Below are 56,730 nucleotides of genomic sequence, written 5' to 3' on the forward strand. Positions count from 1 at the left end.
GGCGGCCGTGTGGCGGAAGCGCCGCCCGCCCTCCATGTGGTCGTACGCCACCTCGCACACCCGCTCCGGGCGCAGCGGCACCCAGGAGAGGTCCTTCTTGCCCGACCAGCGGCTCGGGGCGCCGGGCAGCCGTGCCGTCTCGTGGGCCGCCTCGTCCGTCCAGGCCGCCCACGGGTGCCCGGCGGCGGCGTCCATCCGCAGTGGCTCCAGCTCATCGACGAGCTCGGCGCGGCGCTTCATCGAGAACGCCGCGCACACGCCCACGTGCTGCAGGGCGCCCGCGTCGTCGTAGAGACCGAGCAGCAGCGAGCCGACGACGGGGCCGCTCTTGTGGAAGCGGTAGCCCGCGACCACGCAGTCCGCCGTGCGCTCGTGCTTGATCTTGAACATCAGGCGTTCGTTCTGCCGGTACGCCAGGTCGAGCGGCTTCGCGATGACGCCGTCGAGGCCCGCCCCCTCGAACTGCTCGAACCAGCTCTGCGCCGTCTCGGGATCCGTGGTCGCGGGCGCCAGATGGACGGGCGGCGTGACGCCCGACAGCGCCTTCACCAGGAGGGCCCGCCGGTCGGTCAGGCCCACGTCGAGCAGCTGCTCGTCCGCGAGCGCGAGGAGGTCGAACGCCACGAACGACGCGGGCGTGCGTTCGGCCAGGAGGGTCACGCGGGAAGCGGCGGGGTGGATACGCTCAGTGAGCGCGTCGAAGTCCAGATGGCTGTCCCTGACGATCACGATCTCGCCGTCCACCACGCAGCGCTCCGGCAGGCGCTCCCGCAGGGCTGTCACCAGCTCGGGGAAGTAGCGGCTCAGGGGCTTCCCGGTGCGGCTGCCGATCTCGACCTCTTCGCCGTCCCTGAAGACGATCGCGCGGAACCCGTCCCACTTCGCCTCGTACTGCATGCCCGGCGGAATCTTCGCCACGGGCTTGGCGAGCATGGGCTTCACGGGCGGCATCACCGGCAGATCCATGGCTCAAACCTAAGAGGCGCACGGACAGCCCGCCCGTTCAGCCCGCCCGTTCAGGGCGCCTGTTCAGCCCGCCTGCTCAGGTCGCCTGTTCAGGCGGGGGACATCCGTCGCGTGATCCGGCCGAACAGGTCCGCCAGCGGCTCGCTGATGTCCTGACCGAACTCGGTGAGCCCGTAGGTGACCTGGGGCGGCGTCGTCGGCTCGACCTCGCGCCAGACCAGACCGTCCCGGACCAGCGCGCGCAGGGTCTGGGCGAGCATCTTCTCGCTGATGCCCCGGATGCTGTCGCGCAGTTCGAAGAACCGCAGGTTGTTGCTCTCCAGGGCGATCAGCACCCAGGTGCCCCACCTGCTGGTCACGTGGTCGATCACGTCGCGCGCGGGGCAGTCGGTGTGAAACACCTCATACCGCGCCTGCTCGTCGACCGGTGTGATCTGCGCGCCTTCAGCCATGTCAGGAGCTTACCCAAAGGTACGCGCTTACCAAGAGTGAGCTCCCCCTCCTAGCGTCACGTCCACACAGCACATCGGACACACAGCACATCGCACAAGGAGCAGCTCATGATCGTGGTGACCGGAGCAACCGGGAACATCGGCCGGCCGTTGACGCAGGCGCTGGTCGAAGCGGGCGAGGCGGTGACGACGGTGTCGCGGCACGCCGTGGCGGCGCCGGTCGGCGTGCGCCACCTGTCGGTCGACCTGGCCGAACCGGCCGGGCTCGAACCCGCGTTGGCCGGGGCGAAGGCGTTGTTCCTGCTGCTCTCCGGCGACCTGCACGCCATCGGGGCCACGCCGGCCGACATCATCGGCAGGGCCGAGGCCGCCGGGGTCCGCCGGGTCGTCCTGCTCTCCACGCTGGGCGTGACGAGCAGGCCCTTCGGTACGACGCGGATCGCGATGCGCGAACTGGAGGACGTGCTGAGGGCGTCCGGCCTCGACTGGGCCATCCTGCGGCCGGGTGGCTTCGCCTCCAACGCCCTGTGGTGGGCCGAGTCCGTCCGCGCGCACCAGGTCGTCGCCGCGCCCTTCGGTGACATCGGGGTGCCGGTCGTCGACCCGGCGGACATCGCCGAGGTCGCTGCCGCCTGCCTCCTTGAGGACCGGCACGCGGGCGGCGTATACGAACTGACGGGGCCTCAGGTAATCACGCCACGAGGCCAGACGGAGGCCATCGCCGCCGCGCTGGGCTCGCCCGTACGGTTTCACGAGCTCACCCGCGAGGAGGCCAAGGCCGCCATGGTGCAGACCATGCCGGCGGAGCTCGCCGACGACACCCTGGACATCCTCGGCGCCCCGAACGCGGCCGAGCTGCGCGTCAGCCCGGACGTGCGGCGGATTCTCGGCCGGGAGCCTCGTTCCTTCGCCGACTGGGCAGCCCGTAATGTCGCCGCGTTCCGCTGAGGGAGGTCGGCGCTGTGGTGACGGCCCACCCTCCCTATGGAACGTACGTTCGAGCACGTTCCGAAACGCTGCTTATCGCCCGGTGTGCGCTGGATGTCCGGCACGCTTAGCGTGGCTCGCATGGGTGCAGCCAACGGCAAGAGCGCGGCCGTGCAGATCGACACGGGGGAGCGGGAGGTGCGGCTCTCCAGCCCCGACCGGGTCGTCTTTCCCGAGCGGGGGTTCACCAAGCTGGACCTCGCCGAGTACTTCGTGGCCGTCGGCCCCGGCATCCTCCGGGCCCTCAGGAACCGCCCCACCACACTCCAGCGCTACCCGGACGGGGCGGCCGGTGAGTTCTTCTACCAGAAGCGCGTCCCGAAGAACCACCCCGACTGGATCCCCACCGCCACCATCTCCTTCCCCAGTGGCCGCACGGCCGACGAGATGTGCCCCACCGAGGTGGCCGCGGTCATCTGGGCCGCGCAGTACAACACCCTCACCTTCCACCCCTGGCCGGTGCGGGGTGACGACCTCGACCACCCCGACGAGCTCCGCATCGACCTCGATCCGCAGCCCGGCACGGACTACGCCGACGCGGTGCGGGCCGCCCACGAACTCCGCGACGTCCTGGCGGAGTTCGGGGGACTCGTGGGCTGGCCCAAGACCTCAGGGGGTCGCGGCCTGCACGTCTTCGTGCCCATCGAGCCGCGCTGGACCTTCACCCAGGTGCGGCGGGCCGCGATCGCCTGCGGGCGGGAGCTGGAGCGGCGGATGCCGGACGCGGTGACCACGGCGTGGTGGAAGGAGGAGCGGGGTTCCAAGATCTTCGTGGACTACAACCAGACCGCGAGGGACCGCACGATCGCCTCCGCCTACTCGGTACGGGCTCGCCCGCACGCCCCGGTATCGGCGCCGCTGCGCTGGGACGAAATCGACGACGCCGTACCGGAGGACTTCGACCTCGCCACGATGCCGGGCCGCTTCGCCGAGGTCGGTGACGTGCACGCGGCCATGGAGGACCGGGCGTACTCCCTGGAGGCGCTCCTCGAACTGGCCACCAAGGACGAGAAGGACCACGGGCTCGGTGACCTGCCGTATCCGCCGGAGTACCCCAAGATGCCGGGCGAGCCGAAGCGCGTCCAGCCGAGCCGCGCCAAGCACGAGGAGTAGCGCGGGAGCGCCCGCGCTGCTCCTCGCGCCGGACCGGACGGTACGGCGACGGCGCCTCCACCCCGTACGGGTGGAGGCGCCGCAGTGCTGGACGAAGCGCGGATCCCGGATGGCCCCGGAGGCCGGTTACAGCTCCTTGATCCGCACGTCTTACAGCTCCTTGATCCGCACGTCCCGGTACGAGATCACGTCAGTGACCCCGTGCACCTGGAGCCCGAGGTAGCCGGACGAGTACCGCCGCCCGTCCGTGCCCGGGTCGTCGCCGCGCGGCGGCGTGAAGGCCTGGCCGCCCGTGTTGTCGAACTCGTTGAGCAGGACACCGTTGCGGTAGACCGAGTAGTGCTGGTCCACCACCCGGATCTCGTAGTCGTTCCACGTGCCCTTCGGGGTGACGTGCGCGCCCGCGAGTCCCACCCGGTCGAAGCCGTAGATCGACCCGGTCTTGTACATGTCGCCGTCGGGCCTGTCGAGCGCCTGCACCTCGTGCCCGTACTTGATGGCGACCCACTCCGGACGCGACTCCTCCGGGTGGTTGTGGACCTGTGGGAAGCGTACGAACACACCGCCGTTGGCGTTGCCGTTGCCCGGCGCGTCGTCCCGCCACTGGAGCTTCAGCGAGAAGTCGCCGTACTTGCGCTGGGGGAACCAGAGCATGCCCATGCCCTCGACGGTGGTGCTGCTGGTGATCGAACCGTCGGGGTTCAGGCCGAACTTGCCGCCGCCGACCTGCTCCCACTTGTTCAGGGAGGCCTGGGTGCCGTCGAAGATCTTGCGGTAGCCGTCCGTCTGGCCGGGCTTGCCGATGCCGGACTGCTTGGCGGCCTTGTTGATCTTGCTGTACTCGCGCTGGTCGATCTCACCCGCCTTCAGGAGCTTGTCCGTCACGCCCTTGACGTGCTTCAGGAAGAGCGCGTGCGAGGTCCACTCCTTCTCGTCCTCGATCAACTCGCCCACACGGCACCGGTTGTTGGTGACGCGGTTCGGGATGCCCGTGTCGACCGTGCCCACGAAGACCGTCAACCGCTCGTCGTACTCGGGGCAGTTGGGAGCCGGGACTCCGCCGCCCTCGGTGACGGTGAACGACACGGTTCTGGCCGCTGCGGAGTTGCCCGCCTTGTCGCTCGCCCGGTAGGCCACGCTGTGCCGTCCCACGCGGTCGACGACGACCGGCGCCGCGTACGCGAGGTAGGGGCCGCCGTCCAGGGAGTACTCGACCTTGGCGACGCCCGACCCGGCGTCCGTGGCGCTGACCGTCACCTTCGCCTTTCCGAGGTAGGCGCCGTCCGAGTCCTTGTCGCCCTCGACCTTCGCCGACGTCTCCGGCGGCGTCCTGTCCTCGACGGGCGCCGTGACCACGGTGAACTCGACAGCCTTCTCGGCCGCCTGGTTGCCCGCCTTGTCGGCGGCGCGGTAGCGGACCTTGTGGGCGCCCGCCTCGTGGACCATGACCGGCGCGGTGTACGCGGTCCAGGCGCCGTCGCCGACCGCGTACTCGATTCTGTTGACGCCGGAGCCGGTGTCGGAGGCCGTCACCGTGACGGTCGCCATGCCGACGTACTGCCCCTGGTCGTTCTTGTCCCCGGTCACCGTGGCGGACGTCTCGGGCGGCGTTTTGTCGTCCGTCGGCGGCGCGACGACCTTGAAGTCCGCGGACTTCTCGGCCGACACGTTGCCCGCCTTGTCGGTGGCCCGGCAGCGGATCTTGTGCGTGCCGACCTGGTCGACGACGACCGGCGCGGTGTACGGCTGCCAGGCGCCGTCCGCCCCGACCGCGTACTCGACCGTGTCGACGCCGGACCCCTCGTCCGTCGCGGTCACCGCCACGGTGGCCGAACCGACGTACTCACCGGCGGAGTTGGTGGTCCCCTCGACCTTCGCCGAGGCCTGTGGCGCGGTGGTGTCCTGGCCGCCGCCCTCGGTCACCACCAGGATGCCCTGCATCGACCCGTGGCCCGGGATGGTGCAGTGGTAGCGGTAGCGGCCCGGGGTGAGCGTGACCTCGGCGGTGTGCTTGCCGCCCTGGTCGTCGTTGGGGTTGGCCAGGACGTTCAGCGTGACGTCGTTGTTGTACTCCGGGTCGGAGGTGTCGAACGTCAGCGTGTGCGGCATGCCCGTGGTGTTGCCGGTCGCCTCGCTGTTCTCGAAGACGATCGTCGTCGGCCCCGCCACCGCCGTGGTGGGCACCGACTTGTACTTGCTGATGTCGTTGTCGGCGGTCCAGGTGAGGGTCTGGGCCGCGGCGGGGCCGGTGTCGTCGGGGCGCGCCGCGGCCGTGGTCGAGGTCAGCCCGAGCACCATCAGGAGCGCCACGAAGAGCGCCGCGTACAGTCTTCGCCTTCCGCCGGTAGTACGTGGCGTACCGCCGGATCCGTTCCAGGACGCGCGCATCATCCCGCCTTCCTCGCCAGATCGTCGGCGGCCGGGGTCGCCGCGCCGCCCTTGTACGTCACGCGCCACAGCGCCGACTTGGCGTCCGAGGTGAAGAAGCCCCTGCCGTAGTCGAGGACGTACAGCGAGCCGTCCGGCGCGAACTTCCAGTCCATGAGGTTCTTGATGCCGTCATTGCCGATCGGGATGATCTTCTTCAGCGATTCGGCGTGCACGGGGAGGCCACCGCTGCCGACGGTCTTCGGGTCCATGAGCACCGCGTGCCGCGGCTGGTCGGCGTCGTAGAAGTCGCCCACGAACCACTTGCCGTCCCAGTACGAGGGCCACTTGTCGGCGCTCTCGCTCGCGGCGTCGTACCGGTAGACAGGGCCGTTCATGGTCGCCTGACCGCCGCCCTTGAGCCACGGCAGGAGAATCTTCTGCTCCGCCGTCTTGTAACTCGGGACGCCGTTGGCGTCGCGCGGGTAGTCGACGCCGCCGCCCTGCGGCGAGTACCAGATGTTGTTGGGCTCGGCCGGCGGGATGTTCACCAGGCCGTCGTTGTTGGGCGACTCGTTCTTGAGGTTCTTGCAGTCGTACCAGCCGAGCGGCTTCGTCGGGTCCGGCAGATTGCGGTCGCGGTAGGGCTGGTTGTTGCCCATGCAGTACGGCCAGCCGCGGTTGGAGGCGTGCGTGATCGCGGCGAACGTGTCGTACTTCGCCGGGCCCCACGTCGTCGACGGCGCGCCGGCGTCCGGGCCGACCCACCCCGCGTACAGGGTGTCCGTCTTCTTGTCGACGGAGATGCGCGCGGGGTTCCTGACGCCCATCACGTAGATCTCACCGCGCGTCTTGCCGCCGCCCTCGTCCTGCTCCTTGCCGGTGAAGAGGTTGCCCGAGGGGAGGGTGTACGTCCCGTCGTCCTCCGGGTGGATGCGCAGGATCTTTCCGTTGAGGTTGTTGGTGTTGCCCGCCGTGCGGCGCGCGTCCGCGAAGGAGACGCCCTTGAAGTTCGGCTGCGGGTTGTTGCCCGAGTAACCGTCGCTGAATCCGGAGGAGTTGTTGTCACCCGTCGCGATGTAGAGGTTGTTCTTGGAGTCCCAGGCCATCCCGCCGCCCGCATGGCAGCAACTGTGGATCTGCACGGGCCACTTGAGCAGCACCTTCTCGCTGCCCATGTCCAGTTTGTCCGTGCTCCGGTCGAGCGTGAAGCGCGAGACGTACCGCTCGGCCATGTGGGTCTCGCGGTTGATCTTCGAGTGGGGTGTGTAGTGCAGGTACACCCACCCGTTCCGCTCGAACTCCGGGTCGAGCTCGATGCCGAGGAGGCCCTCTTCGACCTTGATCAGCTCATCGCCGCCGCCCTTGTTGCCGAAGATGGTCAGCGCGCCCGCGAGCGTCGACTTCTTCGTCTTCGGGTCGTAGACGTGGATCTCGCCCGTGCCCTTGCCGACGTCCGGGTTGTTCCAGTCGGTGACGACCGGCCTGGACGAGTCGGCGCCGCCGCGGCCGATGTAGAGGACCTTGCCGTCGGGCGCGGTGACCAGGCCGTGAGGCTCGCCGATCTGGTCGTTCTTCCCCGGCTGGTTGGGCTGGGTGAGGCGCTCCGCCTTGTAGTTGGCGTTGATCGCGGCCTGGCAGTCGGCGCGTGCGAGGCGGGTGGTCCACAGCAGGGCGCCGCGCAGATGACCGCGGAAGTCGGCTTCGTCGTACGAGGCCACGGTGCCACCCATGCCCGTGTAGAAGGAGCGGCCGCCGTCGTAGTCGCGGCACCAGGACACCGGGTGGTCCGCGCCGTTCTTGCCGTCACCCGGCTGGTAGGTCGACTCCCGTACGCGGGCGACCGTGTGCACGTCGCCGGAGGGGTTCTTCGTCCAGTTCAGCCACTGGTCGGGGCGCTTCCACTGCAACGGGAGGCCCTGGGTGGCCGGATGGGATCGGTCCCCGACCTCGACGGTCGCCCGCTGGACGTTCGTCGGGCTGGAGTCCGCGGGCCGGGCTCCGACGAGTCCGGTGAACCAGTTCGAGTACGGTTCGGCACGGGCCGCGTCGTGGATGCCGAGGAAGCCGCCGCCGGCCTCCATATAGGCCTCGAGGCCCGCCTCCTGCTCGGGGTCGAGGATGTCGCCGCCGCCGGTCAGGAACGTGACGGCGTTGAACTTGCCGAGCTTGGCCGCGTTCGTGAACACGGCCGGGTCGTCCGTCGCCTCGATCGTGAACCGCTGGGCGGCCGGGCCGGATCGGCCGATCTTCTCGATGGCCTCGATACCGGCGTTGACGACGGGGGACTCGTCGCCGCCCGCCGCAGAGCCGTGGAAGACCAGGACCTTCACCTTGGCCCCGCCGGGCGGCGAGGGCAGAGACATCGTTGTCAGCGTCGGTTCCGGGTACGGCCGCGCGGACGCGGCCTGTGTCGAGAGAGCCCCGGTGACCAGGGCTCCGGACAGCAGCGCGGCGGCCCAGGCCCGGCGCGAGCGTCTCGATATCGGTCGTGTTCTGCTCAACCCTTGTACTGCCAAGGGCCTTTGATGCGGTGTGCGCCGCATGAGTACACCCACCCCTCGTCGGTCACAGCAACAGCGCCGACGAAGCTAGACCTCTTTTCGCGACTCGCCAATAGGTATCACCGCGATAGCACCAACTTTGTCCTGCGTGTGGATAAACAAAGATCTGGCCGATACCGTGTGGCCGTCCCGCGGGGCTCTCGACGCCCCGTCAGTCTCGGTACCGCAATGGGGGGTTCGTCATGGCTCGACGGAACTTGGACAGGCGGAGTTTCAACCGGCGGATGCTCGTGGGCGGCGCGGCGGCGGCAGCGGGGGTGACATCGTTGTCGGTCGCGGGCGCGCCGGACGCGAGCACGGCCGAGGCGCCGCGGACCGCGCCCGCGGGCGGCGAGGTCAAGCGCATCAAGCTGTACGCGGAGAAGCTCCCGGACGGGCAGATGGGGTACGGCCTGGAGAAGGGGAAGGCATCCATACCGGGGCCGCTCATCGAGCTGAACGAGGGCGACACCCTGCACATCGAGTTCGAGAACACCATGGACGTGGACGCCAGCCTGCATGTCCACGGCATGGACTACGAGATCTCCAGTGACGGCACCCGGCACACCAAGAGCCACGTCGAGCCGGGCGGCAAGCGCACGTACACCTGGCGCACGCACGCCCCGGGCCGCCGCAAGGACGGCACCTGGCGCCCCGGCACGGCGGGCTACTGGCACTACCACGACCACGTGGTCGGCACCGATCACGGCACCGGCGGGGTACGCAAGGGCCTCTACGGGCCGCTGATCGTGCGCCGCAAGGGCGACCTGCTGCCGGACAAGACCGTCACGATCGTCTTCAACGACATGACGGTCAACAACAAGGCGGGCCACGACACTCCCACCTTCGAGGCCACGGTGGGCGACCGGGTCGAGTTCGTCTCGATCACGCACGGCGAGTACTACCACACGTTCCACGTGCACGGTCATCGCTGGGCGGACAACCGCACGGGCCTGCTCACCGGCCCCGACGACCCGAGCCAGATCCTCGACGACAAGATCACTGGTCCGGGCGACTCCTTCGGCTTCCAGGTCATCGCGGGGGAGGGCGTGGGGGCCGGAGCCTGGATGTACCACTGCCATGTGCAGAGCCATTCGGACATGGGCATGGCCGGGCTGTTCCTGGTGAAGAAGGCGGACGGCACGATCCCGGACTACGAGCCACACCACGCGGCTGCGTCGAAGAAGGGATCGAAGGCGGAATCGAAGCCGGAGTCGGAATCGAAGGCTTCGTCGAGGGACGGCGCGGGGGAGCACGAGCACCACTAGATGGGGCAGCGCTCCTCATGGAGGGGTCCGGTGCATGCTGGAGCCGGCGGCTCTGGTGTGCTTCGGGGTCGGGTGGCGTGGCTGCTGAGGCACTGAGAGGCGCCGCGCCCCCTCAGCTCCGGACGACGCGTACCTGTTCCAGGAGGCCGGAGAGCAGCTCGGCGCGGTCGTCCGGGCCGGGATAGCCGTCCGGGTCCCCGCAGCGGTCGGCCCAGCCGTTCGCCTCAAGCCGCTCCAGGCGTTCGACGAGACGCGGGCGGATGTCGTCCGGCAGGACGAACCCCTCGTCCATGGCGGCCAGTTCGTAGGCCGACAGGAACTCCCAGTGCACGTCGGGGGAGTCGAACTCGCGCAGCAACCGGTCGTACGCGTCCGTGGAGCCGTGCTCCAGGGCGTGCCGCAGGGACGCGGCCCGGACCAGGGGCGAGGGCGAGTCGGCGTGGCGCTCCATGGCGTCGGACACGGTCCGGGAGATCGGCTCCTCACCGGTGTCCATGCCGACCAGGCACCCGGCGGCGGCTCCGCGGACCTCGTCCACGGCGTCGTGGTCGAGGAGCTCCACGAGGGCGTCCACGGTGCGCTTCGCCTCCGGGGTGCCGAGGGCGAGCAGCCCGACGCCCGTCGCGGCGGTGGACCGGACGGAGCCGTCGGTGTGGCGCATCCCGGCCAGGAAGACCTTCACCGGCGGGTTCCCCAGGGGCGAGGCGATGTGCAGTTGCGCGTAGCAGCCGAGGATCTGGCCGAGGACGAAGGGCGCCCGCTCCCGCGCCACCAGATGGTCCAGGGCCTCGCGGGTCCGCCGGCGCCGGAGCACCGCGTCGCGCATGATCTGGTGGTCCAGCGTCTCCACGCCGAGGGCGGCCCGGTCGTCGTCCGCACTCATGCACAGGGTCAGCGTCTCGTCGACCTGGATCCCGTGCAGGGCGCGGTCCGTCCAGGACTCGTCCTCGGGCGTCTCGGCCAGCGGCGTGATCAGTTCGAGGCGTGCCTCGCTGTCGGGGGCCACTGCCAGGGCCCGCTCAAGGACCGCGCGCGTCTCGACCCACACCCGCTCGGCCTCGGCCGGTGGCAGCGGCTCGTTGCGGCGCACCACGAGCGAGGCGAGCAGGACGGCGAGGTCGAAGGCGAGATCACGCGCGAAAGTGCCGGGCCGTCCCAGACCGTCGAGCCCTTCGGCGCTCCAGCCCTCGCCGCGCAGATACGTGAGGCGGGCCCGCATGTCGTCACGGAGGTCCTCGTCGATCTCCAGAAGGGCCGGGGCGCCGCCGAGTTCCGCGATGAAGCCGGTCCACGCCCGCACGAAGCCCTCGGGGTCGTCCAGGTGCCCCGCGACGATCCGCTCCGTGCGCTCGCGCACCGGTGCCTCGCGGCGCAGGGCCGCCGCGAAACCGTCCACCACGGTGTCGTGGAAGTCGTCCGTGCACGGCTCGCGGTCCACGGCCAGGGCGAGCTCGCGCAGCGCCCACTCCGGCTCGGCGGCCTCCGCCGCGTCGGACGCCGCCTTGGCCCGGACCGCCCTGTCCGGGTCCCGCAGGGCCGTGGCCAGCTCCTCGTGGAGGTCAGCCTGCTTGCGCTCTCTCCGCTTCTTGAACATGGAGGCAGCGTATGCGCAGCGCGCCACGCTCCGACGGCACGGCGACCCGCTGAGCTCCGACCCGCTGAGCTCCGACCCTCGCGGCCGCTCCTCCCCTCCCCGACGGGGCTCCGGAGCCGATGCGGGAGGATGCCTCCTGACACCGTCAGGCCTTCTGACACCGTCAGGGAGGAGTGACCGAAGGTGACCGAGGAACCGCGCCCCACTCTGGAGGCCGTGGCCGCCCGTGCCGGGGTCTCCAGGGCCACCGTGTCCCGTGTCGTCAACGGCGATCCGGGGGTGCGGGAGGTACTCGCAGAGAGGGTGCGGCACGCGGTCGAGGAACTCGGCTACGTGCCCAATCGCGCCGCCCGCAGCCTGGTCACCCGGCGCCACGACGCGGTGGCCGTGGTGATCGCCGAGCCCGAGACCCGCGTGTTCGCCGACCCGTTCTTCGCGCTGCAACTGCGGGGCATCAGCAAGGAGTTGACGTCCCACGACATCCAGCTGGTGCTGCTGCTCACGGAGGGGCGGGACGACCACGAGCGGGTCGGCCGGTATCTCGCGGGCGGCCATGTCGACGGCGCGCTCGTCTTCTCGCTGCACCTCGACGACCCGTTGCCGGGCATCATCCGGCGCGCGGGCGTGCCCACGGTGTTCGGCGGGCGTCCCGGCTGGCCGCAGGCGGGCGGCGACGAGCCGGGCGCGCCGTATGTGGACTGCGACAACCGCGGCGGCGCCCGCGAGGCGGTGCGCCATCTCGTCGGCCTCGGCCGCTCGCGCGTCGCGCACATCACCGGCGCTCTCGACCAGACCTCCGCGGTCGACCGGCTCGACGGGTTCCGCGACGTCCTCGGCGACGTCGATCCACGGCTGATCGCCGAGGGCGACTTCACCCCGGCGGGCGGCGAGCGCGCGATGCGGGAACTGCTGGACCGCGTACCGGAGTTGGACGCGGTCTTCGCCGCCAACGACTTGGCCGCGTCCGGCGCCCTCCGGGTGCTGCGCGAGCGGGGCAGGAGGGTGCCGGACGACGTGGCGGTGGTCGGTTTCGACGACATGTATCCGGTGGCCGAGCAGGCCGATCCGCCGCTGACGACGGTCCGTCAGGACATCGAGGAGATGGGCCGCTTGATGGCACGGATACTGCTGCGCGGCCGGGCGGGTGACGAGCCCGCCGAGCCCGCCGCGGAACCGGCCGGTGTGGTCCTGCCGACGTCCCTGGTGCGCAGGGCCTCGGCCTGACGGTTCCGGCCCGGCGCGCCCTACGACCCCACGCTCACCGTGAAGCGCCGCGGGTTGCCGTCGTGCGCGGCGCCCGACACGTCGGGCTGTCCGTCGGGGCGTACGTCGTCGTACGGAAACGCGTATCCGATGGGGGAGTTGGCGTGCACCACCCTTGACCAGTGGTTGGTCACCGCGCCCCGGTAGTAGTCGGCCGTGGTCGTGCCGTTGGGCTGCTGGGGGTGGGTGAGCATGATGCTGCGGTTGAAGCCGGCGGCGAGCCGGGCGAGCAGGGCCTTCTTGTCGTCGGGGTCGCCGGGGTTGTTGGCGAACGGGCCGTGGTTGCAGGTGAAGATGTCCTTCGAGGTGGGCTTGGCGAAGGAGTGGCCGCCGTTGAACGTCAGGACGTCCCCGCGGACGCGCCCGGTGAACACGCCCCGGCCGCCCTGCAGGTCGATCTTGAGGTCGGTGGAGCGGTACTTGGCCCACACCTGGTCGATGTAGCCGTTCCACACGTCGCGGAACGGCATCTGGTCCGGCCTGTCGAAGTACGGCGCCATGAGGTTCTGCGGCGAGATCACCCGCAGCACGCCGCCGCCGGAACCGCGGATGACCAGCTTGTCCCACGGCTGCCCGTCCTTCGCCGTCTGCGCCGCGAGGTCCGCGGCGATTCTGCCGACGGCGCCGTCGGGCAGCGGAGCGACGGTGTGGGTGGCGTCGCCGGTCAGGGTCAGGCCGATGGGCAGCGCGGTGACGAGGTCGACGTAACTGATGTTGGCGTACAACTGCTGGGGATTGAAGGTGAACTCGCAGAACGACCACGTGCGGCCGTAGTTGCGGTCCTCCTTGGTCGCGAAGGCGGGCTCGACCAGGGCGGGGCCCGGGTTGAGAAAGAAGTCCAGCTTGTCGTCGCGCACGAAGTAGATCCGGGCGCCGTACATCTGCGGCAGGGTCAGTACCTTCGGCGCGGAACCCGCGGCGCCGAGGGGGATGGCGCAGTCTACGGGCAGCGGGGTCTGCGGCGCCGAGGGCGACTCGGGGCGGTAGACGCCGCCGTCCGGCTTGAGCAGCACCCAGCGGCCGGTGCCCTGTTCGTGGCCGGTGACGTAGGCGCGGACCTGGCCGGGGAGTGATTTGTTCGCGAGGGCCAGTTCGCAGGTGGCGGGCGCGGCCCGGCCGCCCGCTCGGGCGCCGGGGCTGAGGGCGCTGCCCCAGACGGGGTAGGTGAGGGCGCCCGCGGCGCCGGCTGTGGAGGTCAGGAACGTTCGACGCGATATCACGGAAGGTCTCCTGCGCGGTTGCGTGGGGGGTCTGTGGGGGGTGTCTGTGTGTGGGGGCTCGGGGGTGCTTTCGGGGGTGGTGCACCACTGTCCCGACGGGTGAATGCGGCGTCAAGAGTTGTGACTGAGAGCGCTCTCAGAAATGTTCTCTCTTCATCAAATGACGACGTGGGGTGGGGGGAGGAGGATTGGAGGCGGATTGTCAGTGCCGGGTGCCAGACTCAGAAGAACGGAGGAGACATGCGACAAAGGAGTCGATCATGCTCAATAACCGTTTCGTGACGGGCGCCCCCGTCTGGGTGGACATGTGCGCGCCCGATCTCGGCAGCGTCAGGAATTTCTACCGCTCCCTGTTCGGCTGGGAGCTCCGGCAGGGCGCCGAGGACGTGGGTGGCTACAGCCAGTATCAGCTCGGCGACCGGACCGCCGCGGGTGCGATGGCCATTCCGGCCGAGGAGGCGCCCCCGTCCTGGACGCTCTATTTCCGCACACCGGAGGTGGACGCCACGGTGAAGGCGGTCGAGCAGGCCGGCGGCCGGACGCTCTTCGAGGCCGTGGACATCCTCGACCTCGGCCGCATGGCGGGCGCCGTCGACTCCGCGGACGCGTCGTTCGCGGTATGGCAGCAGGGCGAGCTCAAAGGCCTCGATGTCCTGAACGAACCGGGCGGCCTGGTCTGGGCCGAGCTGTACACGCCGGACGTCCCCGCGGCCGTCGCGTTCTACGAGGCGGTGTTCGGCTGGCAGACCACCGAGGCATCCTTCCCCGGCGGGTCGTACACGATGGTGCACCCCGCGGACGGCACCGCGGACGACATGTTCGGCGGCGTGGCGCCGCTCGCCACCGACCCCACCGAAGCGGGATCGGAGGCGTACTGGCTGCCGTACTTCCAGGTGACCGACTGCGACGACATGGTCGCCAAGGCCCGCGAAAGTGGGGGTACGGTCCGGATGGACACCGTGGAGATGGAAGGTGTGGGCCGCTTCGCGAAGCTCGCGGACCCGGCGGGGGCGCGGTTCGCCGTGCTGCAGCCGTCGCCTCCCGGGGAGCAGGGCCAGTAGCGGGCGCGGGCGGGCGCAGGTCATGGCCGTCGGCGCCGGGTCTCGAACCGGGCGCCGACGGGCGGTTTCGTGGTGCCGCCTGCCGGGCAGTCCTCAGCGGGGCGCCCGCCGGGCACAGCCGCCCGAGAAGCGACCGGGCACTCGTTGATCGTTCGTTGATTGCTTGTTTCGCGCGGTGCGACAGCATCGGTCACATGCAGATCGAGATGACAGCCGAGCCCGAACTCGCCTGGCAGGAGCAGGCTCTGTGCGCCCAGACCGGAGCCGACTTCTTCTTCCCCGAGCCCGGTAGCTCGGTGCGTGAGGCGAAGGACATCTGCCAGATGTGCGAGATGCGCACGGCTTGCCTGGAGTACGCACTGAACAACGACGAGCGGTTCGGCGTCTGGGGCGGCCTCTCCGAAAAGGAGCGGTACGCCCTCAGACGCGAACCTCGCGCCTGACGCGCGACCCGCGGGCTTCCTGGGAGACCAAGGAGCCCGCGGGTTCTCAGGCGTACGTCACGACGAACCGCCGCGTCCCCGCGGGCACCTGGACGTCGTCGCCGGAGACGGGCAGCTCACGCCCGTCCGCTGACACCGACCGCACCTGCCCGAACCGGCACGGATAGACGTACCGCACCCGCTCCGGGGCCTCGGTCACCTCCACCGTCACCGTCCGGTCGTCCGCGTCGTGCGAGAGCCGGTAACCGAAGGGCTCACCGAACAGCGTCGGCGCCGACTCGACGGCCACCGTCTCCCCGTCCGGCACCCAGTGAGGGCGGACACCCGGTGCGATGTACACATGCGGGTCGTGGTCCTCGTCCGCCTCGAAGAGCAGGATGTCGCGGATCAGGAGCAGATACTCGGCCGCGGCCCAGCCGTGCGGGATGTCGCCCATGTACCAGTGCCGGGAGGGCACTTCGTGGAAGTCCGAGGCGACGGTGAACGCGTGCTGCTCGTTCCACGCGCCGAGCGCGACCGCCCTTTCCTGCGTGCGCGGGAACGACGCCTGGACGATCCAGCCGAGCAGCGCGTCCATCCGGGCCGGATCGCCCGCGAGCAGATACGCGTGCGCCAACTGCGTGGTCAGGTAGGGCCCGTAGGCGTTCCACGCGGCCTCGTGCCGATAGCCGCCCGACACGAAATGGGCGTACATGGTGTCGAGCGTGGAGCGCGCCGCCGCGTCGATGTCCGGCCCGAGCTTGCTGCCCATGTGCAGCCGCAGCGGATGGAAGAAGGCCGCGGCGCCGATCATCGTCGAGTCGAGCCGTCCCACGTCGCCGGGCCCGGTGGGAATATACGTCTCCCATGCCCCGCGCCTGCGCTGCTCCGCCAGGACCCAGCGCACCGAGGCCGCCGTCGCGTGCTTCATGTCGTCGAAGGCGGCCCAGAGTTCCGGTACGTCCGGCGAGCCGATGCGCTCCGCGAGCCGCGCCGCCTCGTACAGACCGGCCAGCGCCCACAGGTCGTCCCAGTAGTGCGGCTTGTCGCGCTCGCCCAGGTGCTCCGCGCTCCAGCCGCTGTGCAGCAGGCCGTACTGGTCGCGGTTGTCGCGCAGCCACCGGGCGCCGTCGACGACGTACGGCGTGTAGAGCTTCGCGCCGAATCCCGCGGCCCGGCCCCGCACGCGGTCGAAGCGGCCGATCGCCCAGAGCGCCTGGCCGTTGCTGTCCCACTCGCGGTCGTCGCGCTCGTGCGGGCCGCCGTAGAACCCGTACTCGGCGCACGGTCCGATCCGGCCCGTGCCGCGGTTGAACTTCAGCGGGTAGTGCGTGCCGAGCTGGCGCTCGGCGAGCGCGTCATCGCCCACCAGTGAGCAGGCCGTGGCTTCGACGGACGAGTCACGGATCCAGAACGAGTCGTAGACCGTCGGCCCCGGGTGGATCTCGCCGTGGTCGGAGAGCATGAGCAACTGCGCGCGGGACTCCCGGAAGAGGTCGGTCAAGTGCGCCACTGGGCGCGGAAGTTCGGGCTGGAGGCCCTGGCCGACCAGCTTCGACGTCCAGAACGTCCGGTTGGCCGCCTCCAGCTCGGCGGCCGGTGTCGCCCTGATCTCGACCAGATCGTCGGCCCCGCTGTACAGGTCGACGGGCAGCCGCACGTCCAGCTCGAACACCTCGTCGTCGATGACCCGGAACGGCCAGGCGAACGCCGCGCTGCACAACCCGGCGACCTGGTCCTGCGACTGCCCCGCGCCGTTCAGCTTGCCGCCCATCACCAGGTCGTGGAACGGACTGTGCGCCAGATAGGTGGCGGGGTCGTAGCTGAAGTCCGGGTTGCCGTACACGCCGTACTGCTCGGGCGCCGTGTCGAACACCGGGCCCCATCCGCTGTTGGTCTCCACCCGGTTCTCCGCAGGGAGATGCCGCAGGAACGTCAGCCGCCGGTCGGTGATCTGCTGGCCGTTGCGGTCGTGCCGCTGGAAGCCGCTCGGCCCCGTCGGTACGACCGCCGCGCAGAGCCAGCCCTCGCGCGGCTGCCCGGTCGCGCTGCCCACCGTCAGACGGGTCACCACGAGGTCGCGCTGTCGCGCGCCCACGGCCGTCGCGAAGGTGCGCTGCACGAGCTCGACGCCGTCCGGCGTGCGGAAGTCCGTGAGGACGACCGGCAGATACGGGGCCTCCATGCGCTGCCCCACCGTGCCGGCCTCGGCCAGCTGCGGCAGGTGCAGGGCGCCCGTCGCCGGGTCGTACAGGAAGAAGAGCAGGCAGTACTTGTCGTAGACCGGCTCGATCTCACCGGCCTGGCCGATCAGGGACTCCTGGCGGTGGTCCTTCACGCCCACCATGTGCCAGTAGCGGTAAAGGGCGTTGGAGGCCAGGGCGGCCTCCTTCGATTCGTACGTGCCGGAGTCGAAGTCGTCGCTCCAGCGCCGGAAGGCCTGTTGCGCCCACCACGGCACGGGGTAGGGCACCTGCGCCCTGCCCGTCCAGCTGCGCCACATGACCTCGTAGAACATCCATTCATGGGTCTGCGCCATGGGTTCACCCCCTCGCCCACAGTTGCACCGCGCAGGGCGGTCGTAAATCGATGCGACACAGGCGCGCGGCCGTGGTTACGATCCGGGGGTCGCACGCGAGGCGTGCGGCGGAGGTCCTGTAGAGCAGAGGCAGACTCGCCGCTTTGCCAAGGCGGATACGCCGGTTCGAATCCGGTCGGGACCACGGGCACGGAACACGCGGAGCGGGAACGGATGAGCGAGAACGGCGGGATCAGCGAGGCGGACCTCGCGGCCTTCCACGACGTGGTCGGCAGGCTCCGGGAGCTGCCCGTCGACGACCCGGTGCGGCTGCGCGCCGAGCAGGTCGCCGCGTCCTTCGCCCGCGACGGGCGGCTGCGCAGGCGCAAGGCGCGCGGCGCCGAACTGTCCGCCGCCGACGCCGCCGCCATGGCCGCCACCGCGACCGGCGCGGGCGACCGCCGCGAGGACGTGCCCCTGGACACCGTAAGACCCGGCGGAACCGGCAAAAACGGCGGAACCGGCGGTTCCGGCGGGGTGTTTCTGCGGCCCCGGCCCTGCTACGTCTGCAAGACGTCGTATCGACAGGTCGACACGTTCTACCACCGGCTCTGTCCGGCGTGCGCGGACGACAACCGCGCCCGCCGCGCGCTCACCACGGATCTGCGCGGCCGCCGCGCACTGCTCACCGGCGGCCGAGTGAAGATCGGCTTCCAACTGGCCCTGATGCTGCTGCGGGACGGCGCCGAACTCCTCGTCACCAGCCGCTTCCCGCACGACACCGAGCGGCGCTTTCGCGCGGTGCCGGGCAGCGCGGCCTGGCTTGACCGTCTCACGGTGCTCGCCGTCGACCTGCGCGACCCGCGCCAAGTGCTCGGCCTCTGCGAGGAGTTGCGGCAGACGGGCGAGCCGCTCGACATCCTCGTCAACAACGCGGCCCAGACGGTACGGCGGCCTCCCGGCTCCTATGCGGCGCTCGCGGCGGGGGAGGCGGCGCGGCTGCCCGCGCTCGCCAGAAGCGCCCCGGGTTTCCGGCCGATGCGGTCGGAGCAGGCCCCCGCCGGGCAGGGCGCACTCGCCCTCGTGCTGCGCGACGTCGACGAGGCGGGCCTGCTCCCCGACCTCTCGCCGCGAAATTCCTGGTCCGCCCGGCTCGGCGGCCTCGACCCCGCCGAGGTCCTGGAGACCCAGCTGGTCAACGCGCTCGCCCCGGCCCTGCTCTGCGACCGCCTTCTGCCCCTGCTGCTCGCGTCACCGCGCCCTGTACGTACATCGTGAACGTGACGGCGGTCGAGGGCCGTTTCGCCGTGCGCAACAAGATGAGCGGCCACCCCCACACGAACATGGCCAAGGCGGCCCTGAACATGCTCACGCGCACCAGCGCCGCCGATCTCGCCGGGCAGGGCGTGCACATGTGCGCGGTCGACACGGGCTGGATCACGGACGAGAACCCCGCCCCCAAGAAGGACCGTATGGCCGGAGCCGGTTTCCGGACACCGCTCGACGTGGTGGACGGCGCGGCCCGGATCTACGACCCGATCGTGCGCGGAGAGTCCGGCTCGCCCGTCTCCGGCGTCTTCCTCAAGGACTACCGGGAGGCGCAGTGGTGAGCGAGGACCTCTCCGCCGGTGTGCCCCGCGTGGTGCCGCGGCCGGTGGCCGAACTGGCGCCGCTGCTCGACTGGTTGAGGGACGGGCGCCCGGCCGGGGAGCGCCTCGACTTCGCGGCGGGCACGGTGCTCCCCGACGGACGGCTCGATCTGTGCAAGCAGGCGCTGGGCGCGCAGGGCGCGGCCCTCGTCGCCGAGGCCCTCCGGGGCGCCCGCGGCGCCTCGCCCGTACGCCACCTGCTGCTCGGCACGGACGGCCTGGGCGACACGGGAGCGGCGCATGCGACGGGCGTGGCCGGTGAGGCCGCCGTCGAGACCCTCTACCTCGGCTGCAACGGCATCACCGCGGGCGGTGCCTGCCGCATCGCGGACCAGCTGCGCGCGTCACCGCAGGTGGTGACCGGCGTCTGGCTGAAACGCAATCCGCTGGGCCCGCCGGGAGGTCGTGCGGCGGCCGAACTCATCGACTCCGTACGGACGTTGCGCACGCTCGACCTCGTTCAGACGGGTCTCGACGCGTCGGGGCTCCTGGTCCTCACCGACGCGCTTCTCGCTGCGTCCGGCACCGGCCGACGGGTCGAACGGGTCTTCCTGGGCGGCAATCCGCTGGGACGGAGCGGTGCGGCACCGCTCGCCGAGTTGATCGCCGAGGCCGGGGTGCGCGAACTGTACGTGTCGGCCGCCCGGTTGGGGGACGACGGTGCCCTGGTGCTCGCCGACGGCCTGGCGCGTGCGCCGCACGGCGGCCTTGCCCGGCTCGCCGTCGCCAGCAACGGCATCGGGCCGCGCGCCGCCGCCCGGCTCGTCGCCGCTTCGGTGGCCGCCGGGGTGGAGCTGCTCGACCTCGGGCGGGTGCGCGCCGCGGGGGCGCTCGGCGCCGCGGACAACCGGATCGACGACGCGGCGGCCCGCTCCCTCGCGGCCTCGCTCAGCGCGGGGGAGCACCGCCTTGCCCACCTGAACCTCACCCACACCGGGATGCGCAGCCGCGAGCGCCCACCGGCTCCTCGACACCGCGGGAGCCGCGCGCACGCCCACCCGCTTCGTGCTCGGCCGGGGCATCGCGGCGAGCGTCAAGCGACGCCTGGCGGAGTTCAGCGCGACCGTGCCGCCGCCCGCCGTCCCGCAGGACGTCGCGGCGGTCCGCAGCGTGCACCGCTGACCTCGCCTCGCCCACCGCTGACCTGCCCCGGAGCAGCAACCGGCCCCGGGGCGATGACCCCGGGGCCGTACGATGTCGGGCAAGGGCGGGGCCGTAGCGCAGAGGCTGTCGCGCCGGTCTCCAAAACCGGAACACGCTGGTTCGATTCCAGCCGCCCCGCCCCCTCGGCCCGCTGCCGGTGAGGTCAGGCGCCGCGCGACGCCATCCGCGCCTTGCGGGCGGCGAGGCGCTCGTCGAACTTCGAGGCCTCCGCGTCGAGGCCGCCCATGAAGAAGCCGAGCTCCTCCTGCGCCTTCAGGCCCTCGGGGCCGAGGCCGTCGATCTCCAGGACCTTCAGGAAGCGCAGCACGGGCTGGAGCACGTCGTCATGGTGGATGCGCATGTTGTAGACCTCGCCGATGGCCATCTGCGCGGCGGCCCGCTCGAAGCCGGGCATGCCGTGACCGGGCATCCGGAAGTTGACCACCACGTCACGCACGGCCTGCATGGTCAGGTCGGGCGCGAGCTCGAAGGCGGCCTTCAGGAGGTTCCGGTAGAAGACCATGTGGAGGTTCTCGTCGGTGGCGATGCGCGCCAGCATGCGGTCGCAGACCGGGTCGCCGGACTGGTGTCCGGTGTTGCGGTGCGAGATGCGGGTCGCCAGCTCCTGGAAGGCGACGTACGCGACCGAGTGCAGCATCGAGTGGCGGTTGTCCGACTCGAAGCCCTCGCTCATGTGCGCCATCCGGAACTGCTCCAGCTGGTCCGGGTCGACGGCGCGCGAGGCGAGGAGGTAGTCGCGCATCACGATGCCGTGCCGGCCCTCCTCCGCCGTCCAGCGGTGCACCCAGGTGCCCCAGGCGCCGTCGCGGCCGAAGAGGGAAGCGATCTCGTGGTGGTAGCTGGGGAGGTTGTCCTCGGTGAGCAGGTTGACCACCAGGGCGATGCGCCCGATGTCGGTGACCGGGGACTGGCCCTTCTCCCACGCCTCGCCGTCCTCGAAGATCCCGGGGAAGTTGCGGGCGTCGGAGAACGGGACGTACTCGTGGGGCATCCAGTCCTTGGCCACCTTCAGGTGGCGATTGAGTTCCTGCTCGACCACTTCCTCCAGCGCGTACAGCAGCCGGGCATCGGTCCAGCTGTCCGCGCTGCCGAGGTGGGGAGAGGTGATCGTCACGGGGGCTCCAGAAGGGGGACGGGAGTTATTGCGGCGGTGCGAGCGGTGCACCACCTACCTACGGTCTCGTAGGTTACGTTGCCGTAGGTTAAACCCGCCGTAAAGGGCCGCTGGAACGGGACCCCGCACGTCACCAGGGCAACAACAGCCTCAATGCTGGTCAGACGTACAGTTCACGGAGCCGGACTGAGAGGCACGTCACACACCCTTCGAGCTTCTCGAACTCACTGATGTCCACCGGAACCGGGTCGAACCCGAGGTCGGCGAACAGCTCCGCGCTCTGCGGCGCGCTCGCCGCCACCAGCAGTTTCGGGCCACCGAGCAGCACCACGTGCGCGCCCGCCGCCTCCGGTACGGGCAGGAAGCGCGGGAAGAGCGAGGCGCTGTCGACCAGCGGCTCGTACCCGATGACCGTCCCGTCCGGCAGCGCCGTCACCGCGGACTTCAGATGCAGGACGCCGGCCACGGGGACGGGGACGATCCGCGCCCCCAGCGGTTCGAAGACGGCCCGCAGCTGCCGCACCCCGTCCGCGTTCGTCCGGCCGCCCCGCCCCACGTAGAGCGTGTCCCCGACCTTCAGGACGTCGCCGCCGTCCAGCGTGCCGGGCTCCCACACCCAGTTCACCGAGCAGCCGAGCCGGGCCACCGCCTCCTCGACCCCCGGCGTCTCGTCCCGCCGGGAATCGGCGCCCGGCCGGGCGATCAGCGCCACGTTGCGGAAGACGACCACCGCGTCCTCCACGAAGACCGCGTCCGGGCAGGCGTCGGCCCGCTCCACCTCGAAGATCTCCCAGCCGTGCCGGTCGAGGGCCGCCGCGTACGCCTCCCACTGCTCCGCCGCGCGGCGCGTGTCGACCGGGGTGCGTGCCAGGTGGGTGACCAGGCCCTCGGCGAGGCGTGGTCCCGGGCGGCGGATCAGGGCCTTCTTGCTGGGCACGGCTGGCTCTCCTCACGGGGCGGGGCGCCGCCGCCCTCGCCGGGCGGGGCCGTGCCGCACATCATGCAGCGCGTTCCCGCCCCAGGCCCAGAGTGCTTCGCAGATGATCCGCGGTGAACGATCCCCCGGCCGCGAGGAGCTGCGCGGGCGTCCCCTCGAACACGATCCGCCCGCCGTGCCTGCCGCCGTCGGGACCCAGGTCGATCACCCAGTCCGCGTGCTTGACGACGTCGAGGTTGTGCTCGACGACGAGCACCGTGTTCCCGGCGTCGACGAGCCGGTCGAGCAGCGCGAGCAGCCCGTCGACGTCCGCCATGTGCAGGCCGGTGGTCGGCTCGTCCAGGACGTACGTCGTGCCGGTGCGGTGCAGCCGGGTGGCCAGCTTGATGCGCTGGCGCTCGCCGCCGGAGAGCGTGCTCAGCGGCTGCCCGAGCGTGAGGTAGGTGAGGCCCACGTCGCGCAGGGCGCACAGGCGGCGGCGTACCGACGTGTCGTCGAAGCGCTCGAAGAAGTCCAGGGCCTGCCCGGCGGTCATCTCAAGGACGTCCACGACGGACCGGCCGTCCACGGTGAGCCGCAGCACCTCATCCTTGAACCTGCGCCCCGCGCACTCCTCGCACGTCGTGGTCACCGGATCCATGAACGCCAGGTCGCTGTAGATGATCCCGCGCCCTCGGCAGCGCTCGCACGCACCATGGGAGTTGAAGCTGAACAGGCTCGCCTTCGCGCCCGTCTCCCGCGCGAAGAGCCCCCGCACCGTGTCCATGATCCCGAGGTACGTCGCCGGGGTGGAGCGGCCCGAGATGCCGATGGACGACTGGTCCACGACCACGGCGTCCGGGTGCGCCGCGGTGAACGCCTGCGACACCAGCGTGCTCTTGCCGGAACCCGCGACGCCGGTGACCGCCGTGAGCACCCCGGCCGGCACCCGCACGCTCACGTCCTTGAGGTTGTGCAGAGCGGCCTTCTCGATCCAGTGGCCGCCGCTCGCCTCCCGCGGGCGCTCCTTGACGCCGGTGGCGCGCCGCAGATGGCGCCCGGTGAGGGTGTCCGCCCGCCGCAGTTCGTCCGGCGTGCCCTCGAAGACGACCAGGCCGCCGCCCGCGCCGGCCCCGGGGCCCATGTCGACGACGTGGTCGGCGACCGCGATCACGTCCGGATCGTGCTCCACGACCAGGACCGTGTTGCCCTTGTCGCGAAGCCGCAGAAGCAGGTCGTTCAGGCGCCCCACGTCGCGCGGGTGCAGGCCGACGCTCGGCTCGTCGAAGATGTACGTCATGCCGGTGAGGCTGGAGCCGAGGTGGCGCACCATCTTCAGGCGCTGCCCCTCGCCGCCGGAGAGCGTGGACGTCTCGCGGTCCAGGCTGAGGTAGCCGAGCCCGATCGCCTCGATCCGTTCGAGGGCCGCGACGGCTGCCCGGGCGACCGGCCCCGCCACCGCGCCCTCGACGCGCCCCAACTCCGCGATGAGGTCGGTCACTTCCATCCGGGCGCAGTCCGCGATGGACAGGCCGTTGACGCGGGTGGCGAGCGCCGCCGGATTGAGCCGGGCCCCGCGACAGGCCGGGCAGGCGCCTTCGCGCAGGAACTCCCGCACCAGGTCACGGGTTTTCTGGGAGAGCGTCGAGAGATCGCGGTTGAGGTAGAGCCGCTCGAACCGGTCGGCGAGCCCCTCGTAGTCGATGTCCCGCGCGCCACCCGTGTTGTTGACGTTGACCTTCGTCTTCCCGCGGCCGCCGCGCAGCAGGAACTGCCGTTCGGCGTCGGTGAATTCACCGACCGGCTTGTGCGCGTCCAGGTCGGGCGTGTTCGTGTACGTCTGGCCCTGCCAGGTCCCCGCGGTGAACGGCGGGAAGAGGATCGCGCCGTCCGCCAGGGACCTGGCAGGGTCGATGATGCGGTCGTAGTCGGGCCGCACGGTGCGGCCGAGACCGTCGCATCCGGGGCACATGCCCGACGGGTCGTTGAACGAGTACGCCGCCGCCGGGCCCGCGCTCGGCGTGCCGTGCCGGGAGAACAGCACCCGGATCACCGAGTAGATGTCCGTCATCGTGCCCACGGTGGAGCGGGAGTGGCCGCCGATCGGCTTCTGGTCGACGACGATCGCGGGTGAGAGCTCCTCGATGGCGTCCGCCTGCGGCCGCTCGTACTTCGGCAGCCGGTTGCGGACGTACCAGGTGAACGTCTCGCCCAGCTGGCGCTGCGACTCGACCGCGATCGTGTCGAAGACGACCGACGACTTCCCGGACCCGGACACCCCCGTGAAGACCGTGAGCCTGCCCTTCGGAATGCGCAGGCTCACGTCCCTGAGGTTGTTCTCGCGGGCTCCGTCGATGGTGATGTATTGGTGTGTGTCCTGGTACATGCACTCGACGCTAGGCGCAATACCCGACAGCTTCTGTCTTCTTTTCCTGGGTGATCTCCTTCAGTTCCCCGTCCAGGAGCAGCCACCGCGTGATGCCGATGGACTCCAGGAACGGCAGGTCGTGACTGGCCACGATCAGCGAGCCCCGGTACGACTCCAGGGCCGTCGAGAGCTGCTTCACGCTCGCCATGTCGAGGTTGTTCGTCGGCTCGTCGAGCATGAGGAGCTGCGGCGCGGGCTCGGCGAGCAGCAGCGCCGCGAGCGTCGCACGGAACCGCTCGCCGCCCGACAGGGTCGCCGCTCGCTGGTCCGCCTTGGCCCCCTTGAAGAGGAAGCGGGCGAGGCGCGCCCTGACGCGGTTGTTCGTCGCGTCGGGGGCGTACGCCGCCACGTTCTCGGCGACGGTCAGCTCGCCGTCGAGCACGTCGAGGCGCTGCGGCAGGAAGCGCATCGGGACGTGGGCAAGGGCCTCCCCGGAGACCGCCGGCAGCTCCCCGGCGATGGTGCGAAGGAGCGTGGTCTTGCCCGCGCCGTTGCGCCCGATCAGTGCGATCCGCTCCGGGCCGCGCAGCTCGAACTCGCCCTTCACCCGCGCTCTGTAGCGCAGTTCGAGGCCGCTCAGGGTGAGCACGGTGCGCCCCGGGTGGACGAGGGTGTGCGGCAGGTCGACGCGGATCTCGTCGTCGTCCCGCACCGCCTCCACGGCGTCGTCGAGGCGCTCCTTGGCCTCGGCGAGCTTCTCCTCGTGCATGACGCGGTGCTTGCCCGCGGACTCCTGTGCGGCCCGTTTGCGCGCTCCGATGAGGATCTTCGGCTGGCTTCTGCTGTCCTGGATCTTCTGGCCGTACCGCTTGCGGCGGGCCAGCTTCACCTGGGCGTCGGCCAGGTCGCGCTTCTGCTTCTTCAGGTCGGACTCGGCGACGCGCACCATGCGCTCGGCCGCCTCCTGCTCGGTGGCGAGCGCCTCCTCGTACGCCGAGAAGTTCCCGCCGTACCAGGCGACCTCGCCGTCCCGCAGATCGGCGATCTGGTCGACGAGGTCCAGGAGCTCCCGGTCGTGGCTGACCACGACGAGGACCCCGGACCACGCCTCGACGGCCGCGTACAGGCGCCGCCGTGCGTACAGGTCGAGGTTGTTGGTCGGTTCGTCGAGCAGCAGCACGTCGGGGCGGCGCAGCAGCAGCGCGGCGAGACGCAGCAGCACCGACTCGCCGCCCGACACCTCGCCCGTGGTCCGGTCGAGGCCGATGTGGCCGAGGCCGAGCTGGTCGAGGGTGGCGAGGGCGCGCTCCTCGACGTCCCAGTCGTCCCCGACCGCGGCGAAGTGCTCCTCGCGCACGTCGCCCGCCTCGATGGCGTGCAGCGCGGCGCGGGTCGCGGCGATGCCGAGCACGTCGTCCACGCGCAGGCCGGTGTCGAGGGTGACGTTCTGCGGCAGCCAGCCGATCTCGCCGGAGACGCGGACGGTGCCCTCGGTGGGGGTCAGCTCACCGGCGATCAGCTTCAACAGGGTTGACTTTCCTGACCCGTTGGCGCCGATGAGGCCGGTCCTGCCGGGGCCGAAGGTCACCTGGAGGCCGTCGAGGACGGTGGTGCCGTCGGCCCAGGCGAAGGTGAGCGACGTACAGGCGATGGAGGTGGGGAAAGTAGACATACAGGCCTCGCGATTGCGTGGTGTGGAGCGCGGTCAGGGGCAACGCGTTCGAGACACCGCGGCAGGGGTGTGAGGCCGGAGAAACGAGAAATGGCCTGTGCCGGGGGACGGGACGGCTCGATATGCCGAGGTCGCACGCGACGTGCACGACAGCGAAAGCTGTGTGACGCGGTGTCTCATGACCTCAGACGAGCAACGTCCTTCTCCTATCGACGGCAACAGAACCGTTCTAGACCGTAGGAGGCACCGCGGACCGTGTCAACGCTTTATCGTGAAGGCCGGGGAGGACCGTGAGGGCTCGCGACATCCGAAGAGGAGGCGCCAGTGCACTTCGGAACGCTGTCCCTGCCCGCCAGGCTCTACCTGCTGACATGGCACCCGGAGAAGCGCAGGTTCACCGGGGGGCCCGACCTCCACCTCGTGGTCCGCGCCGGTGCCCTCGCGGAACTCGCCCAGCGCGGCATGCTCATGGAGGCCGACGGCATCGTCACCCCGGTCGTCGACGCCCGCACCGGCGACCCGGTCCTCGACGCCCTCCTCGAACTCGTCGAGCAGTCCCGGCCGCGCACGTGGCGCGGGTGGATGGCACACCGCTCCCGCGCCACCCTGCGGGCGGTCCGCGACCAGCTGGCCGTCCACGGCTATGTGCGCGAGGGACGCAGGCGTGTCCTCGGTCTCTTCCCCGCCCGGCACTGGGAACTGGAGCGCGTCGGATACGCCGAGGCACTGCACGCGGAGACGCTCGCCGTCCTGAGCGGCCCGCAGGCGGTCACGGAGATCGCCGAGAGCGACGCGGCGCTCGCCGTCTGCGCCGCCACCGGCAAGCTGCGTCCCGTCGTCACCGGCGGGGACCGCAGGCGCTACCAGGACCGCACCGAGGCGCTGACCGACCGCAGCGGCGGCGACTCGCCGGAGCTGCGGACCCTGATGGACCACCTCCGCAAGGCGCTCGCCTCAGCCGTCGCGGCGGCCGAGGCGGCACGGTCGTCCGGCGGCGGAGGGGGCGGCTGACCGGGCGGGACGCGTCAGCAGGCGTCCCGCATCAGCTCGGCGAGATCCTGGTCGAGGTCGACGTGGCGGTGCTCCTGGCCGACCGGGACCAGCGCCGTCGTGCGGTGCAGGAAGCGGTGGAGATCGCCGGTGCGGATGTGGACGATCGCGGTGCCCTCGGGGGCATGGAACTCCACGACCGTGCGGTCGAAACCGTACGGCCGCACGCGCACGTCCCCTTCGCCCACCGCCCGCTCCACGCCGTGCGTGAGCAGCTCGCGGGCAAAGGTCCAGTAGACCTCGATGCCTTCCAGGGTCGCGGGCGCGGGGAAGCTCATGCGCACGGCGAAGGGGTCCTGCGGGTCGTAGTGGAGGGTCGCGGGAATGGTCGGCATCCGCGGTGCGGCGGCGACGAGGCGGGCCTCTACGGCTTGCTCGATGACGGTGGACAACGCCTGCTCCCTCACTGACTGCTGGACGACTGGGTCGGCACTTGACTAGACGACGGAAAGACGGAATCCGTGCACACGGAGAGTGGGTCGGACCGAGTGACCTCTGTCACCGCGACACCGTGGCAGCGCCCGCGGTTCCCGGCGCCCGTCGCACGGGGGACACCTTCAGGCCATCTGGACGAGCCTCCGCGCGTCGGCTAGCTTCGGCCGCCATGAGGGGCATGGGGAAGACGAAGTCGACGAGGCGGACGATACTCACGGGACTCTGCGGGGCGGCGCTCGCCGGGGCCGTCCTCGCGGCGCCGGGCACGGCGCGGGCGGACGGCCCGGCACACCACCCGGACCGCAGTCCGCGCTGGCAGCTGGGGGACAGCGGCACCGACGCCCGCTTCCGCGGCCTGGCCGCCGTCAGCCGGGACACCGCCTGGGTGGCCGGGACCAAGGGAACCGTCCTGCGGACCTCGAACGGCGGCAAGACCTGGCGCGAAGTCTCCCCGCCGGGCGCGGCCGGTCTCGAATTCCGGGACATCGAGGCCTTCGACGGCCGACGCGCTGTGGTGCTCGCCATCGGCGAGGGCGAGGCCTCACGGGTGCTGCGCACCGAGGACGGCGGCACGACCTGGACGGAGTCCTTCCGTAACACCGACGCCAAGGCCTTCTACGACTGCATGACCTTCTTCGACCGCCGCCACGGCCTGGCGATGAGCGATCCGGTCGACGGCAAGTACCGCATTCTCTCCACCGCCGACGGCGGCCGCTCCTGGAAGGTCCTGCCGAACGCGGGCATGCCCGCCGCGCAGGAGGGCGAGGCCGGCTTCGCGGCGAGCGGCCAGTGCCTGGTGAGCTCGGGGCCGCGCGACGTGTGGCTGGCCACCGGCGGAGCGGCGCGGGCGCGCGTCCTGCACTCCGCCGACCGCGGCCTGACCTGGACGGCCACCGACGCGCCGATCCCGGCGGGCGACCCGGCCCGCGGCGTCTTCGGGCTCGCGTTCCGCGACCGTGCGCACGGCATCGCGGTCGGCGGCGACTACCGCGCCGACCAGGCCTCACTGAAGGCGGCGGCGGTCACCCGGACCGGCGGTCGCCACTGGGACCCGGCCGGGCGCCCGCCGCCCGCCTATCGCTCGGGCGTGACGTGGTTCCCGCACAGCCGCTCCACGGCCCTCGCCGTCGGACCGACGGGCACGGACGTCACCACGGACGGCGGCCGGAGCTGGCGGACGGTCGACACGGGGTCGTACGACACCGTGGACTGTGCCCGGGACCGGGGCTGCTGGGCGGCGGGGGAGAAGGGGCGCGTCGCCCGCCTGGAGCGGGGCTGACCGGGCACGGGTCGCGGGCAGCGGCAGCGGCAGCGGCAGCGGTCAGGCGGGGAGCTGCTCGCGGTACGGGGCGAGCTCCGGTGCCGTCTTCGTCGCGTAGAACTCGGTGATGCGGTACTCGCAGACCCCGGCCAGTGTGAAGGGGTCCGTCGCGACGAGCTCCTCGATCCGCGCCCGGTCGTCCGCGACGGCGATGATCACGCCGCCGTCGCGCGGGTTCTTGCGGCCGGAGGCGATGAAGACGCCCGCCTCGTACTGCTCGTCGAGCCAGTCGACGTGGGCGGCCAGCTGCTCGTCGACGGCGGCGACCGGCGCGGTGTAGGTCAATTCGAGAATGAACATGATCGCGAGGCTACCGGGCTCCGCGGCCGCCCTGCCGGGGGACCGGGGACTACCTCGCCAGTTCCGCGCGGATCGTCTTGCCGGTCGGATCGAGCGTGACACCGACGGCCCTGGCCAGCTGCTGGACCATGGGCCAGCCGAAGCCGCCGGTGCCGCCCTCCAGGTCGGGGGCGCGCTGCAGCGGTGGGCGCGGGTCCGCGTCAGTGACGGCGATCGTGATGACGTCGTTCTGGGCGTGCAGGCGCAGCGCGCACAGGGCGCCGCGGGCGTGCCGCACCACGTTGGTGACGAGCTCGGAGACGACGAGCTCGATGCTCGCGGCGTTCAGGTCGTCCACGGCCGGGCTGAGTCCCTCGACGAAGCCGCGGGTGAGCTCCCGCGCGTCGGAGACCGCCTCGGGGCTCTTGTCGAAGGTGGCCGTGGCCGGCGGTCCGGTGCCGAGTGCCATGTGCTGTGTCCGCATGAGCCTCCTCCTTCAACGGGTTGGCCAGACCGAACGGTGGCCGTACGAGGAGAACTCCTGCCCGAAAAGTGGCGGGTTCAACGCCCTGTTGCGCAAGAGAAGCGCCGGACTCCGCTCAGGCGCGCCCTCGCCAGTCCAGGCACACGACCATCGCGTCGTCCTCGGCGTCGATCGGCCCGCGGTACCCCGCGAGCTCCCCAAGGACCGCGCGCGGCACCTGCGAGGGCGGCAGGAGCCGGGTGCTGGTCATCGCGCGGCTCAGCGCCCGTTCGCTGTAGCGCTCGCCCGTCGGCGACGCCGTGTTGTAGACGCCGTCGCTGACGAACAGGAGGCGGTCGCCGGGCCTGACCCGGAAGTGCTCGGTGGTGTACGGGGTGTCCTCGGACATGCCGAACGGAAGCTGCGCGTCCAGGTCGACGGGCTCGGGCCTGCCGTCGCGCATCCGCCACATCGTCGGCGAGCCCGCGTCGATGATCTCCGTCTCTCCCGTGCCGAGATGGAAGCGCAGAAGCAGTACGGAGAGGTGGGCCGCGCCCTGGAAATGGCCGTAGACGGCCTGGTCGGCCAGGCAGGCCTGGTCGACCAGGGACAGTCCGGCACGGCGGGCGTTGCGCATCGCGTTGACGGCCAGGTTGGTGAGCAGGGCGGCCTCGATGCCCTTGCCCATCCCGTTGGAGACGGTGAGGGTGAGGTGGTCGGCGGAGGTCGACCAGTCGAAGTTGTCGCCGTAGATGGCGTACGCCGGTTCGAGCTGGGCCCCGATCTCGTACTCGGGGCGGGAGCAGGAGCGGCCGGGCAGCAACTGCCACTGCATCTCGGCGGCGAGGGTGAGCCGTTCGGCCCGCCGGGCCTGGAGGTAGAGGTCGGTGTCGCGCTCGGCCACCACGATCGCGTGGCCCAGGACCTCGGCCACGTCGGCGAGTTCGCGCACGGTGGCCGGGTCGCAGGCCCGGGTGGGGAGGTGCACGGTGAGGATGCCGATGCGGTCTCCCCGTACGGTCACGGGGAGATGGACGGTGGTGAGGTCCGCGGGGCCGTCCGGCTCGACGTACGGTTCCTGGGCCCCGAACGCACGGCCGGGCGCGCTGGTGTGGACCGGAACGGGAGTCGCGGTAAGCGGAAGGGCGTTGACCGGTTGGAGTATGGTCATCGCGTAGTCGGCCATGAGCAGATCGGCGGAGTCGGCCGCGTAGTGAACAGCGAGCGCCTCCCGCACTGCTTCGAGGAGAGCGTGCGGTGCGGATCTGCGCAGAGCACGTTCCACGGCCGTGAATCTGTCCACCTGTCTGATACCACCTGTTCCGGTTCGGGATGAGAGCTTGCGAAGGAGCCGTGGGCCTGCCATGCCTCAGCGACTGACAGGGTCATTGCGAAGTGTCACAGTTGGAGGCATGGATTTTGAGACTTCCGTCGGGGGCAAGCAGGATGCGGCCGCGCATGCTGCCCGGGAAGTGATCGAACTGCTCGAGGTGCTGTGGAGCAGGGGCAGGGACATCACGCCGACAGCGCCGGTGTCGTCGTCACAGCTGCGCGTGCTGTACGCCCTGGACGGTGCTCAGGGGATCAATCTCCGCACCCTCGGCGAGTACTTGGGGTCGACGCCGTCGTCGGTGAGCCGTATGTGTGACCGCCTTCACGCCCTGGGCTTCATCGAGCGGTCCCTCAGCTCCGTCAGCCGCCGAGAGCTCGAACTGAGCTTGTCGAGCCGGGGAGAAAATTACCTCAACGAACTGCGGGCCCGCCGGGAAAGCGCGCTGCTCGAAGCCATCTCGGCCATGCGGCCCGCGGAGCGCTCGGCCCTGGTGAAGGGGTTGAGCGGCTTCCACGACGCGGTGGAGTGCACCACTCCCAGGCCGGGCCCGGTGGGCGGCCGTGCGGCGGAGCTCGCCTGACGCGCTGAGCGGCACGACGTCGCGGACCGCGCGGTGCCCGTTCGCGGGTTTACATCGGGCGTATCCAGGTACACGCAGACGATCGTGAAGAACCGAGAGCTGTGAGGTTCGGGTGAATGAGGCGTCATGGTCCGACGAGTGGCCGGATCGCGACGCCAACGGTGCCGCTGAATCGAGTAGTTGACGCGTCGTAGCCTCTGCCTTCGGAAGATCGTCGACCGGTTAACATTTGCCGTGCGACAACAATTGCTAAGGTGGATGGAATGAACACCAGTGAACCCGAGGCCCGGTCGCGCGTCATTGCCGCCCTGCGCGAGCAGGGGGAGAAGGTCGCCGACCGCTGGGTACAGCTCCAGTCGGCACAGGCGGTCCTGGAGACAGGAATCACCGAGGCCGAACTGAACGAGGAAGCCGACTCCCTGGTCGAGACGCTGCTCGCCGGCCTGGAAACCGACTATCCGGTGCAGCAGGTCGTGGCCTCACACCAAGGCCTCCGGCAGGCCATCGCCGACCTCTCGCTGCGCCGTGCCAGGGGAGGCGCCTCCGCCTCCGCCACCTACATGGCCGTGCTCACCCTCAAGGAAGCGCTGCTGGAAGCGGTGCAGTACGAGACGCGTGACGTCACCGCGCTCTACCAGGCGGCCCTGTTCATCAACCGCCTCCTCGACACCGCGGGCGCCAAGTCCTTCGAGATCTTCGTCGAGGGCCGCGAGGAGATCATCCGGCGCCAGAACCGCCAGCTCCTCGAAGTGTCCACTCCGGTGGTGCGCATCTGGGACCGGGTCCTTGCCGTCCCGCTGATCGGCACGCTCGACACGACCCGCACCCAGGTCGTGATGGAGAACCTGCTCGAGGCCATCGAGCGGGACGAGGCGCAGGTCGCCATCATCGACATCACCGGCGTGCCCACGGTGGACACCGCGGTGGCGCACCACCTGATGCAGACGGTCAACGCCGTACGGCTGATGGGTGCCGACTGCGTGATCAGCGGCATCCGTCCGCCGATCGCCCAGACCATCGCCCAGCTCGGCATCGACCTCTCGCGCATCCTGACGCGCGCGACGCTGGCCGACGCCCTCGCCGCCGCCATTCCCCTGCTCACCGACCAGTCGGAGCAGCGGTCCTCCTTCGCGGACGCGCGGTGAGCGGCGGCTTGAGCGGCGTACCGATCCTGCGACTCGGCGACGTCCTCGTCACCGGCCTCCTGAACGAGCTCGACGACAGGGCGGCGCTCGCCTTCACCGAGGAGCTCACGGAGCGCATCGTCGCCGACCGTGCGCGCGCCATCCTGATCGACACCTCGCGTCTGGAGATCATCGACTCCTTCGTGGCCAGGACCCTGATGGAGCTGACGACCACGGCGCGGCTCCTCGGGGCGCGGGTGATAGTGGCCGGCATGCGACCGGCGGTCGCGATAACGCTGGTGGAACTGGGACTGCAGCTGTCCGGCGTGGAGACCACGCTCAACGCGGAGCAGGGGATGATCGCGCTGGGTTGGCAGCCCGCCTCGCGATCACCCGAGGGGAGCCCAGTTGTCCCTCTACGGTGACCTCGACAACAAACCTGCCGTCCCCGCCCCCGCCCCCGCCCCCGCCCCCGCCCGCGGTGAGCGGTCGTCGGCGAGCCGGCCGGCGGGCCGTGACGAGCACGCCATCCGAGCCGAGGAGGACCTGCTCTCGGTGCGCCACGCGGTACGGGAAGCGACGCTGCGGGCCGGTTTCGGCCTGGTGGACCAGACCCGTATCGTCACGGCCGCCAGCGAACTGGCCCGCAACGCCTATGTGCACGGCGGCGGGGGCTCCCTCAGCCTGGAGATCATCGGCCAGGGCGAGAGCCAGGGGCTGCGCCTCACGGTGAGCGATCAGGGGCCGGGCATCGCCGATCTCGACCGGGCGTTCACCGACGGTTACACCACCGGCGCCGGTCTCGGCCACGGCCTGGGCGGCGCACGCCGCCTCATGGACGAGTTCACGGTGCAGTCCACCCCCGGCCGGGGCACGACCATCACCGCCGTGCGCTGGAACGGACGACGGTGAACGCCTGGGCGGCGGCGCGCACCCTGCACATCGCCATAGACCATCCGAGCGCTGTGCAGAGCGCGGCCGACCGGGCCCGCTCGGTCGCGCGCGGCATGCCCGGGGCGCTGCCCGACCAAGCGGCCGTGCTCGCCAGCGAGTTGGCCAGCAACATCCTCAAGCACGCCAAGAACGGCGCCCTGTTCGTCCAGCGATCGCCCCTCGGCGGCAGCCTGGACGTCATCGCCGTCGACAGCGGCCCCGGCATGCCCGACATCGGCCTGAGCCTCACGGACGGGTACAGCACCACCAAGACGATGGGCGCGGGCCTGGGCGCCGCGCGCCGGATCGCCACCGACTTCGCCATCCGCTCGGACGCGGGCCTCGGCACGCTCGCCCACGCCCGCCTCGCCGAACCGGACGCGCCGCGCACCCCCGCCGCCCTTGGGGCGCTCTGCCTGCCCGCTGACGGGGAGGACGAGAGCGGCGACGGATACGCGGTCGCCGATCACGACGGCGTACGGACCGCGCTCGTGATCGACGGCCTCGGCCACGGCCCCGAGGCGGCGACGGCCGCCCAGCGCGCCGAACGCACCTTCCTGGCGAACCCCGTCGCCCCGCTCGGGGACCTCATCACCGCACTGCACAAGGCACTGCGCCACACGCGCGGCGCCGCCGTGGCCGCCCTGCGCGTCACCGGCGGCCGCGCCGAGTTCTGCGGGATCGGCAACGTCCGCGCCGCGGCCGTCGCCCCGCACGGCGTCCACCACCAGCTCAACGGACAGGCCGGCATCGTCGGCTACACGCTGCCCACGCCCAGGAGCCAGTTCGTGGACCTGACCGAACGCAGCACCCTGGTCCTGTACACCGACGGGATCGACCACCGGTGGACGTACACCCCTTCCGACACGCGCCTCACGCTGCCCCCGATGCTGCTCGCGGCCTCCCTGGCCCACACGCACCGCCGCCGTCGTGACGACGCCACCGTCCTTGCCCTCGGCCCGCACCTGGGAATGAGATGACCCGCGAAACCTTCCGTACGCTCAAGGCTCTGCGGCACACCGTACGGAGCATCGCCCTGGGGCACCGGCTGCCCGCCGACGAACGGGCACGCCTCGTCCTGTCCCTGAGCGAGGTGGCGGCCGCGGCCCTCGGCGGCGGCCGTCCCGTCACCCTGCTCAGCGGACGGGAGACGCGGGAGGACGGTGCTCACCTGCTGACCCTCGCCCTGCGCCTGCCGCACCAGTGCACCGGCGCGCAGGTGGCGACCGACCGCCTGCCGCTGCGCGCGCGGACCCAGCCCGACGGCACCTTCGTGTGGAACCTGCCCCTGCCGTCCGGCGGCCGGCCGGCGAACCGGGCGCCGCTCACCCCCGCCGCGGCGGCGCAGCACGGCCAGTCCGACGTCGCCCTCCTCGAGGAGGAGCTCCGGGCCGCGCTGGCCCGCGCCGACACCCTGGCGGGCGAACACCAGCGGCTCAAGCACGAACTGGCCGAGACCAACAGCGGCGTCCTCGCCCTGTACGTGCAGCTCGAAGAGCGCGACGAGCAGCTGCGCACCGCGCACGGCCGCACCCTGCGCGCCCTTGAGGACGCGCTGCGCCCCAGGCCGCTGCACGTCGACGGCCTCGAACTGGCCGTGCACTACGCCCCGGCCAGCGACGACGCGCCCACCGGCGGAGACCTCTACGACTGGTTCACCCTGCCGGACGGAACGGTCCACATCACCGTCGTCGACGCGATCGGGCACGGGATCACCAGCACCCGTACCGCGCTGACCGTCACCCACGCGGTGCGCACCCTCGCGCTCGAAGGCCACCCGCTGGAGAGCATCGTGGCGCGGACCGACACCATCCTGGCGCCCTTCGACCAGAACGTCATGGCCACCCTGCTGCTCGCCCGCCTCGACCCGGCGACCGGCACGCTCTCGCTGGCCAACGGCAGCCACCCCCCGGCCCTGCTCGCGCACGCGGACGGCAGCGCGACGTACCTGGAGGTGCGCGGGCGAGGAATCGGTTTTCCACTGCCCGGCAGCGACCGCGTCCTGACCACGACCATGCAGGACGACGACGTGCTGCTCCTCTACACCGATGGCCTCACCGAGAGCCGTCGGGACCCCATCGAGGGCGAGGCCCGGCTCAAGGAAGCCCTGTGCCGCCACCGCACGCGACCGACGGAGCAGGTCCCCGGCCTGCTGGCCGAGGACCTGCTCAGCGATGTGCTGCACCTGGACGACACCCTGGCGATCGCGGTGCGGCGTACGGGGATCGGTACGGGGATCGGCGGTGCTAGTCGGTCACTTCGATCCGACCGTTGACGGCGGTGGCGGGGGCGGAGGCCGGTGCCTTTCCACCGGTCAGGCCCTTGCCGCCGGTGAGGTTCTTCAGGAGCTCGGCGAGGTCGACTCCCGTGGTGGAGTTGAGGAGTTCGACGCCCTGGGCGACGTTGTCAGCGACCGTGCGGGACAGCTGGCTCGCCCCGTCCGTCGAGATCACCGTCATCTTGTCCACGGCGCTGAGCGGCTCGGACGCCTTGGCGACCACGCTCGGCAGCACCTCGACGAGCATCTGCAGGACGGCGGCGTCCCCGTACCGCGTGAACGCGTCGGCCTTCTTGTGCATCGCCTCAGCCTCCGCGGAGCCCTTCGCGCCGATCGCGGCGGCCTCCGCCTCACCCTCCAGGCGTACGGCGTCGGCGAGCGCGGCACGGTGCGCCTTCTCGCCCTCACCGGTGAGCCGGGCCCGCTCCGCGTCCGCCTCCGCCTGCTTGACCAGGCCGATCCTGCGGGCCTCCGCCTCCTGCTCGGCCTGGTAGCGGGCGGCGTCGGCGGGCTTGCGGACCTTGGTGTCCAACTCCCGGTCGGTCAGGGCGGCCTGGCGCTGGGCGACCTTCTCCTGCTCGGACAGGACGTCCTGGCGCCTGGCCGCCTCGGCGAGCGGCCCCGCGGCGCCGGCGCGCGCCGCCGCCTCGTCCGTCTCGGCCTTGATCTCGGCCTGCTTGAGCGCGAACGTCCGCTGGGCGATCGCGATCTCCTCCTCGGCCTTCAGCCGCGCCTGCTCGGCGGCGCGCCGCGCCACCGCCTCGGCGATGTCCGCCTCCTGCTTGGCGCGGGCGGCCTCGGGGCGCCCGAGGTCCTCCAGGTAGGAGCCCTCGGTGGTGATGTCCTGGATCTGGAAGGCGTCAAGGACCAGGCCCTGCCCGGAGAGGCTGGCCTCGGCCTCCTCGGCGACCTGACCGGCGAACGCGGCACGGTCGCGGATGATGTCCTCGACCGACATCCGCCCGACGATGGAGCGCAGGGCGCCGGAGAGCACCTCCTGGGTGAAGCCGACGATGCCGTTCTGCTGCACCAGGAAACGCTGGGCCGCGGCCCGTATCGAGTCCTCGGTGCCGCCGACCTTCACGATGGCGACGCCTTCGAGGTTCGCCTTCACGCCGCGCAGCGTGACCGCACCGCGCACGGCGACCGGGATGTGCCGCGAGGACAGGTCGAGGGTGAACTTCTGCTGCACGAACGGCACGACGAAGACGCCGCCGCCGACCACGACCTTCTGACCGCTGTTGTCGGTCATGACCCGGCCGGTGTCCGGATCGGTGGACTTCTTGCCGCGCCGCCCGGTCACGATGAAGGCCTCGCTGGGCCCGGCGACCTTGTAGCGCGTGATGACGACGAGCGCCAACAGCACGAGGAGTACGACGACTCCGATGACGGCGGTCAGGACTGGACTCATGGTGCATTCCCCCCTGCCACCCGGGGACGGCAGATCGGTTACGTGAGGTGGTGCGGTCGATGCGTGGGTCAGCGCTGAACGGGCCGCACGGCCACCGAGGTCGGCGACAGCGCCGCGTCGACCCAGACCTCGGTGCCCCGCGCCACGGCGGCGGAGCTGCGGGCCGCGAACTTCACGGGCTGGCCCGCGAGGCGCAGCAGCACCTCGCCGTAGCCGTCGGCCGGGATCGCGGTGACCACGAAGCCCGCCGTGCCCACGAGGTCGTCGCCGCGCGGGGTACGGGCGGTCTGGTCACGCATCAGGGCCCGGGTGAACTTCCATGTCACCCAGCCCGCTCCGGTTCCGGCGCAGGCACCCGCGACGGCGGCGGGGCCCGCGCCGAGCCCGGTCGTACCGAGGACGAGCGCTCCGCCGAAGCCGAGCATCGAGACGAACCCGGCCACGACGGGCAGTGAAAGGAGCCCGTCGAAGACCCCGTCCAGGGCGCCCGCCCCGCCGAAGAGCCCTTCGAGCACGCCGTCCAGGGCGAGCGAGAGCGCGAGCAGCACGATCCCGGCGATGCCGAGACCAAGAAACACCGTCATCGGATCACTTCCCCCGTCCGTGCCGTTCACCTCGGTACGGGGCGATGGTGACATGACAGGCACGGTCGGCACATTGCCGGATCCTGGCAATCTTTACGCGTCTTTGATGCCGGTCGGCAGGGGAGGGGGCAATGGGCGGCCCACTAGGCTGCCCCGCACGATGACCAGCTACACCATGCCCTCCGACTGGCCCACCGACGAGCGGGCGGCGCGCGCCGTCCAGGACGAGCTGCGCGCCCGGGTCGTCCTCGATGAGACGGGCCCGCAGCCCGGCACGGGCCATGTGACCGGGGTGGACGTCGCCTACGACGACGAGCGGGACGTCGTCGCCGCGGCCGTCGTCGTCCTCGATGCCGCGACGCTCGACGTGGTCGAGGAGTCGACGGCGGTCGGCACGGTGGCGTTCCCCTACGTGCCGGGCCTGCTGGCCTTCCGTGAGATCCCGACGGTCCTCGCCGCGCTCGCCGGTCTGCGGGCCGACCCAGGCCTGGTCGTCTGTGACGGCTACGGCATCGCCCACCCCCGACGCTTCGGCCTCGCGAGCCACCTCGGAGTGCTGACGGGGCTTGCGACGATGGGCGTCGCGAAGAACCCGTTCACCTTCACGTACGAGGATCCGGCCGCCGCGCGGGGGAGCGCGGCGCCGCTGCTTGACGGCGCGGAGGAGGTGGGCCGTGCGCTGCGTACGCGGGAGGGCGTGAAGCCGGTCTTCGTCTCGGTGGGCCACCGGGTGGGTCTGGCCAACGCCTGCGAGCACACCCTGCGCCTCACGCCTCGCTTCCGGCTGCCGGAATCCACCCGCCGCGCGGACGCCCTGTGCCGCTCGGCGCTGCGCGAGGCGTGCGCGGGGCACCGGGTTGAACGATCAAATGACGGGCGAGTTAGCATATGAGCGCCGCCTAGCTCGAAAGATACTCCTGTGACTGTCAATGACGACTCGTTCACCAATTGGAAGCACCGTGAGGAGATCGCGGAGTCGATGATCCCGATCATCGGGAAGCTGCACCGCGAGCGGGACGTCACGGTCCTGCTGCACAGCCGCTCCCTGGTGAACAAGTCGGTGGTCAGCATTCTGAAGACCCACCGATTCGCCCGGCAGATCGCCGGCGAGGAGCTCTCGGTCACCGAGACGCTGCCGTTCCTGCAGGCTCTCACCACCCTCGATCTCGGCCCCTCGCAGATCGACCTCGGCATGCTCGCCGCGACGTACCGCGCCGACGACCGCGGTCTGTCGGTGGCGGAGTTCACCGCCGAGGCCGTCTCCGGCGCCACGGGTGAGAACAAGATCGAGTGCCGCGAGGGCCGCGACGTCGTCCTCTACGGCTTCGGCCGCATCGGACGCCTCGTCGCCCGCCTGCTCATCGAGAAGTCCGGCTCGGGCAACGGCCTCCGGCTGCGCGCCGTCGTCGTCCGTAAGGGCGGCGAGCAGGATCTGGTCAAGCGCGCCTCGCTGCTGCGCCGCGACTCCATCCACGGCCAGTTCCAGGGCACGATCACCGTCGACGAGGCGAACAGCACGATCGTCGCCAACGGCAACGAGATCAGGGTGATCTACGCCAACGACCCGTCCGAGGTCGACTACACGGCGTACGGCATCAAGGACGCCATCCTCATCGACAACACCGGCAAGTGGCGCGACCGCGAGGGCCTCTCGGAGCACCTGCGCCCGGGTATCGACAAGGTCGTCCTCACCGCGCCGGGCAAGGGCGACGTCCCGAACATCGTGCACGGCGTGAACCACGACACGATCAAGCCGGACGAGCAGATCCTGTCCTGCGCCTCCTGCACCACCAACGCGATCGTGCCGCCGCTGAAGGCGATGGCGGACGAGTACGGCGTCGTGCGCGGCCACGTGGAGACCGTCCACTCGTTCACCAACGACCAGAACCTTCTGGACAACTTCCACAAGGCCGACCGCCGCGGCCGCTCCGCGCCGCTGAACATGGTCATCACCGAGACCGGCGCCGCCTCCGCCGTCGCCAAGGCGCTGCCCGACCTCAAGGCGCCGATCACCGGCAGCTCGATCCGCGTCCCGGTCCCGGACGTCTCGATCGCGATCCTCAGCCTGCGGCTCGGCCGCGAGACCACCCGCGAGGAGGTCCTCGACCACCTCCGCAACGTGTCGCTGACCTCGCCGCTCAAGCGCCAGATCGACTTCACCAGCGCCCCCGACGCGGTCTCGAACGACTTCATCGGCTCGCGCCACGCCTCGATCATCGACGCCGGCGCCACCAAGGTCGACGGCGACAACGCGATCCTCTACCTCTGGTACGACAACGAGTTCGGCTACTCGTGCCAGGTCATCCGGGTCGTCCAGCACGTCTCCGGAGTGGAGTACCCGACCTACCCGGTGCCGGTGCTCTGATCCGCCGGTAGGTTCCGCGCCGGTCGAACGCGATCCGGCACGAACAGCGCGCCGCCACGGCATCGATCCTCACCGGATCGGTGCCGTGGCGGCGTTCTCGGAAGAAGTTCCGGCAGCCCGTCGGGTTGCGACCAGGGCCAGCACCCCGAGCACGATCAGTCCGGGCGCGCCGGATACGGGATAGAGAACCTGGAGCGGCACGCCGATGGCGAGCAGATACCAGCCCAGCTGTGCCGGGAGCCTGCCGGTGTCACGGACGACGCGCCCGCTGAGGGTGCCGAGGGCCAGAAGACCGAACCCGGCGAGGAAGAACCACATCTCGTACTCACGCTGCGGTGTTCCGGTGGCAGCGTTCCAGAATCCGTCGCGCGCCATGTCGTCGAAGGTTCTTGAGGCGATCAGGCCGACCGCGAAGTGCACTGCTGACAGCCCGATCACCAGGCGGGGTATCAACCGGATCATTGTCAACGTCCTTGCTTCTCGCGGCCCTTGAGCTTCCTGACGGCACCGGCGACGACTCCATACACCGTTGTATGGAGGGACCATACAGTACTGTACGGTCATGGCGAGAGAGCACCTCACACCTCAGGACTGGTCGACCGCGGCGCTGCGTGCGATGGCCCGCGGCGGAGTCGCCGCAGTGTCGGTCAACGCACTCGCGGGCGAGCTGGGGGCGACCCGGGGCAGCTTCTACTGGCACTTCAAGGATCGCGACGCTCTGCTGACGGCCGCGCTGGAAGCGTGGGAGGAGGGCAACACCACCGCCCTGATCTCACAGTTGGGCGACATCACCGACCCCCGGCAGCGATTGACGGTCCTGTTCACCACCGCGCTGGGGGAGCAGGACATCAACGGCCTGGAGCCCGCGATCGTCGCCCACGCCGACCACCCCGCCGTCGCCCCGACCCTGCGCCGGGTCACCGACCGGCGGATCGCCTACCTCACCGACCTCTACGTCGACCTGGGCCTGACCGCCGCACCGGCCCGGCGCCAAGCGGTCGCGGCCTACGCCGCCTACCTCGGATGGCTCGAACTGCGCCGTTCTGCCGGCGACATCGTTCCCGAGGTCGCCACCACTGGCACCGCCGCACTGGAGCATCTGATCGCCGAGCTGGCCCGCCCCGGCGGGCACCGGGCGCAGCCGGAGCACGATGCCGCCCCGCACGTCACCGTGCGGGGTCGGCGTCGTACCGGTGGATGAGGGCTTGTCGCGCTACCGCACCGACGCCACCCGGAACGTAAGCCCCACGGCGCGCAGCCGCTCGATCAGCGCGTCGCCCATCGCCGCCGCCGTGGTGACCTGTCCGGCCGTCGGCGGCAGGTCGTCGAGGGCCAGGCACAGCGCCGACTCGCCCAGCATCCGTGCCGTCTCGTCGTAGCCGGGGTCGCCGCCCGAGACCTCGGTGAATACCCGCTGGCCGCCGCCCTCGCCGACGAACCGCACCGAGAACCACGACGCGGCCCGCCGCTCCTGGCCCGGTCCGTCGCCCGGCTTGAGCCGCCCGGACAGCCATCGCCGTACGGGCGGCAGCTGCGCGGCCGTGAGCAGGCCGCCGAGGACTGCCGGGGCGCCCAGCGCGACCGGCAGCGACTTCACGGCCGCGTAGTGCCGGTAGCGGAAGTCCGGCCCGTACCGCTCAAGGGCGCGCGCCGAGCGCTGCACCACCTGCGGGTCGATCGTCGGCAGCGGCAGCGCCCACGCGCCGACCTCACCCGCGTACCGGGGCGCACCCGGCGGGGCGTACGCCTTGCGTCCCACGAGGCGCGGCTCGTGCTGCTTCCGGTCCCGCGCGGCGGCAAGGAGCTGCGGCCCCCGCCCGAACTGGTTGAGCGCGGAGGCGAACGTGCCGCCGGAGAACCGCGCGCCGACCCGGACGAACCCGTCGACGCGCAGCGGCACTCCCTCGGGCAGTTCCCGCACGGTGAAGTAGGCCCCCAGGTCGTGCGGGACCGAGTCGAAGCCGCAGGAGTGCACGAGCCGTGCGCCCGTCTCCCGCGCGCGGGCGTCGTGCCGCACGTACATGAGGTCGACGAACTCGGGCTCACCCGTCAGGTCCACGTAGTCCGTGCCCGCCTCGGCGCACGCCGCGACCAGATCCTGCCCGTACGTGAGGTACGGGCCGACCGTCGAGGCGACCACGCGCGCGTGGGAGGCCATTTCCCGCAGCGAAGCGGGGTCCGCCACGTCGGCGTGGACCAGGGGCAGTTCGGCGCACGCCGGGTCGATGGCGGCGAGCCGCTCCCGCAGCGCCTCCAGCTTCGTGGTGTCGCGCCCCGCGACGGACCAGCGCACCCCTTCGGGGGCGTGGGCGGCGAGATGCTCCGCGGTCAGTGTCCCCACGAACCCTGTCGCTCCGAAGAGCACGATGTCGTACGTGCGGTCGCTGTTCTTGCTCTGCTGGCTCTTGCTGTTACCACCGGTCATGGCAGTCATGGCACCTTTCCGCCGTGCTCCGAGTGCAGTCGTGGGTGGCCGAGGCTACCGCCGGATTCCGGTGGCGGACCGAAATTGGCTAAGCGCTTGCTCGCCAGGGGCTTGTGCGCGGTGGAACACGTTCTTAGCATCACTGGTGTTACATCAGTTGTGTCATAGTGCTGGGGGCTCAATGGCTGTGCCGGACAAGGGCGTTCACGGACCGCTGGCCGGGGTGCGCGTGGTGGAGCTCGCAGGCATCGGGCCCGGCCCGTTCGCGGCCATGCTCCTCGCCGATCTCGGCGCCGACGTCGTACGCGTCGACCGGCCGGACGGCGGCGGCCTCGCGATCAATCCCGAGTACGACGTGACCAACCGCAACAAGCGCTCCGTCGTCATCGACCTCAAGGCCGACGACGGCGCGGCCCGCGTCCTCGACCTGGCCGAGCGCGCCGACGTGCTCATCGAGGGCTACCGGCCCGGCGTGGCCGAGCGCCTCGGCGTCGGCCCGCAGGAGTGCCGGGCCCGCAATCCGAGGCTCGTCTACGGCCGGATGACCGGCTGGGGCCAGGAGGGCCCGCTCGCCCGGCGCGCCGGGCACGACATCGCGTACATCGCCATCACCGGCACCCTCGGCATGATCGGCAACCCCGGCGAACCGCCCGCGATCCCCGCGAACCTCGTGGGCGACTACGCGGGCGGCTCGCTCTATCTCGTCGTCGGCATCCTCGCGGCACTGCACCACGCGCGCGTGCACGGCGCCGGGCAGGTCGTGGACGCCGCGATCGTGGACGGCGCGGCGCACCTCTCCACCATGATCCACGGCATGCTCGCGGCCGGCGGCTGGCAGGACCGCCGCGGCGCCAACCTCCTCGACGGCGGCTGCCCCTTCTACGGGAACTACGAGACCGCCGACGGCGGCTACATGGCCGTCGGCTCCCTGGAGCAGCAGTTCTACGACGAGTTCATCGAGCTCCTCGGCCTCGACGGGGACGTGCCCGCCCGCAAGGACCTGGCCCGCTGGGGCGAGCTGCGCGAGGCCGTCGCCGCCCGCTTCAAGCAACGTACCCGCGACGAGTGGACGGCCGTCTTCGAGGACTCCGACGCCTGCGTGGCGCCCGTGCTGTCCCTGCGCGAGGCCCCAGGACACCCGCACCTCGCCGCCCGCGGCACCTTCGTCGACCACGGCGGCATCACCCAGCCCGCCCCCGCGCCCCGCTTCTCCGCCACCCCGACACACGTCCGCACCGGACCCGCGCGGCCCGGCGCCGACACCGCCGAAGTGGCCCGCGACTGGGACGTACCGGCCCTCGCGCGGCCCGCCGGGGAACCCAAGGAAGAGGAAGGCCACTGATGCGACTCTCGTCCCCGCTCGCCTACGCGGGCGACCCGCGCGAGGCCGCCGACGACATCGCGGCCCTGGAGTCCGCGGGCCTGGACGCGGTGTGGGTCGCCGAGGCGTACGGCTTCGACTCGCCCACCGTCATGGGCTATCTGGCGGCGCGCACGGAGCGCATGAAGATCGGCGCCGCCATCCTCAACGTCTACTCCCGCACGCCCGCCCTCATCGCCCAGACCGCCGCCGGGCTCGACGCGGTCTCCGGCGGGCGCGCGATCATCGGCCTCGGTGCCTCGGGCCCGCAGGTCGTCGAGGGCTGGCACGGCAAGGCGTATGACAAGCCGCTCGGCCGCACCCGCGAGGCCATCGAGCTGACCCGGCGCATCCTGCGCCGCGAGGTCATCGACCACCACGGCATCACGGACATGCCACTGCCTCCGGAGAAGGGCGGCAGGCTCGGCAAGCCCCTGAAGATTCTCACCAAACCGGTACGCCCCGAAGTCCCGCTCTACGTGGCCTCCCTGGGGCCCGCCAACGTGACCATGACGGCGGAGATCGCCGACGGCTGGCTGCCCACCCTCTTCATCCCGGAGAAGGCCCACGAGGTGTGGGGCGCGGCGCTCGCCGCGGGCAGGGCGCGGCGCGACCCGTCCCTCGGGCCGCTGGAGACCGTCGCAGGGGGACTGCTGGCCATCGGCGACGACGCGGCGGCCGTGCGCGACGCGGCCCGCCCGCAGATCGCCCTCTACGTAGGAGGCATGGGCGCCAAGGGGAAGAACTTCTACAACGACCTCGCGGTGGCCTACGGCTACGGCAAGGAAGCCGCGCGCATCCAGGAGCTCTACCTCGCGGGGAAGAAGAAGGAGGCCGAGGCCGCCGTCCCGGACGAGTTCTGCGAGCTCATGTCGCTGTGCGGGCCCGAGGGCTATGTACGCGAGCGCATCGAGGCCTTCCGGGCCGCGGGCGTCACCATGCTCAACGTCATACCGGTCGGCCCCGAGCCGGCCAAGTCGATCGAAACCGTCAAGGGCTGGCTCTAGGCCCCAGCAGGGCTCGTCGGTTCTCACAGGGCTCCAGGAGGCCACGTACAGATGAAGCGGCAGATCTTCTCCGCCGAGCACGACGCGTTCCGCGAGAGCGTCCGCACCTTCCTTGCGAAGGAGGTGCTCCCGCACTACGAGCAGTGGGAGAAGGACGGCATCGTCTCCCGCGAGGCGTGGCTCGCGGCCGGCAAGCAGGGGCTCCTCGGCCTCGCCGTGCCCGAGGAGTACGGAGGCGGCGGGAACGCCGACTTCCGCTACTCCGCCGTCCTCGCCGAGGAGTTCACGCGCGCGGGCGCCGCCGGTCTCGCCATCGGCCTGCACAACGACATCATCGGCCCCTATCTGACCTCGCTCGCCACCGACGAGCAGAAGCGCCGCTGGCTGCCCGGCTTCTGCTCCGGCGAGACGATCACCGCCATCGCGATGACCGAGCCCGGCGCGGGCTCCGACCTCCAGGCCATCCGCACCAGCGCCGAGGACCGCGGCGACCACTGGGTGCTCAACGGCTCCAAGACGTTCATCTCGAACGGCATCCTCGCCGACCTCGTCATCGTCGTCGCCAAGACGGCTCCCGACGGCGGCGCCCACGGCCTGTCCCTCCTCGTCGTCGAGCGCGGCATGGAAGGCTTCGAGCGGGGCCGCAACCTCGACAAGATCGGCCAGAAGTCCCAGGACACCGCGGAGCTCTTCTTCGACGACGTACGCGTCCCCAAGGAGAATCTGCTCGGCGAGCTCAACGGCGCGTTCATCCACCTGATGACGAACCTCGCGCAGGAGCGCATGGGCATCGCCGTCGCCGGGATCGCCGCCGCCGAGTACCTCCTGGAGATCACCACGACGTACGTCAAGGAGCGCGAGGCCTTCGGGCGGCCGCTGGCCAGGCTGCAGCACATCCGCTTCGAGATAGCGGAGATGGCCACCGAGTGCGCCGTCACCCGCACCTTCCTCGACCGGTGCATCGTCGACCACTCGAACGGGGAACTCGACGCCGTGCACGCGTCGATGGCGAAGTGGTGGGCCACCGAGCTGCAGAAGCGCGTCGCCGACCGCTGCCTGCAACTGCACGGCGGCTACGGCTACATGACGGAGTACCGCGTCGCGAAGGCCTTCACCGACGGTCGCATCCAGACCATCTACGGCGGCACGACCGAGATCATGAAGGAGATCATCGGCCGTTCCCTCCTCGGCTGACCCGGCCCCCGAAAACCCCGACATCCCGGACACCCCCGAAAGGCTCACGCGTGACCACCGAAGCGTACGTATACGACGCGATCCGCACCCCGCGCGGACGCGGCAAGGCCAGTGGCGCCCTGCACGGCACGAAGCCCATCGACCTCGTCGTCGGCCTGATCCACGAGATCCAGGCCCGCTTCCCCGGCCTCGACCCGGCCGCCATCGACGACATCGTCCTCGGCGTGGTGGGCCCGGTCGGCGACCAGGGCTCCGACATCGCGCGGATCGCCGCCATCGCCGCGGGGCTGCCCGACACGGTCGCCGGTGTCCAGGAGAACCGCTTCTGTGCCTCGGGCCTCGAAGCGGTCAACCTCGCCGCGATGAAGGTCCGCTCGGGCTGGGAGGACCTGGTGCTCGCGGGCGGCGTCGAGTCGATGTCGCGGGTGCCGATGGCCTCCGACGGCGGCGCCTGGTTCGCCGACCCGATGACCAACTTCGAGACCAACTTCGCGCCGCAGGGCATCGGCGCCGACCTCATCGCCACCATCGAGGGCTTCTCGCGGCGCGACGTCGACGAGTACGCGGCCCTCTCCCAGGAGCGCGCCGCCGCGGCCTGGAAGGACGGCCGCTTCGGGAAGTCCGTCGTGCCGGTCAAGGACCGCAACGGCCTGGTCGTCCTCGACCACGACGAGCACCTGCGCCCCGGCACCACCGCCGACTCCCTCGCCAAGCTGAAGCCGTCCTTCAAGGACATCGGCGACCTGGGCGGCTTCGACGCGGTGGCGCTGCAGAAGTACCACTGGATCGAGGAGATCGACCACGTCCACCACGCGGGCAACTCCTCCGGCATCGTCGACGGCGCCTCGCTGGTCGCCGTCGGCAACAAGGAGGTCGGCGAGCGCTACGGCCTGACCCCGCGCGCCCGGATCGTCTCCGTCGCCGTCTCGGGCTCCGAGCCGCTGATCATGCTCACGGGGCCCGCGCCCGCGACCCGCAAGGCGCTCGCCAAAGCCGGTCTGACCATCGACGACATCGACCTCGTCGAGATCAACGAGGCGTTCGCCGCGGTCGTGCTGCGCTTCGTCAGGGACATGGGGCTCTCCCTGGACAAGGTGAACGTCAACGGTGGCGCGATCGCGCTCGGTCACCCGCTCGGGGCGACCGGCGCGATGATCCTGGGCACGCTCGTCGATGAGCTGGAGCGGCGTGACCTCCGGTACGGGTTGGCCACGTTGTGCGTCGGTGGCGGTATGGGCATCGCCACGATCGTGGAACGGCTGTAGGGCTGGGCGTCGCGGGGGCGGGGGGCGCGCTGCCGACTGCGGGTACGCCGTGGTTGCTCGCGCAGTTCCCCGCGCCCCTGAAGGCGCACTCCGTGCGCCCCTGGGCGCGGCGCAGCCGCATGCCTCAGGGGCGCGGGGAACTGCGCGACCAGCCCCCACCGGCGGTCACACGGCCACGAAACCCTTCCGCCCTCCCCCGAATCCGCCTGCCGCACACTTCACGGAGACAAAGACATGACCGCAAGCACCACCATCCGCTGGGAGCAGGACGACACCGGCGTCGTCACGCTCGTCCTCGACGACCCCAACCAGTCCGCGAACACCATGAACCAGGCGTTCAAGGACTCCATCGCGGCGATCGCCGACCGCGCCGAGGCCGCCGTCCAGGCCGACAAGGACGCGATCCGCGGGTTCATCTACACCTCCGCCAAGAAGACCTTCTTCGCGGGCGGCGACCTCAAGGACATGATCAAGGTGGGACCGGAGAACGCCCGGCAGGCGTTCGAGACGGGCACCGCGATCAAGAACTCGCTGCGCCGCATCGAGACCCTCGGCAAGCCCGTGGTCGCCGCCATCAACGGCGCGGCGCTCGGCGGCGGTTACGAGATCGCCCTCGCGTCGCACCACCGCGTCGCCCTGGACGTGTCCGGTTCCAAGATCGGCCTGCCCGAGGTCACCCTCGGCCTGCTCCCGGCCGGTGGCGGCGTCACCCGCACCGTACGCCTCATGGGCATCACGGACGCGCTCCTGAAGGTGCTCCTCCAGGGCACCCAGTACAACCCCGAGCGCGCCCTGGAGAACGGCCTCGTCCATGAACTGGCCGCCACCCCGGAGGAGATGATCGAGAAGGCCCGCGCCTTCATCGACGCCAACCCCGAGTCGCAGCAGCCCTGGGACAGGCCGGGCTACCGCATCCCGGGCGGCACCCCCGCCCACCCGAAGTTCGCGGCGAACCTCCCGGCCTTCCCCGCCAACCTCAAGAAGCAGACGGCGGGCGCCAACTACCCCGCACCGCGGAACATCCTCGCGGCGGCCGTCGAGGGCTCCCAGGTCGACTTCGAAACGGCGCTGACCATCGAGGCCCGGTACTTCACCGAGCTGGTCACCGGCCAGGTCGCCAAGAACATGATCCAGGCCTTCTTCTTCGACCTCCAGGCCGTCAACTCCGGCGCCAACCGCCCCAAGGGCATCGAGCCGCGCCAGGTCCGCAAGGTCGCCGTGCTCGGCGCCGGGATGATGGGCGCCGGCATCGCGTACTCGTGTGCCCGCGCGGGCATGGAGGTCGTCCTGAAGGACGTCTCGGCGGAGGCGGCGCTGAAGGGCAAGGGCTACTCCGAGAAGCTCTGCGCCAAGGCCGTCCAGCGGGGACGCACCACGCAGGAGAAGGCCGACGCGCTGCTCGCCCGCATCACGCCGACCGCGGACCCGCAGGCCCTCGCGGGCTGTGACGCCGTGATCGAGGCGGTTTTCGAGGACACCTCGCTCAAGCACAAGGTGTTCCAGGAGATCCAGGACGTCGTCGAGCCGGACGCGCTGCTCTGCTCCAACACCTCGACCCTGCCGATCACCGGCCTGGCCGAGGGCGTCACGCGCCCGGGCGACTTCATCGGCCTGCACTTCTTCTCGCCCGTCGACAAGATGCCGCTGGTCGAGATCATCAAGGGCGAGCGGACGGGCGACGAGGCGCTGGCCCGCGCCTTCGACCTGGTGCGCCAGATCAACAAGACGCCGATCGTCGTCAACGACTCGCGCGGCTTCTTCACCTCGCGCGTCATCGGGCACTTCATCAATGAGGGCGTCGCGATGGTCGGCGAGGGCATCGAGCCCGCCTCCGTCGAGCAGGCGGCGGCCCAGGCGGGCTACCCCGCCAAGGTGCTCTCCCTCATGGACGAGCTGACGCTCACCCTGCCCCGCAAGATCCGCAACGAGACGAAGCGCGCCGTCGAGGAGGCGGGCGGCACCTGGCCCGGCCACCCCTCGGACGCCGTCATCGACCGCATGGTCGACGAGTTCGAGCGCCCCGGCAGGAGCGGGGGAGCGGGCTTCTACGACTACGTGGACGGCAAGCGGGCCAAGCTGTGGCCGGGGCTGCGCGAGCACTTCACCAAGCCGGGGCACGAGATCCCGTTCGTGGACATGCAGGAGAGGATGCTCTTCTCCGAAGCGCTCGACACCGTACGCCTGGTGGAGGAGGGCGTCCTGACGTCGGTCGCCGACGCCAACATCGGCTCCATCCTCGGCATCGGCTTCCCGGGCTGGACGGGCGGCGTGCTGCAGTACATCAACGGCTACGAGGGCGGGCTGCCCGGCTTCGTGGCACGCGCGCGTGAGCTGAGCGAGCGCTACGGAGAGCGGTTCGACCCGCCCGCGCTGCTGCTCGAAAAGGCGGCGAACGGGGAGACGTTCAGCGACGGCTGACCCTGCCGGTGCCTGCGGGCCGGTGCCTGCGGTTCCGCCTGGTCAGGGGCGGAACCGGAGGCATCGCTGCCGCGTCGTATCTTGCCGAAGAGCATGATCACGACAACTGAAGGGTGACCGCTGTGCGGATCCGGTGGATCCGGCCGGTCCGGTGGATACGACAGGTCCGGCGGATACGGCAGGTCGGGAGGCAAGGGCACCGGCACCGGCACCGGATCGCTGAGCGGCGCCCGGCAGGCCGAGGCGATCCTGCCGCCCCTCGACACGATGCCCACCACTCTGCGCCACGTCACCACCGAACTGCGCAGCCGCGCCAAGGCGCCCTCCGTGTGCAAGGACCCCGGCGGCAGGTGCAAGGGCGCCGTGGCCAACGGCCGGGTGGGCTACCTCAGCAACGACAAGGCCGAGGGCGCGCGTTACGACGTGATCGTGTACCGAAACACGTGTGCCGCCGAGCGCACCTTCACCGCCTGGAAGAGCTACGCGGACAGCAACAAGCACGCGGTCACGGTCCTCGACGGGCCGCGGCAGGGCAACGCGAGCATCACCTACGCGTACAAGAGCCCCGTGAAGAAGAACACCCTGACGCTCGTGGTCCGGCGGGACCAGTACATCGGCACGCTCGACCTCCGGGACACCTCGGGGGCGGCGGCCGGCCGGACCGACCTGGCAGCTCTCTCCGAGGTCTACGCCGAGCGGCTGTCGCAAGCCGCGCGGGGCGGGACGCCGAGCGCGACAGCGGCCGACGTCAAGGTGTGACCGAGGGCCCGTGGGGGGCGGCTCAGCTCTCCTTGAGCCACTCCCGCAGCTCCTCCTTGAGCGAGCGCTGGAACGCGGTCACCAGCGCCTGGACCACCAGCGGCTGCATATGGGCCGAGAGCGAGCGCATCGCCGCTACGTGCTCGGGGTCCGACTCGCCCGCGCGGTAGGGCCCCCAGACCTCGTCTCGGAAGAGCCGGGACAGCTCGTGGGCGGCCGAACGCGTGTGCTCCATCAGGACCGTGCGCGCCGCGAGGATCGTCTCGTGCGCGATGGGCACGTCGAGGAGTTGCACGCCCAGGCGCAGCAGCCCCGGATCCACGCGGTACGTCCCCGCCGCCCGGGTCCTGGCGATCACCCCCATCGCCGCGAGCCGGTCCAGCTCCGCCTCGCCGAGCGGGCGGCCCGACCGGCGCTCCAGCTCGGCGAGGGGCACGTCCTCCGCAGAGTCCGGTGCCCACGAGGCCACCACGGCGCGGTGGATGGCCAGATCGTGGGCGCTCAGGTCCGCGGGCAACTGCTCCAGGTACCGCTCGATCGCGGCGAGCGTCATGCCCTGGTGCTGCAACTCCTCGATGAGCGCGAGCCGGGACAGGTGGTCCGGGCCGTAGTGGCCGACGCGGCGCGCGCCGATCACCGGCGGCGGCAGCAGCCCCTTGGTGCTGTAGAAGCGGATCGTGCGGACCGTGACGCCTGCGCGTGCGGCCAGTTCGTCGACCGTGAGCGTCGGCTCCTCGGTGTCCGTCGCCATGACGGCGCCCTCCCTCCCCGGCCGGCTCTCCGGATGTCTCCCCGTCTGCGCAGCGGTCCGGTGCCTGTCCGGGCGTGCATCAATCCGGTGCAACAGTATTGCTGGCACACCAGTGTTGTGAAACCCTCCGGGCCAGTCACCTGCTCTCCCACAGCTCGTCAACCGCTCGGCCCTCGCTCCTCACGCACCCGTCCGCTCACGCACAGCCGATGGCGCCAGGAGGCGGTCATGACCACGATCCTGCGGCTTCCCGGGGACCCCGCCGACATCACGCTCCCCGCCCTGCTGCTCCGCAATGCCGAGGACCACGGGGATCTTCCCGCGCTCTCCTGGCGCGCGGGCGGGGAGTGGTCGACGCTCACCTGGCGCGAGGCGCGCCGCAAGGTGGCCGTCCTGGCCGCCGGTTACGCGGCGCTCGGCGTCGAGCGGGGCGAGCACGTCCTGATGATGATGGGCAACCGCCCCGAGCACTGGCTGAGCGACCTCGCCCTGGTGCACCTCGGTGCCGTGCCCGTCACCGTGTACGGCACCGCGGCCCCCGAACAGGTCGCGCACATCGTCCGGCACAGCCGGGCCCGCTTCGCGATCGTCGAGGGCGCCCGCGAACTGCCGCGCTGGGAGCCGCTGTTGACGGACGACACCGCGCCGCTGGAGCGCCTCGTCGTGGTGGAGGGGGCGGCAGCGGGCACCCACCGCACCTACGGTTCCCTGCACGCCACCGGCGGCCGCCTGCACAACCCCGACGCCTTCGAGAAGTCCTGGCGCGAGAGCCGCCCGACCGACCCGCTCACCGTCGTCTACACCTCGGGCACCACGGGCGACCCCAAGGGCGTCCGCCTCACCCACCGCAACGTGCTCCTGGGCGGCATCGCCCTGGACGGCGTCGTCGAGTTCCCCGAACACGTCGGACACATCTGCTACCTGCCCTTCGCGCACATAGCGGAGCGGCTGCTCGGCATCTATCTGCCGGTGCTGCGCGCCGCCCACGTCTATCTGTGCGCTGACCCCGCCCAGGTGGCCGCCACTGCACGCGAGCTGCACCCCGTGCAGTTCTTCGGCGTCCCGCGCGTGTGGGAGAAGCTCGCGGCCTCCGTACGGGCCGCGATCGCCGGGCTGCCGGAGGAGCGCCGCCGCGCCATCGAGGCCGCCAACGACACGGCACGCGCGCACGTCGCCTGCCGGGAACGGGGAGAGGAGCCCTCGGCGGCGCTGCGGGCCGCGTACGAGCGGGCCAAGCGGGACGTACTCGATCCGCTGCTCGCCCTGGCCGGATTCGACCGGCTCGTGTGGACGGCGAGCGCCTCCGCGCCGATGCCCCTCGACGTATCCAGGTTCTGGGCCGGCTTCGGTCTGGTGATCATGGACGCGTGGGGGCTCACCGAGACCTCCGGGGTGGTCACGACCAACGGCCCCGACGGGTTCCGGCTCGGGTCGGTGGGCCGCCCCCTCGAAGGCCTCGACGTCCGCATCGCCGACGACGGCGAGATCCTGGTGCGCGGCGCGACGGTCTTCGACGGCTATCTGCGGCCCGACGGCGGAGTCGACGGCGCCTGCGACGCGGACGGCTGGTTCGCCACCGGCGACATCGGACGGCTCGACGAGGACGGCTACCTCTGGCTCACCGACCGCAAGAAGGAAATGATCGTGACCTCGACGGGCAAGAACGTCTCGCCCGCCCTCGTCGAGAACACCGTCAAGGAGCACCCGCTGATAGGGCAGGCCCTCGTCCACGGGGACGGCCGCTCCTATCTCGTGGCCCTGCTCGTCCTCGACCGGGAGATGGCGCCCGCCTGGGCCGCCGCGCACGGGATAGCGGGAGATCCGGCCACGCACGAGGCCGTGCGGGCGGAGGTGGCGCGCGCGGTCGAGGCCGCCAACGCGCGCCTGAACCGCACCGAACAGATCAAGCGCTACCGCCTGCTCACGGAGGAATGGGGCCCGGAGACCGGCGAGCTCACCCCGTCCCTGAAGCTCCGCCGCCGAGTGATCCGCGACAGGTACTGGCAGGTCATCGAGGCTTTGTACACCCCTTGATCACCATGTGAGAAGTTCCGCTATGTGACGTGCGACACCGCGTGGGGCGCGGTGGGTGGGGGAAGGTGTCCCGTCGGTCCGCGCGCGTCAGGGGTGCGCGGACCGGAGCACATCCGGACCCCGGAGCTCTTCCGGGCACCAGAGAGTAGATCCACCACGTGAGCAAGGAAGCAGTGGATTCGGCCACCCTGGAGGCGTCCCGCACGGACGCTCCCCAGGCCCCCGCGGACGCGGGCGACGCCGGATACAGCAAGGACCTCAAGGCCCGTCACGTCAACATGATCGCGATCGGTGGCGCGATCGGCACCGGCCTCTTCCTGGGGGCGGGCGGCCGCCTCCACACGGCGGGCCCCGCGCTCGCCCTCGCGTACCTCGTGTGCGGCATCTTCGCGTTCTTCGTCGTCAGGGCGCTCGGCGAGATGGTCCTCTACCGGCCGTCGTCCGGTTCGTTCGTCTCGTACGCGCGTGAGTTCCTCGGCGAGAAGGGCGCGTTCTTCGCCGGTTGGATGTACTTCCTGAACTGGTCGACCACCTGTATCGCCGACATCACGGCGATCGCGCTCTACACGCATTACTGGAGCTTCTTCACCGACATACCCCAGTGGGTGCTCGCGCTGATCGCCCTCGCGATCGTGCTCTCGGTGAACCTCGTCTCGGTGAAGTACTTCGGCGAGATGGAGTTCTGGTTCTCGATCATCAAGGTGGCCGCGCTGAGCGCCTTCATGATCATCGGCATCTGGCTGCTTGCCAGCCAGCACAAGGTAGGCGGTGAGACGCCGGGCCTCAACATGATCACCGACCACGGCGGCCTCATGCCGAACGGCCTGATGCCGGTCGTGATCGTGATGCAGGGCGTCGTCTTCGCGTACGCCTCGCTCGAACTGGTCGGCGTCGCGGCGGGCGAGACCGCCGAGCCGCACAAGATCGTCCCGCGCGCGGTGAACTCGATCATGTGGCGCGTCGGCATCTTCTACGTCGGCTCCGTGATCCTGCTCGCGCTGCTGCTCCCGGGCGTGATGTACACGGCCGACCAGAGCCCGTTCGTGACGGTCCTGTCCAAGATCGGCGTCCCGGCCGCCGGCGACGTGATGAACTTCGTGGTCCTCACCGCGGCGATGTCCTCGCTGAACTCCGGTCTGTACTCCACGGGCCGCATCCTGCGCTCGATGGCGATGTCGGGCTCCGCCCCGCGGTTCACGGCCAAGATGAACCGCAACCAGGTGCCCTACGGCGGCATCCTGCTGACCGCGTCTCTCGGCGTCGTCGGCGTCGGCCTCAACAAGGTGGTCCCTGGCAAGGCCTTCGAGATCGTCCTGAACGTGGCCTCGCTCGGCATCATCGGCACCTGGATCACGATCATGGTCTGCCACCTCGCCTTCGTGCGCAGCGCGAAGCGCGGCGAGATCACCCGGCCGAAGTTCCAGCTCCCCTTCAGCGGTGTCACCGAGTACGTGACGATCGCGTTCCTGCTCGCCGTCCTCTGCCTGATGTGGAAGGACGCCGAGGTCGGCCGCAAGACGCTGTTCCTGATCCCGGTCGTGGGTCTGGCCCTGGTCGCGGGCTGGTTCGGCGTCCGGCGCCGGGTGGGCCGCGAGGCGCAGAGCCTCTCGGGGCGGAAGAGCCAGTAGCCCGGTAGCGGGCGGGCGTCAGGCCTGAGCGCGCGACTGATCCGTACAACTGCTGAGCAGGTGTGCGTTGTTGCGCACGGATGAGCGGGTAGAGCACCGGCATGCAGCTCATCCCCATGGAACTCGGGCCGACCGGTCCGAAGGCCCAGGAACTGGCGCTCGCCGCCGTTCTGTGCGGCGCTCTCTGTCTCCTCGCCGGACGCCTCTTGCCCCGCTTCGGCCGCGCCCTCGAAGAGCGGGCGCTGATCCTCGCGGGCGCCGGGGACGAGGTGCGGGCCCAGGGAAGGCCGCACGGCCAGGCGCTCAGCCAGGCACACAGCCAGGCACACCGCGAGGCGGCGCCCGAGCGCGGGCCGGTCGGGGAGACCGCCGGGGAGACCGCCGACGGGGAGAGCGACGCGGCGCTCGCCACCGGGCAGGCCAGGGTGGAGGCGGAACGCGCCGCGGCGGAGGCGGAACTGCGCGGCCAGGTCTCCGAGTGGGCGTCCGAGCTGGCGAGCCGCATCGCGTCCGAACCGCTCACCGCGCCGCCGTCCGCGCCGGACTTCGGGCCGTGCGGTGAACTGGACCACCGGCCCGGCGCGCCCGACGTCGGCCCGGCGGGTTCCGGCCGCTAGATGTATGTATTCGCGCCCTCGTCCGCCGTGGCCCCTGGCGGCACCCTTCTTGCCCCCGGACACTCGGTGGCATGGACGTCATGGTCTCGGTCAAGGACGGCGAACTGTGGGCGCACGACTCGGGTGACCCGGGCGGCGCGGGCGGCCGGGCAGGTGAGGACCCCCCTCTGATCCTGCTGCACCCCGGCGTGGCCGACTCCCGCGTGTGGGACGGCATTCTGCCCCGCCTCACGGAACGGCACCGAGTGATCCACTACGACACACGGGGGTACGGCAGGTCCCCGGCTCCGACCGCCCCGTTCTCCCTGGTCGAGGACCTGATCGCCGTCCTCGACCACTTCGGGGTTGCCCGCGCGGTCCTCGTCGGGTCGAGCATGGGCGGCGCGACGGCCATCGGCCTCGCGCTCCGCGACCCCGCTCGGGTGGCGAGCCTCGCCCTGCTGGTGCCGGGCGTCACCG

General features: G+C 71.0%; 49 protein-coding genes, 2 tRNA genes and 1 pseudogene (2 of these 52 only partly in view). 30 read left to right on the forward strand and 22 right to left on the reverse strand.

The features are described from left to right. Both ABZ953_RS24805 and ABZ953_RS24810 read right to left on the reverse strand, forming a co-directional pair. A protein-coding gene (locus ABZ953_RS24805; protein WP_361727457.1) for an ATP-dependent DNA ligase crosses the window boundary here: on the reverse strand, window positions 1–966 show its 5' portion. It extends 105 nt beyond the left edge of the window; the window shows 966 of its 1,071 coding nt (coding positions 1–966); the start codon lies at window positions 964–966; its stop codon lies off the left edge, out of view. Between the two features lie 89 nt (window positions 967–1,055). After that, complete coding sequence (locus ABZ953_RS24810; protein ID WP_361727459.1) at window positions 1,056–1,418, reverse strand: helix-turn-helix domain-containing protein; 363 nt, start codon at window positions 1,416–1,418, stop codon at window positions 1,056–1,058. Window positions 1,419–1,526: 108 nt separating this feature from the next. Here ABZ953_RS24810 and ABZ953_RS24815 point away from each other — a divergent pair, with 108 nt between their 5' ends. Next, window positions 1,527–2,366, forward strand: a complete 840-nt coding sequence (locus tag ABZ953_RS24815; RefSeq protein ID WP_361727461.1) for an NAD(P)H-binding protein — start codon at window positions 1,527–1,529, stop codon at window positions 2,364–2,366. A gap of 120 nt (window positions 2,367–2,486) precedes the next feature. After that, entirely contained in the window at window positions 2,487–3,518 is a 1,032-nt protein-coding gene (ligD, locus tag ABZ953_RS24820) for a non-homologous end-joining DNA ligase (RefSeq protein WP_361727463.1), read from the forward strand. Between the two features lie 150 nt (window positions 3,519–3,668). Here the strand turns inward: ligD and ABZ953_RS24825 are convergent, their stop codons facing one another. After that, entirely contained in the window at window positions 3,669–5,816 is a 2,148-nt protein-coding gene (locus tag ABZ953_RS24825; protein WP_361727747.1) for a family 16 glycoside hydrolase, read from the reverse strand. Window positions 5,817–5,905: 89 nt separating this feature from the next. Further along, window positions 5,906–8,431, reverse strand: a complete 2,526-nt coding sequence (locus ABZ953_RS24830) for a ThuA domain-containing protein (protein WP_361727465.1) — start codon at window positions 8,429–8,431, stop codon at window positions 5,906–5,908. A gap of 215 nt (window positions 8,432–8,646) precedes the next feature. Between ABZ953_RS24830 and ABZ953_RS24835 the strand changes: the two genes are divergently transcribed. Then, the gene (locus tag ABZ953_RS24835) at window positions 8,647–9,696 is read left to right on the forward strand and encodes a multicopper oxidase domain-containing protein (RefSeq protein ID WP_361727749.1); all 1,050 of its coding nucleotides are present in this window, start codon (window positions 8,647–8,649) and stop codon (window positions 9,694–9,696) included. Window positions 9,697–9,808: 112 nt separating this feature from the next. Here ABZ953_RS24835 and ABZ953_RS24840 read toward each other — a convergent pair whose 3' ends face one another. Next, window positions 9,809–11,290, reverse strand: a complete 1,482-nt coding sequence (locus ABZ953_RS24840; protein WP_361727467.1) for a hypothetical protein — start codon at window positions 11,288–11,290, stop codon at window positions 9,809–9,811. Window positions 11,291–11,473: 183 nt separating this feature from the next. Here ABZ953_RS24840 and ABZ953_RS24845 point away from each other — a divergent pair, with 183 nt between their 5' ends. Next, window positions 11,474–12,514 (forward strand): LacI family DNA-binding transcriptional regulator, encoded by a 1,041-nt coding sequence (locus ABZ953_RS24845; protein WP_361727469.1) that lies wholly within the window; start codon window positions 11,474–11,476, stop codon window positions 12,512–12,514. A gap of 20 nt (window positions 12,515–12,534) precedes the next feature. Here the strand turns inward: ABZ953_RS24845 and ABZ953_RS24850 are convergent, their stop codons facing one another. After that, window positions 12,535–13,773 carry a glycoside hydrolase family 64 protein gene (locus tag ABZ953_RS24850; protein ID WP_361727471.1) on the reverse strand — a complete coding sequence of 413 codons (1,239 nt, stop codon included), beginning with the start codon at window positions 13,771–13,773 and terminating at the stop codon, window positions 12,535–12,537. Between the two features lie 260 nt (window positions 13,774–14,033). On the opposite strand from ABZ953_RS24850, the gene ABZ953_RS24855 reads away from it, so the two are divergent. Next, window positions 14,034–14,834 carry a VOC family protein gene (locus ABZ953_RS24855; protein WP_361727473.1) on the forward strand — a complete coding sequence of 267 codons (801 nt, stop codon included), beginning with the start codon at window positions 14,034–14,036 and terminating at the stop codon, window positions 14,832–14,834. A 194-nt stretch (window positions 14,835–15,028) separates the two neighbouring features. Further along, complete coding sequence (locus ABZ953_RS24860) at window positions 15,029–15,277, forward strand: WhiB family transcriptional regulator (protein WP_361727475.1); 249 nt, start codon at window positions 15,029–15,031, stop codon at window positions 15,275–15,277. Between the two features lie 46 nt (window positions 15,278–15,323). Here ABZ953_RS24860 and ABZ953_RS24865 read toward each other — a convergent pair whose 3' ends face one another. Next, a complete protein-coding gene (locus tag ABZ953_RS24865; RefSeq protein WP_361727477.1) occupies window positions 15,324–17,795 on the reverse strand; it encodes a hypothetical protein in 2,472 nt (823 codons plus the stop codon). A gap of 112 nt (window positions 17,796–17,907) precedes the next feature. On the opposite strand from ABZ953_RS24865, the gene ABZ953_RS24870 reads away from it, so the two are divergent. After that, a tRNA-Gly gene (locus tag ABZ953_RS24870) sits at window positions 17,908–17,979 on the forward strand. 29 nt (window positions 17,980–18,008) lie between these two features. Continuing rightward, a pseudogene (locus ABZ953_RS24875) lies at window positions 18,009–19,384 on the forward strand (SDR family oxidoreductase). Here the strand turns inward: ABZ953_RS24875 and ABZ953_RS24880 are convergent. Both ABZ953_RS24880 and ABZ953_RS24885 read right to left on the reverse strand, forming a co-directional pair. Continuing rightward, window positions 19,363–19,665, reverse strand: coding sequence for a hypothetical protein (locus ABZ953_RS24880; protein WP_361727478.1), 303 nt, complete (start codon window positions 19,663–19,665; stop codon window positions 19,363–19,365). The pseudogene ABZ953_RS24875 and the gene ABZ953_RS24880 overlap by 22 nt on opposite strands. Window positions 19,666–19,767: 102 nt before the next feature. Then, on the reverse strand, window positions 19,768–20,355 hold the full coding sequence (locus ABZ953_RS24885; RefSeq protein ID WP_361727480.1) for a hypothetical protein: 588 nt from the start codon (window positions 20,353–20,355) through the stop codon (window positions 19,768–19,770). A 275-nt stretch (window positions 20,356–20,630) separates the two neighbouring features. On the opposite strand from ABZ953_RS24885, the gene ABZ953_RS24890 reads away from it, so the two are divergent. Then, window positions 20,631–20,706, forward strand: a tRNA-Trp gene (locus ABZ953_RS24890). A gap of 23 nt (window positions 20,707–20,729) precedes the next feature. Here the strand turns inward: ABZ953_RS24890 and ABZ953_RS24895 are convergent. From ABZ953_RS24895 to ABZ953_RS24910, 4 genes are all read right to left on the reverse strand, one after another. Further along, entirely contained in the window at window positions 20,730–21,701 is a 972-nt protein-coding gene (locus ABZ953_RS24895; RefSeq protein WP_361727482.1) for an acyl-ACP desaturase, read from the reverse strand. A gap of 160 nt (window positions 21,702–21,861) precedes the next feature. Then, complete coding sequence (ddaH, locus tag ABZ953_RS24900) at window positions 21,862–22,638, reverse strand: dimethylargininase (protein WP_361727484.1); 777 nt, start codon at window positions 22,636–22,638, stop codon at window positions 21,862–21,864. A 61-nt stretch (window positions 22,639–22,699) separates the two neighbouring features. Next, the gene (locus ABZ953_RS24905) at window positions 22,700–25,003 is read right to left on the reverse strand and encodes an excinuclease ABC subunit UvrA (protein ID WP_361727486.1); all 2,304 of its coding nucleotides are present in this window, start codon (window positions 25,001–25,003) and stop codon (window positions 22,700–22,702) included. Between the two features lie 10 nt (window positions 25,004–25,013). Beyond that, complete coding sequence (locus tag ABZ953_RS24910) at window positions 25,014–26,657, reverse strand: ABC-F family ATP-binding cassette domain-containing protein (protein ID WP_361727488.1); 1,644 nt, start codon at window positions 26,655–26,657, stop codon at window positions 25,014–25,016. A 324-nt stretch (window positions 26,658–26,981) separates the two neighbouring features. On the opposite strand from ABZ953_RS24910, the gene ABZ953_RS24915 reads away from it, so the two are divergent. Continuing rightward, window positions 26,982–27,668: a GPP34 family phosphoprotein gene (locus tag ABZ953_RS24915; protein WP_361727490.1), complete on the forward strand. Its 687-nt coding sequence runs from the start codon at window positions 26,982–26,984 to the stop codon at window positions 27,666–27,668. A gap of 14 nt (window positions 27,669–27,682) precedes the next feature. On the opposite strand, the gene ABZ953_RS24920 is transcribed toward ABZ953_RS24915, so the two are convergent. Continuing rightward, on the reverse strand, window positions 27,683–28,099 hold the full coding sequence (locus tag ABZ953_RS24920) for an SsgA family sporulation/cell division regulator (RefSeq protein WP_361727492.1): 417 nt from the start codon (window positions 28,097–28,099) through the stop codon (window positions 27,683–27,685). Window positions 28,100–28,311: 212 nt separating this feature from the next. Here ABZ953_RS24920 and ABZ953_RS24925 point away from each other — a divergent pair, with 212 nt between their 5' ends. Beyond that, entirely contained in the window at window positions 28,312–29,421 is a 1,110-nt protein-coding gene (locus ABZ953_RS24925) for an oxidoreductase (RefSeq protein ID WP_361727494.1), read from the forward strand. A gap of 42 nt (window positions 29,422–29,463) precedes the next feature. Here the strand turns inward: ABZ953_RS24925 and ABZ953_RS24930 are convergent, their stop codons facing one another. The 3 genes from ABZ953_RS24930 to ABZ953_RS24940 form a co-directional block, all read right to left on the reverse strand. Then, the gene (locus ABZ953_RS24930) at window positions 29,464–29,763 is read right to left on the reverse strand and encodes a YciI family protein (protein WP_361727495.1); all 300 of its coding nucleotides are present in this window, start codon (window positions 29,761–29,763) and stop codon (window positions 29,464–29,466) included. A 49-nt stretch (window positions 29,764–29,812) separates the two neighbouring features. After that, the gene (locus tag ABZ953_RS24935; RefSeq protein WP_361727497.1) at window positions 29,813–30,226 is read right to left on the reverse strand and encodes an ATP-binding protein; all 414 of its coding nucleotides are present in this window, start codon (window positions 30,224–30,226) and stop codon (window positions 29,813–29,815) included. Window positions 30,227–30,341: 115 nt separating this feature from the next. Next, window positions 30,342–31,508, reverse strand: a complete 1,167-nt coding sequence (locus ABZ953_RS24940; protein ID WP_361727499.1) for a PP2C family protein-serine/threonine phosphatase — start codon at window positions 31,506–31,508, stop codon at window positions 30,342–30,344. A gap of 109 nt (window positions 31,509–31,617) precedes the next feature. Here ABZ953_RS24940 and ABZ953_RS24945 point away from each other — a divergent pair, with 109 nt between their 5' ends. The 6 genes from ABZ953_RS24945 to ABZ953_RS24970 all read left to right on the forward strand — a co-directional run bounded on the left by ABZ953_RS24945 (window position 31,618) and on the right by ABZ953_RS24970 (window position 36,450). Then, a complete protein-coding gene (locus tag ABZ953_RS24945; RefSeq protein WP_361727501.1) occupies window positions 31,618–32,118 on the forward strand; it encodes a MarR family transcriptional regulator in 501 nt (166 codons plus the stop codon). Between the two features lie 263 nt (window positions 32,119–32,381). Then, on the forward strand, window positions 32,382–33,263 hold the full coding sequence (locus ABZ953_RS24950; protein ID WP_361727503.1) for an STAS domain-containing protein: 882 nt from the start codon (window positions 32,382–32,384) through the stop codon (window positions 33,261–33,263). Beyond that, window positions 33,260–33,667 carry an STAS domain-containing protein gene (locus ABZ953_RS24955; RefSeq protein ID WP_361727505.1) on the forward strand — a complete coding sequence of 136 codons (408 nt, stop codon included), beginning with the start codon at window positions 33,260–33,262 and terminating at the stop codon, window positions 33,665–33,667. The genes ABZ953_RS24950 and ABZ953_RS24955 overlap by 4 nt, the downstream gene beginning before the upstream one ends. Before the next feature lie 103 nt (window positions 33,668–33,770). Then, window positions 33,771–34,154 carry an anti-sigma regulatory factor gene (locus ABZ953_RS24960; RefSeq protein ID WP_361727751.1) on the forward strand — a complete coding sequence of 128 codons (384 nt, stop codon included), beginning with the start codon at window positions 33,771–33,773 and terminating at the stop codon, window positions 34,152–34,154. Next, window positions 34,151–35,155, forward strand: coding sequence for a SpoIIE family protein phosphatase (locus ABZ953_RS24965; protein WP_361727506.1), 1,005 nt, complete (start codon window positions 34,151–34,153; stop codon window positions 35,153–35,155). The genes ABZ953_RS24960 and ABZ953_RS24965 overlap by 4 nt, the downstream gene beginning before the upstream one ends. Continuing rightward, entirely contained in the window at window positions 35,152–36,450 is a 1,299-nt protein-coding gene (locus ABZ953_RS24970) for a PP2C family protein-serine/threonine phosphatase (protein WP_361727508.1), read from the forward strand. Before ABZ953_RS24965 ends, ABZ953_RS24970 begins: the two co-directional genes overlap by 4 nt. Here ABZ953_RS24970 and ABZ953_RS24975 read toward each other — a convergent pair. Both ABZ953_RS24975 and ABZ953_RS24980 read right to left on the reverse strand, forming a co-directional pair. Continuing rightward, complete coding sequence (locus tag ABZ953_RS24975) at window positions 36,422–37,864, reverse strand: SPFH domain-containing protein (protein ID WP_361727510.1); 1,443 nt, start codon at window positions 37,862–37,864, stop codon at window positions 36,422–36,424. The genes ABZ953_RS24970 and ABZ953_RS24975 overlap by 29 nt on opposite strands. Before the next feature lie 68 nt (window positions 37,865–37,932). Further along, window positions 37,933–38,448, reverse strand: a complete 516-nt coding sequence (locus ABZ953_RS24980; RefSeq protein ID WP_361727753.1) for a hypothetical protein — start codon at window positions 38,446–38,448, stop codon at window positions 37,933–37,935. A gap of 160 nt (window positions 38,449–38,608) precedes the next feature. On the opposite strand from ABZ953_RS24980, the gene ABZ953_RS24985 reads away from it, so the two are divergent. Then, the gene (locus ABZ953_RS24985) at window positions 38,609–39,340 is read left to right on the forward strand and encodes an endonuclease V (RefSeq protein ID WP_361727512.1); all 732 of its coding nucleotides are present in this window, start codon (window positions 38,609–38,611) and stop codon (window positions 39,338–39,340) included. A 27-nt stretch (window positions 39,341–39,367) separates the two neighbouring features. Further along, window positions 39,368–40,813, forward strand: a complete 1,446-nt coding sequence (locus ABZ953_RS24990) for a glyceraldehyde-3-phosphate dehydrogenase (protein WP_361727514.1) — start codon at window positions 39,368–39,370, stop codon at window positions 40,811–40,813. A gap of 69 nt (window positions 40,814–40,882) precedes the next feature. On the opposite strand, the gene ABZ953_RS24995 is transcribed toward ABZ953_RS24990, so the two are convergent. After that, window positions 40,883–41,275, reverse strand: a complete 393-nt coding sequence (locus ABZ953_RS24995; RefSeq protein ID WP_361727516.1) for a DUF6463 family protein — start codon at window positions 41,273–41,275, stop codon at window positions 40,883–40,885. A gap of 100 nt (window positions 41,276–41,375) precedes the next feature. Between ABZ953_RS24995 and ABZ953_RS25000 the strand changes: the two genes are divergently transcribed. Beyond that, on the forward strand, window positions 41,376–42,014 hold the full coding sequence (locus ABZ953_RS25000) for a TetR/AcrR family transcriptional regulator (RefSeq protein ID WP_361727517.1): 639 nt from the start codon (window positions 41,376–41,378) through the stop codon (window positions 42,012–42,014). A 12-nt stretch (window positions 42,015–42,026) separates the two neighbouring features. On the opposite strand, the gene ABZ953_RS25005 is transcribed toward ABZ953_RS25000, so the two are convergent. Further along, the gene (locus tag ABZ953_RS25005) at window positions 42,027–43,247 is read right to left on the reverse strand and encodes a saccharopine dehydrogenase NADP-binding domain-containing protein (RefSeq protein ID WP_361727519.1); all 1,221 of its coding nucleotides are present in this window, start codon (window positions 43,245–43,247) and stop codon (window positions 42,027–42,029) included. Window positions 43,248–43,419: 172 nt separating this feature from the next. On the opposite strand from ABZ953_RS25005, the gene ABZ953_RS25010 reads away from it, so the two are divergent. The 6 genes from ABZ953_RS25010 (at window position 43,420) to ABZ953_RS25035 (ending at window position 51,241) form a co-directional block, all read left to right on the forward strand. Next, a complete protein-coding gene (locus tag ABZ953_RS25010) occupies window positions 43,420–44,580 on the forward strand; it encodes a CaiB/BaiF CoA-transferase family protein (RefSeq protein WP_361727521.1) in 1,161 nt (386 codons plus the stop codon). Beyond that, window positions 44,580–45,605, forward strand: coding sequence for an LLM class F420-dependent oxidoreductase (locus ABZ953_RS25015; RefSeq protein WP_361727523.1), 1,026 nt, complete (start codon window positions 44,580–44,582; stop codon window positions 45,603–45,605). Before ABZ953_RS25010 ends, ABZ953_RS25015 begins: the two co-directional genes overlap by 1 nt. Window positions 45,606–45,656: 51 nt before the next feature. Continuing rightward, on the forward strand, window positions 45,657–46,799 hold the full coding sequence (locus ABZ953_RS25020) for an acyl-CoA dehydrogenase family protein (protein WP_361727525.1): 1,143 nt from the start codon (window positions 45,657–45,659) through the stop codon (window positions 46,797–46,799). A 50-nt stretch (window positions 46,800–46,849) separates the two neighbouring features. Continuing rightward, complete coding sequence (locus ABZ953_RS25025; protein ID WP_361727527.1) at window positions 46,850–48,064, forward strand: acetyl-CoA C-acetyltransferase; 1,215 nt, start codon at window positions 46,850–46,852, stop codon at window positions 48,062–48,064. A 234-nt stretch (window positions 48,065–48,298) separates the two neighbouring features. Next, window positions 48,299–50,482, forward strand: coding sequence for a 3-hydroxyacyl-CoA dehydrogenase NAD-binding domain-containing protein (locus ABZ953_RS25030; RefSeq protein ID WP_361727529.1), 2,184 nt, complete (start codon window positions 48,299–48,301; stop codon window positions 50,480–50,482). Window positions 50,483–50,749: 267 nt separating this feature from the next. Further along, entirely contained in the window at window positions 50,750–51,241 is a 492-nt protein-coding gene (locus ABZ953_RS25035; protein WP_361727531.1) for a hypothetical protein, read from the forward strand. 22 nt (window positions 51,242–51,263) lie between these two features. Here the strand turns inward: ABZ953_RS25035 and ABZ953_RS25040 are convergent, their stop codons facing one another. Continuing rightward, complete coding sequence (locus ABZ953_RS25040) at window positions 51,264–51,992, reverse strand: MerR family transcriptional regulator (RefSeq protein ID WP_361727533.1); 729 nt, start codon at window positions 51,990–51,992, stop codon at window positions 51,264–51,266. A gap of 228 nt (window positions 51,993–52,220) precedes the next feature. Here ABZ953_RS25040 and ABZ953_RS25045 point away from each other — a divergent pair, with 228 nt between their 5' ends. From ABZ953_RS25045 to ABZ953_RS25060, 4 genes are all read left to right on the forward strand, one after another. Beyond that, the gene (locus tag ABZ953_RS25045) at window positions 52,221–54,026 is read left to right on the forward strand and encodes an AMP-dependent synthetase/ligase (protein ID WP_361727535.1); all 1,806 of its coding nucleotides are present in this window, start codon (window positions 52,221–52,223) and stop codon (window positions 54,024–54,026) included. Between the two features lie 158 nt (window positions 54,027–54,184). Beyond that, window positions 54,185–55,654 carry an amino acid permease gene (locus ABZ953_RS25050; protein WP_361727537.1) on the forward strand — a complete coding sequence of 490 codons (1,470 nt, stop codon included), beginning with the start codon at window positions 54,185–54,187 and terminating at the stop codon, window positions 55,652–55,654. Window positions 55,655–55,755: 101 nt separating this feature from the next. Next, window positions 55,756–56,271, forward strand: coding sequence for a hypothetical protein (locus tag ABZ953_RS25055; protein ID WP_361727538.1), 516 nt, complete (start codon window positions 55,756–55,758; stop codon window positions 56,269–56,271). Between the two features lie 71 nt (window positions 56,272–56,342). After that, window positions 56,343–56,730, forward strand: partial view of an alpha/beta hydrolase gene (locus ABZ953_RS25060; RefSeq protein ID WP_361727540.1) — the 5' end (the start) only. Its footprint extends 416 nt past the window's final position; only the first 388 of its 804 coding nucleotides appear in the window; the start codon lies at window positions 56,343–56,345; the stop codon falls past the right edge of the window.

The sequence above is a fragment of the Streptomyces sp. NPDC046465 genome (assembly GCF_040646035.1).
GTDB lineage: Bacteria > Actinomycetota > Actinomycetes > Streptomycetales > Streptomycetaceae > Streptomyces.

Excerpts from the sequence above, each read along its gene's own strand:
- ABZ953_RS24810 (WP_361727459.1), bottom strand. The coding sequence starts at position 1,418 with ATGGCTGAAGGCGCGCAGATCACACCGGTCGACGAGCAGGCGCGGTAT.
- ABZ953_RS24815 (WP_361727461.1), top strand. The coding sequence starts at position 1,527 with ATGATCGTGGTGACCGGAGCAACCGGGAACATCGGCCGGCCGTTGACG.
- ligD (WP_361727463.1), top strand. The coding sequence starts at position 2,487 with ATGGGTGCAGCCAACGGCAAGAGCGCGGCCGTGCAGATCGACACGGGG.
- ABZ953_RS24825 (WP_361727747.1), bottom strand. The coding sequence starts at position 5,816 with ATGGTGCTCGGGCTGACCTCGACCACGGCCGCGGCGCGCCCCGACGAC.
- ABZ953_RS24830 (WP_361727465.1), bottom strand. The coding sequence starts at position 8,431 with ATGCGGCGCACACCGCATCAAAGGCCCTTGGCAGTACAAGGGTTGAGC.
- ABZ953_RS24840 (WP_361727467.1), bottom strand. The coding sequence starts at position 11,290 with ATGTTCAAGAAGCGGAGAGAGCGCAAGCAGGCTGACCTCCACGAGGAG.
- ABZ953_RS24855 (WP_361727473.1), top strand. The coding sequence starts at position 14,034 with ATGCTCAATAACCGTTTCGTGACGGGCGCCCCCGTCTGGGTGGACATG.
- ABZ953_RS24860 (WP_361727475.1), top strand. The coding sequence starts at position 15,029 with ATGCAGATCGAGATGACAGCCGAGCCCGAACTCGCCTGGCAGGAGCAG.
- ABZ953_RS24865 (WP_361727477.1), bottom strand. The coding sequence starts at position 17,795 with ATGGCGCAGACCCATGAATGGATGTTCTACGAGGTCATGTGGCGCAGC.
- ABZ953_RS24880 (WP_361727478.1), bottom strand. The coding sequence starts at position 19,665 with ATGCGCCGCTCCCGTGTCGCCCAGGCCGTCCGTGCCGAGCAGCAGGTG.
- ABZ953_RS24905 (WP_361727486.1), bottom strand. The coding sequence starts at position 25,003 with ATGTACCAGGACACACACCAATACATCACCATCGACGGAGCCCGCGAG.
- ABZ953_RS24910 (WP_361727488.1), bottom strand. The coding sequence starts at position 26,657 with ATGTCTACTTTCCCCACCTCCATCGCCTGTACGTCGCTCACCTTCGCC.
- ABZ953_RS24925 (WP_361727494.1), top strand. The coding sequence starts at position 28,312 with ATGAGGGGCATGGGGAAGACGAAGTCGACGAGGCGGACGATACTCACG.
- ABZ953_RS24930 (WP_361727495.1), bottom strand. The coding sequence starts at position 29,763 with ATGTTCATTCTCGAATTGACCTACACCGCGCCGGTCGCCGCCGTCGAC.
- ABZ953_RS24935 (WP_361727497.1), bottom strand. The coding sequence starts at position 30,226 with ATGCGGACACAGCACATGGCACTCGGCACCGGACCGCCGGCCACGGCC.
- ABZ953_RS24945 (WP_361727501.1), top strand. The coding sequence starts at position 31,618 with ATGGATTTTGAGACTTCCGTCGGGGGCAAGCAGGATGCGGCCGCGCAT.
- ABZ953_RS24950 (WP_361727503.1), top strand. The coding sequence starts at position 32,382 with ATGAACACCAGTGAACCCGAGGCCCGGTCGCGCGTCATTGCCGCCCTG.
- ABZ953_RS24970 (WP_361727508.1), top strand. The coding sequence starts at position 35,152 with ATGACCCGCGAAACCTTCCGTACGCTCAAGGCTCTGCGGCACACCGTA.
- ABZ953_RS24975 (WP_361727510.1), bottom strand. The coding sequence starts at position 37,864 with ATGAGTCCAGTCCTGACCGCCGTCATCGGAGTCGTCGTACTCCTCGTG.
- ABZ953_RS24980 (WP_361727753.1), bottom strand. The coding sequence starts at position 38,448 with ATGACGGTGTTTCTTGGTCTCGGCATCGCCGGGATCGTGCTGCTCGCG.
- ABZ953_RS24985 (WP_361727512.1), top strand. The coding sequence starts at position 38,609 with ATGACCAGCTACACCATGCCCTCCGACTGGCCCACCGACGAGCGGGCG.
- ABZ953_RS24995 (WP_361727516.1), bottom strand. The coding sequence starts at position 41,275 with ATGATCCGGTTGATACCCCGCCTGGTGATCGGGCTGTCAGCAGTGCAC.
- ABZ953_RS25000 (WP_361727517.1), top strand. The coding sequence starts at position 41,376 with ATGGCGAGAGAGCACCTCACACCTCAGGACTGGTCGACCGCGGCGCTG.
- ABZ953_RS25005 (WP_361727519.1), bottom strand. The coding sequence starts at position 43,247 with ATGACTGCCATGACCGGTGGTAACAGCAAGAGCCAGCAGAGCAAGAAC.
- ABZ953_RS25010 (WP_361727521.1), top strand. The coding sequence starts at position 43,420 with ATGGCTGTGCCGGACAAGGGCGTTCACGGACCGCTGGCCGGGGTGCGC.
- ABZ953_RS25015 (WP_361727523.1), top strand. The coding sequence starts at position 44,580 with ATGCGACTCTCGTCCCCGCTCGCCTACGCGGGCGACCCGCGCGAGGCC.
- ABZ953_RS25020 (WP_361727525.1), top strand. The coding sequence starts at position 45,657 with ATGAAGCGGCAGATCTTCTCCGCCGAGCACGACGCGTTCCGCGAGAGC.
- ABZ953_RS25030 (WP_361727529.1), top strand. The coding sequence starts at position 48,299 with ATGACCGCAAGCACCACCATCCGCTGGGAGCAGGACGACACCGGCGTC.
- ABZ953_RS25035 (WP_361727531.1), top strand. The coding sequence starts at position 50,750 with ATGCCCACCACTCTGCGCCACGTCACCACCGAACTGCGCAGCCGCGCC.
- ABZ953_RS25040 (WP_361727533.1), bottom strand. The coding sequence starts at position 51,992 with ATGGCGACGGACACCGAGGAGCCGACGCTCACGGTCGACGAACTGGCC.
- ABZ953_RS25045 (WP_361727535.1), top strand. The coding sequence starts at position 52,221 with ATGACCACGATCCTGCGGCTTCCCGGGGACCCCGCCGACATCACGCTC.
- ABZ953_RS25055 (WP_361727538.1), top strand. The coding sequence starts at position 55,756 with ATGCAGCTCATCCCCATGGAACTCGGGCCGACCGGTCCGAAGGCCCAG.